The organism is Methylobacterium sp. NPDC080182, assembly GCF_050281105.1.
Taxonomy (GTDB): domain Bacteria; phylum Pseudomonadota; class Alphaproteobacteria; order Rhizobiales; family Beijerinckiaceae; genus Methylobacterium.
In genome coordinates, this window is record NZ_JBNNWO010000019.1 from 56,295 (window position 1) to 106,319 (window position 50,025).

The following is a 50,025-nucleotide window of genomic DNA, read 5'->3' on the forward strand; positions in this document are numbered from 1 at the left end:
CCCGTCGAGCAGGGGCGTGAGCGCGAATCCGAGGAGCGCGAAGCCGCCCGTCGCCGCCGCGACCCGGACCGGCGCCAAGCGCAGGAACCGCGAGAGGGCCAGCGCGAGGTAGGCGTAGATGAACAGCGCGATCGGGACGACGTCCGCGAGCATCGCCCAGTAGACCGCCAGGGTGTGGAACAGGAACGAGCCGACGCCCACCACGGCGATCAGGGCCGCCAGCCCGAGGCAGGTCCGGTCCGGCGGATCGGCCACGGCGGCGCGCCGCGCCGCGGCGGCGGCGGCCAGCAGGAAGGCCGCGTTCGACAGCGCGTTCGCGGGCTCGGCCCAGAAGTCCGGCCCGCCCCGCTCGCAGTAAGCCGACACCGGCTCGAACCAGTTCATCCGCCGACCCTACTTGCCCGTCCTTGCGCCGGGATGGCCTTGTCAGCGCGACGCGAAGCGCGGATGACGGCCGGGCGGCGACCGGAAGCGAGGCGATGCGGATCACCACCTGGAACGTCAACTCGATCAAGCAGCGGCTCCCGCACCTCCTCGGCTTCCTGGAGGAGGCGCGGCCCGACGTGGTCTGCCTGCAAGAGCTGAAATGCCAGGACGAGGCCTTCCCGCGCGCCGACATCGAGGCGGCGGGCTACGCGGTCGAGACGCTGGGCCAGAAGGCCTATAACGGCGTGGCGCTGCTGGTCCGGGCGCCGCTGGCCATGTCGGAGATCCGGCGCGGGCTGCCGGGCGACGCCGCCGACGAGCAGGCCCGCTACATCGAGGCGCTGATCTCGGGCGCGGACACCCGCCCGGTGCGCGTGGCATCGATCTACCTGCCGAACGGCAACCCGGTGGACAGCCCGAAATACCCGTACAAGCTCGCCTTCATGGAGCGGCTGCGGCTCCACGCCCGGGCGCTGCTGGACGACGAGATCGCGGTGGTGCTGGCGGGCGACTACAACGTCATCCCGGAGGCGGCCGACGCGGCCGATCCGGAGGCGTGGCGCTCGGACGCCCTGTTCCTCGGGACGACCCGGGCGGCGTTCCGGGCGATCCTCGCCGAGGGCTACACCGACGCCCTGCGCGCCTGCGACCCGCGCGACGGGCTCTACACCTTCTGGGACTATCAGGCCGGGTGCTGGCAGCGGAATGCCGGCATCCGCATCGACCACCTGCTGCTCTCGCCCCAGGCCGGCGACCGCCTGGTCTCGGCCTCGGTCCAGAAGCACATGCGCGGGCTCGACAAGCCGTCGGACCACGTGCCGGTCACGGCGGAGCTGGCGGCCGGTTAGAGCCGCGATCGGGGGGAACGACGATGATCATCTACGGCAGCAGCGTGTCGCCCTACGTGCGCAAGGTGCTCGCGGCGCTCTACGAGAAGGGCGTCGCCTTCGAGCACCGCCCGGTCGGCTTCCACGCGCAGGATCCCGGCTTCCGGGCCGCGAGCCCGATGGGGAAGATCCCCGCGATGGAGGATGCCGGGTATCGCCTCGCCGATTCGAGCGCCATCGTGGACTATCTCGAGCGGCTGCATCCGGCGCCCGCGCTGATCCCCGAGGACGCGCGGGACGCCGCCCGCGCCCGCTGGTTCGACAAGTTCGGCGAGTGCGAGCTGACCCGGCAGGTGCTGGTGCCGTTCGTCGAGCGCTTCCTCAAGCCACGCCTGTTCAAGGTCGAGGGCGACGAGGCCCTGGCGCAGCGGACCGTCGACACGGCGCTGCCGCCGCTGTTCGACTACCTCGAATCGCAGATCGACGGGCCCTACCTCGTCGGCGGCCGGTTCGGCATCGCCGACATCGCCGTGGCGGCGCCGTTCCACAACCTGCGGCTGGCCAAGGTCGCGGTCGACGGCGCCCGGTGGCCGAAGCTCGCCGACTGGGTGGCGGCGACGCTGGAGCGGCCGTCCTTCACCGCGGCGATCGCCGCGGCGAAGAGCTGAGGCCGCTCAGCGCCGCTTGCACAGTCGAGGGCGGCTCAGCGCCGCTTGCGGATCGAGCCCACGGTCTGGAGCTGCGTCTGCGCCTCGGCGCGGTCGTCCTCGCTGGCGGCCGCCCAGTTCTTCTCGTAGAGCGCGACGATCCAGTCGTCCTTGCGGCTCTCGGCGCCTTCCCGGGCGAGCGAGAGCCACATCAGGCCGCGCACCCGCTGGACCGGGATGCCGCCCAGGCCGTTGACCAGCATGTCGCCGAGCAGCGCCTGCGCCGGGTGGTGGCCCTTCTCGGCGGCGAGGTTGAACCAGCGCGCGGCCTGCCGCGGGTCGGCCTCGACGCCGGTGCCGTCGAGGTAGAGCCGGGCGAGATTGTACTGCGCGTTCGGGTCCCCGTAGTAGGAAGCCGCGTAGTTGAACATGTCGTAGGCGCGCTCGGGATTGGGGCGCACGTAGGTGCCCTTGATTCCCTCCAGGAAGTAGGTGCCCAGAGCCGTGAAGGCGCTGCCCAGGACCGCCGAGTTCTGCGGATCGGGCCCGTCATCGGTGCTGGCATCGGCGATCCGCGAGAAGAACTCGAACGCCTTCAGGTCGTCGTGCGGGACGCCGTCGCCGTCGGCGTACATCCGGCCGAGCTTCCACAGCGCAAGGGCGTGGCCCTGGCCGGCCGCGTACTCCAGCGCGCGGGCGGCGCCCTGCTTGTCGCCGGCATTGTACTCGCGCATGCCGGCGCGCAGCGCGTCCTTGGCCGAGCGGTAGCTCTTGTCGGCGACCGGGACCTGCACGGGCGTGCGGACATTGGCGTCGAGGGCGCGCGACGGCGCGACCGGCAGCGCGACCAGGGCGAGCGCCCAGGTCGCGACCGCGAGCCGGCCGACGGACCGGAACCGACCGGGATCGGCCCCGGCCGGCGCCCTGCGCCGGCTGAGGTCAGTCCTAGACGTCCGCATAGCTCTGCGTCTCCTTGGCACCTCCCGGATGGGTGACGGCGCCGTACAATGCCGGGCCGACGCCCTGCGCGTATTTCCAGAGGTAGCCGGAGGTCGCGGTGTTGGGCCGCGCGGTCCAGGCCTTCCGCCGCTCGGCCAGCTCCGCGTCCGACAGGGCGACGCTGAGCGTGCCCTGGATCGCGTCGAGGGTGATGACGTCGCCGTCGCGCAGCAGCCCGATCGGGCCGCCCACGGCGGCCTCGGGTCCGACATGGCCGACGCAGAAGCCCCGGGTCGCGCCCGAGAAGCGCCCGTCGGTGATCAGCGCGACCTTGTCGCCCATGCCCTGGCCGTAGAGGGCCGCGGTGGTCGACAGCATCTCGCGCATGCCGGGGCCGCCCCGCGGGCCCTCGTAGCGGATCACGAGGACGTCGCCCTCCTCGTAGCTGCGGGCCTGCACGGCCGCGAAGCAGGCCTCCTCGCCGTCGAACACGCGGGCCGGGCCGGTGAAGACCTGCTTCTCGGCCGGGATGCCGGCGACCTTCACGATCGCGCCCTCAGGGGCGAGGTTGCCCTTCAGGCCGACGACACCGCCGGTCGGGGTGATCGGCCGGTTCGCCGGGTAGACCACGTCCTGGTCCGGGTTCCAGGTCACCCGGTCCATGTTCTCCGCGATGGTGCGGCCGGTAACCGTCAGGCAGTCGCCGTGCATGAAGCCGTGGTCGAGGAGCGTCTTCATCAGCAGCGGGATGCCGCCGACCTCGAACATGTCCTTGGCGACGTAGCGCCCGCCGGGCTTCAGGTCGGCGATGTAGGGCGTGCGCCGGAAGATCTCGGCCACGTCGAACAGGGTGAACTCGATGCCGCACTCGTGGGCGATCGCCGGCAGGTGCAGCGCCGCGTTGGTGGATCCGCCCGAGGCCGCCACCACCGTGGCGGCGTTCTCCAGCGCCTTGCGGGTGACGATGTCGCGCGGGCGGATGCGCTTCTCCAGGAGCTCCATCACCTTCTCGCCGGCGGTGGCGCAGAACTTGTCGCGGATCTCGTAGGGAGCCGGGGCGCCGGCCGAGTAGGGCAGCGCCAGGCCGATCGCCTCGGAGACGGTCGCCATGGTGTTGGCCGTGAACTGCGCGCCGCAGGCGCCGGCCGACGGGCAGGCGACCTGCTCCAGCTCGTCGAGGTCCTCGAGGCTCATGTCGCCGACGGCGACCTTGCCGACCGCCTCGAACAGGTCCTGGACGGTCACGGGCTTGCCGCGGAACGAGCCGGGCAGGATTGAGCCGCCGTAGATGAAGATCGAGGGCACGTTCAGCCGGACCATCGCCATCATCATGCCGGGCAGCGACTTGTCGCAGCCCGCGAGGCCGACGAGGGCGTCGTAGGCGTGGCCGCGCATGGTCAGCTCGACCGAGTCGGCGATGACCTCCCGCGACGGCAGCGACGCGCGCATGCCGCCATGGCCCATGGCGATGCCGTCGGTGACGGTGATCGTGCAGAACTCGCGCGGCGTCCCGTTGGCGGCGGCGACGCCCTTCTTCACCGCCTGCGCCTGGCGCATCAGCGAGATGTTGCAGGGCGCGGCCTCGTTCCAGCAGGAGGCGACACCCACCAGCGGCTGGTGGATCTGCTCACGGGTCAGGCCCATGGCGTAGAGGTAGGAGCGGTGCGGGGCGCGGTCGGGCCCCTCCGTGACGTGGCGACTCGGCAGCTTCGACTTGTCGTTCAAACGCGTCACCATGACTTCAGACCAAGCCTTCGCAGCCGATCCCGAGGGTGCGTTGAACCGCGGCGCGTCGCCGTTCGCGAGGCGCCGGGAGATCCGTCCGCGTGCTCGGGAAGTCCTCGTTTCCGAACGGTAAACCGTTGTCGAATTTGCCGTTTACCGCGGATGTTGAGGTGGGCCCGGACTATGGCGGGATCGCGGCGTTTACGGGCAGGTCTCGGGGCGGAGCGGGGATCGTTTTACGGTGTTGCGACCCCGCCACAGCCACGCTTGCGGCCATTTCGGCGGCGACGACAAGATGAAGGACAATGGCGCGGCGCTGACGAGACGCTTCTCCGAGACGCAACTTGTCTTCGGAGAAGCCGAGGATCTCCCGGCCGCGATCCGGGCGGGACGCGGCAATCCGGCACCCGGAAAGTCGCTGTATCACTATCCCTGCGCGGGACCGGCGCCGGCAATACGCCGACCGACGGGCGGAACGACATGTCGCGCCGCCGCCGCGGCGGGTCCGGCGCGCCAATCTGCTTGCGCGCCGCGCGGTCCTCGCTCGCGCGGAACGGCGGGTCCGGCGCGCGTCCTTGGCGGCGTCGCGGGCCTGATCGAATGGAGCCCGCGTGCCGTTCTTCGCCGACGCAGGCCGGGATCGGGCGTCCTGCACCGGCACCCGCTTCGCCGCGGCGCGGCCGGGATCACGGGATCACAGGACGACGTGATCCCGGCCGGATCCGCGCTCAGGCCGCTCCGGCGTGCGGCGCCGGGATCTCGGTCGAGATGGCGTCCACCGTGCGCGGCATCGGGCTGCCCTGCCCGTCCGCGCGCTGGATCCGGACCTGCTGATTGACTGGCTGCATGTTGCCGAAGGGCGTCGAGAAGGCGATCTCCGCGGCGTCGCGCCCGACGCCGATCCGCACCAGCCCGTCGAGGTCGGCCTGCCGGGTGGCGTCGAACAGCCACCAGCGCCCGTCGAGATAGGCCTCGAACACCGCGTGGAAGTCGCTCGGGACGAGGCCGTGGGCGTAGCAGCTCACGAACCGGGCCGGGATCCCGAGCGCCCGGCAGAAGGCGGCGCCGATATGCGCGAAGTCGCGGCAGACGCCGGCGCGCTTCAGGAGCGACTCGTGGGCGGTCGTCTCGCCGTCGCTGGAGCCGGGCTGGTAGGCGATGTGGTCGTGGATCCAGTTGCAGATCTGGTTCACGCGCGCGTGGCCCTTGGGGAGCGCCCCGAACTCGGCGAGCGCGAAGGGCGTTAGCCGGTCCGATGAGACGAACCGGCTCGGCAGCAGGAACGGCAGGATGTCGAGGGGCAGCTGCCCGATGGGCGTCTCGTTGACGGTCGCCGGGTCGGCCCGGTGCACGGTCAGGTCGACCTCGGCATTGTACTCCAGCGCGAACTGACCGGTCGGGACGTTGACCGCGAGATAGCGGTTCTGGAGGTCGGGGGTCGTGTAGAGATCGCGCTTGAGGTTCGGCGTCAGGACCAAGCTCTCGCTCAGGATCTCGACGCTCTTCAGCTTCGCCACCTCCAGATTGAAGATGAAGGTGGTGTCCGAGAGGATGTTGTAGGACAGGCTGCAACCGAGGGTGTAGCGCATCGGATCTCCTTGCCGGATGACGGCCCATCCGCCGTCCAAGCAAGGGGCGCGCCCGACCGTCGGTTCCGGCTCGATCGGGGAGTCGCGGGCGAGACGGCGGCGCCGCGTGCGTCGGACGGCGCCACCGTCATCGCGAGCGCAGCGAAGCGAGCCAGAGCGGCGCGTCCCTGGATTGCTTCGCTTCGCTCGCAAGGACGGCTGAAGCGATGGAGCCGGTCTCAGCCGCGCTCGGCGGCATCCCTCGGGAGCAGCAGCACCGTCAGAGAGCGCACGCCCTGCGCGCCGTGGATGAGGACGCCCTCGATGTCGGCGGTGGCCGACGGGCCGGTATGCAGCACCGCGTAGGCCGAGCGGCCGAATTCCGGCCGGCGGTAGGCCGCCTGCACGTTCGGCACGATGTCGGCCGGGTCGAGCAGCACGACGAGGTGCTGCGCGAGATAGGCGACGGCGTTGACGATCAGCTGGTCCTGCGTGAACAGCACCGAGCCGGTCTCGGCGATGCCGAACACCGCGCGGACCACCGCCACGTCCACGTCCTCGACCTCCTGGGGCGCGCGCACGCTCCGCAGGTCGCGGTTGCCGGTCAGCTCCGGCACCGCGGAGGCGATAACCTTGGCGGCGTCGAGGCGCTCGCGCACGCCCGCGAACACGTCGCCGGTGCCGGGCTCGGCCACGCGGCCGCCCATGCGCTTCAGCCGCTCGCCGAACTCGGCGACCAGGTCCTCGCCGACGAGCGGCGCGAACAGCGGCACCTCCGGCAGCGGGAAGTCGCCGGCCGGCCGGTTCCTGCGGATACCGTCGAGGATCGCGTCGCGGGCGCTCATCGACCCGTGTCCTTCATGCGGTTCTGCTTGTACCAGGCGTGGAAGGTCTGGCGCGGCGCGTCGGGCATCTCCCGCTTCTTCCCCCAGGTGTTGAGCGGGTTGTAGACCGCGAAGCGCGGCAGCACCTTCAGCGCGGAATCCGCCGCGCCGATCGCCGCCCGGTAGGCGGCCGGCCGCGAGAGCACGGCGCCGGCGGCCTTCATCATACCCTGCTTGAGCGCCGGGATCTGGTGCTCCTCGACCAATACCTTGCGCCACGCGAAGATCTGCTCGTGGATGTTGATCTTCACCGGGCAGACGTTGGTGCAGGAGCCGTTCATCGTCGAGGAGAACGGCAACGTCGAGTATTTCCGCTTGTTGAAGGTCGGATCGATGATCAGACCGATCGGCCCCGAATAGGTCGCGCCGTAGGAGAGGCCGCCTGAGCGCCGGTAGACCGGGCAGGTGTTCATGCAGGCGCCGCAGCGGATGCATTTCAGCGAGGTCCAGAACTCCTCCATGCCGAGGCGCTCGGAGCGGCCGTTGTCGACCAGCACCATGTGCATCTCGGTGCCCGCGCGGGGGCCGCGGAAATGCGAGGTGTACTGGGTGATCGGCGAGCCCAGCGCCGAGCGCGACAGCAGGCGGATGAACACCCCGAGGTGCTCGACCTTCGGGATGATCTTCTCGATGCCGATGGAGTGGATCTGCAGCGGCGGCACGTTGCCGGACAGGTCGGCGTTGCCCTCGTTGGTGCAGGTCACGACCGTGCCGGTCTCGGCGATCGCGAAGTTGCATCCGGTCATGCCGGCATCGGCCTTGAGGATGTAGGGCCGGGTGGTCTCGCGCTGGCTCTCGGCGAGGTAGTGCGCGTCGTCGTTGTCCGGATCGGTGCCGAGCGTCTTGGCGAAGACCTCGGCCACGTCCATCCGGGTCTTGTGGACGGCCGGCGCCACGACGTGGCTCGGCTCCTCGTTGTCGAGCTGCTGGATCCGCTCGCCGAGATCCGTCTCGATGACCTCGATGCCGTTGGCCGCCATGTGGTGGCGGAAGCCGCACTCCTCGGTGAGCATCGACTTCGACTTCACCAGCGTCTTCGCGCCGTGGCTCCGCAGGATCTCCAGCACGATCCGGTTGTGATCGGCGCCGTCCTTCGCCCAGTGCACGTGGACGCCGTTCGCCTTCGCGGCCGCCTCGAACTGCTCGAGGTACCGGTCAAGGTGGCTCAGCGTGTGGGTCTTGATCTGCGAGGCGAGCTCGCGCAGCTCCTCCCACTCCGGGATGCCGTGCGCGGAGGCGTCGCGCTTCTTGCGCAGGTCCCACAGGCGCTCGTCGTGGGCGGCCTGGTGCAGCGGCGCCGCGAGGAAGCGCTCGGCGGCCTCCGACTGGTTGATCGGCCGGTCGCCCCGGATCTTCGCGCCGCGCGGCTGCGGCTCCCGGGTCTGCGGGGCGCGGATCGGCTTCGAAGCGGCTTCCGCGTGCTGGAGACGCCGGCCGTCCGGCGCCCGCTCGCTCTCGTCGTGGCCGGCCCGCACCTCGGGGTGGATGACGCCTTCGCGCTCGCGGGGGTTGAGGTCCTCGGCGCTCATGCGGCGGCTCCGTTCAGCACCTGAGCGATGTGGATGTACTTGAGCGGCAAGCCGAGCCGTTCGGCGCAGCCCTTCTGGTGCATGAGGCAGGAGGAATCCGCCGAGACGACGTAGGCGGCCCCGGCCCGGTTCTGATCGGCGACCTTGTCGTAGCCCATCTTCGCCGAGACGGCGGGCTCGAACACCGAGAAGGTGCCGCCGAAGCCGCAGCACTCGTCCGGCCGGGCGAGGTCGACGAGCTCGACCCCCTTCACGAGGCGCAGCAGGTCGAGGGGCTTCGAGAAGTAGGGCTTCACCAGCTCGGTCGGCCGCGCGTGGTGGATGCCGCGCAGGGCGTTGCAGTTGGTGTGATAGGCGACCTTGTGGGGGAAGTTCGCCCAGGGCAGGTCCTCGACCTTCAGCACGTCGTGCAGGAACTCCACGAGCTCGTAGGTGCTGGCGCGGACGTGGCGGACCTCGTCGGTCTGCGGGATCGCCGTCAGGTGCTCGCGCACTTGGTGAACGCAGGATCCCGACGGGGCGACGATATAGTCGAATCCGGAGAAGTTCTTGACGAACAGCGCCTCGGTCGCGGCGGCCTCGGCGTGGCAGCCGGTGTTGGTCATCGGCTGGCCGCAGCAGGTCTGGTCGAACGGGTACTCGACCGTGCAGCCCAGGCGCTCGAGGAGCTCCAGGGTGGCGATCCCGACCTCCGGCTCGAAGGCGTCGACATAGCACGGCACGAACAGGCCGACCCGCATGGTCCGGCAACTCCCTGGATCACCCGGCCCAGCGGCCTGGAACGGTTCAAGACTGACCGAGGGTCTACCGGAAGGGGCGGCCCTTGGCGAGGTCGCCCGCTGCGGCACCGTGCCCGCTGTAACCGGGGAGTTTTCCTGGGAAGCGATGCCGCGCGCTTGATTTCCGACGCCTCAGAGTCGAAGGACGTCTGGAAGCGTTCCGAAGAGATCATCACCATGGAAGAACTGCTCGCCCGCGTCACCACCCGCACCGGGCTCGACGCCGCGACCGCTCAGACCGCCATCGGGCACATCCTGGCCTTCCTGCAGAAGGAAGGGCCCGCGGCCGAGGTCGGCCAGCTGCTGGCGGCCCTGCCGGGCTCCGAGGCGCTGATCGCCGAGTCGAATGCCGGCGAGAGCGGCGGCGGCGGGCTGATGGGCATGCTCGGCGGGATGATGGGCGGCGGCGGCGTCATGGCGCTCGGCCAGAAGCTGATGGCCGCCGGCGTGCCGATGGGTCAGATGCAGCCGCTCGGCCAGGAGCTGTTCGCCTTCGGCCGCGAGAAGGTCGGCGAGGACGCGATGGGCCCGATCATCGGCTCGATCCCGGGGCTGAACCAGTTCGTCTGACCGCGGGCCGGTGTGCGCGGCCGCACTGCATTCGGGTGACGCCTGGACGAAAGTAAAAAAGAGGTTGCGGAGCGAAAGCTTGACGGAACCTGTCCACGCGATCCCCGTTATTGGGGATGTGGCCCGGATCGACGCCTTCGGCAGTGTCCGGTACCGCACTCAAGCAGGCTGGCCATGCCCGTCTTCGAAGCCAAGAACCTGGACAGCGAGTTCGAAGGGCAGTCCCTGCTCGCTGCCATCCTGCACCCGACCCGCGCGGCGCAGACTCGGGCCCTGAGGCACGGTCGCCGGCGCGCTGAGCGCGCGGCGGCCCTGGCCGATCCGATGACGATCGAGCCGCGCTTCCCGATCGCGCCCGGCGAGCTGGCGCCGACCGGGTTCACGGGCCGCTGAGGGCTACCAAGCCTGCGCGGTGACGAGGCCCTGGCGGGTCACCACCACCCATTCCCGACCGTGGCGCTCGACGCCCTCGACGCGGCCGACGCCCGGGATGACGTCGCCGGGCGCGACCTCGACGAGGCGGCGCCGGCGGTTCTCCAGGATCGCGGTGCCTTCGTAGACGTCCCGCAGGGCCCAGCCCTCGATGACCGGCGGCTTGTCGGCCGCGGCCGGCTTCGGCTTGGGCTCGCTCACCTTGGCGTCCGCGACCTTGACCTCGGGCTTCGCTTCGGCGGCGCGGGCGGGCTCGCCGATGCTGCCGGTCTGGGTCGGCTCCGCCTTCGCGGCGGCCGGAGTCGCGGCCGCGCGGCGGTCGAGCTGCGCGGCGAGGCCGCTGAGGCGGGTGTTGTGGTCGCGCTCGACCTGCTCGAGCCGCTCGCCGAGGGCCGTGACCTTGCCGTTCAGGCTCTTGTCAACCTGCGCCAGGCGCTCGCCGAGGGCGGTGCTGCGGCTGGCCGCCTCCTTCCGCGCCACGTCGGTCGAGGCGCGCAGGTGGGCGAGCACGGTGTGGAGCTGCGCGATGTCGGCGGCGAGGCGCACGGTCTCGGTGCGGCCGGCATCGAGCGTCGTCTCGAGGGCCGCGAGCGCGTCGGGCCGGACCGAGGCCGGGCGGGAGAGCGCCATGACGCCCCCGCCCAGGAGGACACCGACCGCCAGGGTCGCGCCCGGGATCGCGAACCGCTTCGGATCCAGGCGCGCCAGCGACGCCAGCGCGAACGTCCCGCCGGCCGGCGAGGCCGCGGTCCCGGTCGCGGCGGCGTCGGTCTTGCCGGTCACCGCGGCCTTGAGCAGGTCGGCCGGCGAGATGCCCTGGGAAACGCCCTGCTTGGCTTCGATCTTCGTCATCGCCCCGAACTCCGCACGCGGCCTCGCGCTGCAAGCGTTCGTTAAGGACGTTTGTTTACGAAACCCTTACCGCACGCCCGTCGCTCAGGCCGCGAGCCCGCGCTTCTTCAGGAGCGGCTCGATGCTCGGCATCCGCCCGCGGAAGGCCGTGTAGGCCTCGCGCGGGTCGCGCAAATTGCCGGCCCCGTACACGAAGGTCCGCAACCGCTTCGCCAGCTCCGGATCGAAGATGTCGCCGGCCTCGCGGAACGCGTCGAAGGCGTCCGCGTCCAGCACCTCAGACCAGAGGTAGCTGTAGTATCCGGCGGCGTAGCCGTCCCCCGAGAAGATGTGGGCGAAGTGCGGCGTCCGGTGCCGCATGCTGATCTCGGCCGGCATGCTGATCCGCCGCAGCGCCTCGGCCTCGAAGGCGGGCACGTCGAGACCGCCCTCGCCTTCCGCCGAGAGGTGCAGGGTCATGTCGACGATCGCCGAGGACGTGTACTCCACGGTGGCGAAACCCTGGTTGAAGGTCCGCGCGGCGAGCAGCTTCCGCAGCAGGGCGTCGGGCATGGGCTCGCCCGTGCGATGGTGGCGCGCGTGGGTCCGCAGGACTTCCGGCTGCTCCAGCCAGTGCTCGTAGAGCTGCGAGGGCAGCTCCACGAAGTCGCGCGACACCGCTGTCCCCGACAGGAGCGGGTAGGTCACGTCCGAGAGCAGCCCGTGCAGGGCGTGGCCGAACTCGTGGAACAGGGTGCGCGCGTCGTCGAAGGACAGCAGCGTCGCCTCGCCGTCCGGCGCCTTGGCGAAGTTCATGACGTTGACGATGATCGGCGTGACCGTCCCGTTCAGGCGCTCCTGTGAGCGGAAGGCGCTCATCCAGGCGCCGGACCGCTTCGAGGCGCGGGCGAAGTAGTCGCCCAGGAACAGGCCGACCTCGGACCCGTCGGGATTGCCGACCCGCCAGACCCGGACATCGGGATGGTAGCGAGGCACGTCGGCGAGTTCCGTGAAGGTCAGACCGAACAGCCGCGAGGCCGTGTCGAACGCCGCCTGGATCATCCGCTCCAGCGGCAGGTACGCCTTGATCTCGCTCTCGTCGAGGTCGTGCTCGGCGCGCCGCACCTTCTCGGCGTAGTGCCGCCAATCGTGCGCCTGGAGGGGAAAGTTGTGCCCCTCCGCCTGGATGGTGGCCTGGAGACGGTCGCGCTCCTCCGCCGCCCGCGCCCGGGCCGGCGTCCACACGTCCCGCAGCAGCCCGGTCGCCGCATCCGGGCTCGCCGCCATCGTGTCGTCGAGGGCGAAATGGGCGAAGCTCTCGAAGCCGAGGAGTCGCGCCCGCTCGGCGCGCAGCCGGATGATCTCCGCGATGATCGCCCGGTTGTCGGTCGCGCCGCCGTTCTCGCCGCGCCGCGTCCAGGCCGCGTAGGCGCGCTCGCGCAGGTCGCGCCGCGTCGAGCAGACCAGGAACGGCTCGATCAGCGAGCGGGAGAGGGTGATGACGTGCCCGTCGAGGCCGCGCTCCTTCGCGGCGCTCTCGGCCGCGGCCCGCAGGAACGGCGGCAGGCCGGCCAGATCCTCCTCGCCCTGCAGCGGCAGGGTGAAGCTGCTCTCGTCGGCCAGGAGGTTCTGGCTGAACGTGGTCCCGAGCTCCGACATACGCGCCGCGATCTCGGCGATGCGGGCCTTGTCCTCGGGCCCGAGATCCGCCCCCGACCGGCGGAAGCGGATCCGGTACCGGTCGAGGACCCGGCGCTGCTCCGCGCTCAGGCCCTCGGCGTAGATCGCCGAGATCCGGGCCCAGAGCTCGGGGTTGAGGTAGATGGCGCTGCCGTGCCGGGCGAGCTTCGGCCCGATCTCCCGCTCGATGGCCTGCAACTCGGGGTTCGTGTGGCTGCCTGTCAGGTTGTAGAACACGCCGGCGACGCGCTCGAGGGCGAGGCCGGCCCGCTCCATCGCCTCGACGGTGTTGCCGAAGGTGGCGGGAGCGGACTCACTCGCGATGGCGCGGATCTCGGAATCGTGCGCCGCCAGGGCGGCGTCGAACGCGGGCCGGTAGTGCTCCGGCCGGATCCGCTCGAACGGCGGGAGGCCGTGCGGGGTGCTCCACTGCGCCTCGCGGAAGGGATTGTCCGGCGGCAGGCTCGGGAGCCCGGCATCAGCTGCGTCCGACATGCAGTCCTCGATCTCGACGTCCACGCGACGGCGCGATCGTCCGCGCCGCAGGTGCGCCGACATGGGGTGTGCCGGCGCGATCCGGAAGACAGTGGTCCGATCGGCGCGGCCGTCAACCGGGTCCGGGCGATCCGAATGGCGTCTCGCCCGTTGTAGAGGCCAACGCCCACGCTTCGAGGCCCCATGCCGGGATGCAGCCTGTCGATTCTCCGATCCGCGATGCTTCTGGCGGGCGGCACCCTCGCGGCGGGGCTCGCCCTCCCGGCGACGCCGGTCGGCGCCGTCGAGACGCCGGCGGCCACGGTGCCGACGCCCCCGCCGCTGCCGCCGGAGCGCCCCGAGGCGCTGAAGCCGCCCGTCGCCGAGCCGGCGCCACCGATGCCGCCGGCGCGGCCGCCCGAGCTGAAACCTGCCGTGGCTGAGCCGAGCAAGGAGCCGAGCAAGGACCTGGCCCGGGAGCCGTCGAAGGAGAATGGCCGGGACAAGCCGCCGGAGTCCGGGCAGGAAGCCGGGAAGGAAGCCCCGAAGGAAACCGCGACGGAAGCCGCGAAGGAGACAGCGAAGCAGACAGCGAAGCCCGAGATCCCCTCACCGCCGCCGGCGCCGCCCGCGCGGCCGCCCGAGCTGTCGGGCGCGGCCGCCCTGGCGCTCAAGGTGACACCGCCGGACGATTCCGCCTGCCGGACGCGCCTCAAGCGTCTCGGGGTCGAGTTCGAGCCGCTGCCGGCGATCTCCGAAGGCCAGTGCACCGCGCCGCTGCCGCTCAAGGTGACGAAGTTCGCCGACGGGGTGGTGCTGCCGCAGGGCGCCACGCTGACCTGCCGGACCGCCGAGGCGCTGGCGCGCTGGGTGACGGAGGTTCAGATCGAGGCCGATCGAACGCTGAAGCATCCGCTGACCGCGCTCGAACTCGGCGGTTCCTATGTCTGCCGGGGACAGAACCACGACGTCGACGCCAAGCTCAGCGAGCACGCCTTCGCCAATGCCGCCGACATCATGGGCTTCGCCTTCGCCGGACGCGCGAGTATCCCCGTCAAGGCGATGCCGGACGGCTCCGAGGAGGCGCAGTTCCTCGGCGCGGTGCGCGCCAAGGCCTGCGGCTTCTTCCGCACCGTCCTCGGCCCGGGCTCGAACGCCGCCCACGCCAACCATTTCCACCTCGACGAGCGCGAGCGTAACGGCGGTCATCGCCTGTGCCAGTAGAACGGTGTGGAACGTTCCCGCAGATCCGGCATTTCTCGGCTCGGGAGCGCGCCCGCTTCCCGGAATGACGACGGCGATGATCCCGAAACCTTGGCGGCCGGTCTGCGTGGCTCTCCTGGCGAGTTGTCTGGCCGCGCACGGCGCGGCTGCCCGGACCGGGAAGGGCCGGAAGGCCGAGACGGCGCAGCCGCCGGCGTTGACCGCCGAGGCGGTGAACGCCGCGACCCTGGCGCAGCCGGGCGCCGGGAAGGGCGAGGGCACGAAGTCCGACGCGAAGGCCCGTCGGGCCAAGTCGTCGGACGACAAGCCCGATCCACTGATCGTCAAGGCCCAGGTGCTGCTCGATCGCGCGCGCTTCTATCCCGGAGCGATCGACGGCCGGAAGGGCGACAATTACCGTCACGCCCTCTCGGCATTCGCGGTGGCGCAGGGGCTTCCCGCCGGCGAGGACCTGACGCCCGAGATCTGGGACAAGCTCCAGGCGACCAGCGACAAGCCCGCCGTCACCGACTACACGCTCTCCGAGGCCGACGCCGCGGGCCCCTACGTCGAGCGGATCCCGCCCAAGATGGAGGAGCAGTCCGAGCTCAAGTCGATGGGCTACACCAATCCCCGCGAGATGCTGGCCGAGCGCTTCCACATGAGCCGCGACCTCGTCAGCGCGCTCAATCCCGGCAAGCCCCTCGACAAGGCCGGCACGACCATCGCGGTCGCGGCGGTGGACCCGATGGGCACGGACAAGCCGAAGGGCAAGGATCTGCCCCAGGAGCCGAAGGTCGAACGCATCGAGGTCGACAAGTCGAGCCGCGACGTCCGCGCCTACGGCGCCGACGGAAAGCTCGTGGCCTATTACCCCGCGTCGATCGGCAGTGCCGAGAAGCCGGCCCCGAGCGGCGAGACCAAGGTGAAGGGCGTCGCGTTCGACCCGGACTACACCTACAACCCGAAATACGCGTTCAAGGGCGTGAAGGCGCAGCACAAATTCACCATCCAGTCGGGGCCCAACAACCCGGTCGGCCTGGTCTGGATCGACCTGGCGATCCCGAGCTACGGGATCCACGGGACGCCGGAGCCCGAGAAGGTCGGGAAGACGGAGTCCCACGGCTGCATCCGCCTGACCAACTGGAACGCCCGCGACCTCGCCGCGCATGTGACACGGGGCGCCAAGGTCACGTTCAAGGACGATTGAGCGGCCGCGCGGCGACACTCGCATACGCCCGCGCGAAACCGCCCGCACAAAAATGTATCATCGGTTAACATAGCGCCCGGTCTGGGTGTCGGAACGGGCCGGGAACGCTTGACACATTGCGCATTACGGGCGACGCCTCAGGTTGTCTCGCGGGCTGACCCTCGGGCCGCGTTCACCCGTCCGGACGCTGCTCACGCGGTGCGCAAGGCGTGACCAGCCGCATGGCAAGATCCCCGGCGACGGGGGCATTCGAAGGGAAGACGGCCCGGCGTGATTGCTGACCCCAACGACGACGTCCTCAACGGCGTCCGTGTTCTCGTCGTCGAGGACGAGGCCGCGATCTCGATGCTGCTGGAGGACATGCTCCTCGATTTCGGCTGCGCCGTGGTCGGGCCGGCCGCGCGGCTGTCCTCCGCGCTGGAGATGGCGTCGCAGGAAGCGTTCGAGGTCGCCATTCTCGACGTGAACGTGGCGGGTGAGCCGATCTACCCGGTGGCCGAGGCCATCGCCAAGCGCGACCTTCCGCTGGTCTTCTCGACCGGTTACGGCGGTGCCGGCATCCGCGAGCCGTTCCGCGACAGGCCCGTCGTCCAGAAGCCGTTCAGCCAGGCCGACCTGAAGCGGACCCTGATCGGGGCGATCCGCGCCGCCCGGGACTGAGACCCGGCGCGTCGGCTCCGGCGGTCTCGGGCCGCCCGTCAGAGACCCTCGATGGTGAAGACCCGCTCGACATGGGCGGGCCAGGTGCGGGATCCGACGAACACGGCGTCGGCCCGGAACGTCGACCCGGCACACCACGCATTGCGTCCGATCCAGGCGCGGACCGCGCGGGAGAACCGCCGCCGCTTGGCGGCGTCGATCGCCTCCCGGGCGTCGTCGCGGCGCGCCCGAGCCTTCACCTCCACGAACACGACGGTCTTCCAGCGCCGGACGACGAGATCGATCTCGCCGCCCGCGACGCTCACGCGCCGGCCGATCGGCCAGTACCCCTTGAGCATCAGCGCGGCGAGCGCCAGCCACTCGGCGCGGTGGCCGAGCCGGTAGGCGGCGCGGCGCCGGCCGGCCCGGTCCGGCAGGGCCCCGGTCATCCCTGGTCCCGCGCCAGCGCCAGCGCGCGGGTGTAGACGAGGCGCCTCGGCTGACCGGTCTCGTCGGATACGAGGCTGGCGGCATCCTTGATCGAGTGCCGCTCCAGCGCCGCCAGGATCAGGGCGTCGAGGGCGGCATCCGAATCCGCGCTGCGCTCCGGCGCCGTCGCCGCACCGATAATCACCACGATCTCCCCCTTCGGCGGTCCCTCCTGGGCGAAGCGCGCGCTCAGGCTGCCCAACGTATCGCGCCGGATGGTTTCGTAGAGCTTGGTCAGCTCGCGGGTCACGGCCGCCGGCCGCTCCGGACCGAGCACCGCAGCGGCGTCGGCCAGCATGTCGGGCAGGCGATGCGGCGATTCGAACAGGACCAGGGTGCCGGGAACCTGGATCAGCGCCTCCAGGCGGTTGCGCCGCGCTCCGGCCTTCTGCGGCAGGAAGCCCTCGAAGAAGAACCGGTCGGTCGGCAGGCCCGCCGCGACCAGCGCGGTCATCACCGCGGACGGCCCCGGGACGGGCGTGATGGCGATCCCGGCCTCGATGGCGGCCTGGACCAGCTTGTAGCCGGGATCCGAGACGAGCGGCGTCCCGGCATCCGAGACCAGCGCCAGGGCCTCGCCGGCGGTGAGCCGGGCCACCATCCGCTCGCGCACCGCGTCGTTGGAATGCTCGTGATAGGCGAGCAGCGGCGTCGTGATCCCGTAATGCGCCAGTAGGTTCCGGGTGACGCGGGTGTCCTCGGCCAGGACCGCGTCGGCGGCCGCCAGCGTCGCCAGCGCCCGGATGGTGATGTCGCGCAAGTTCCCGATCGGCGTCGCCACGATGTGCAGGCCCGGCGACAGGGGTTCGGTCTCGCTCGCGAGGCCGAAGGCCGTGAAGGTCGTGCTGCGCGGGCGGTCGGGGGCGAGCTTCGGGGACGGAGCTCGGGTCGGGGCGGCGGGCCCCGGGTCGTCGAATCTACGGGTCATCACCGGCGATCTTGCCACACTGGTCGCCTCTCGTCGCGGCGAGGCCGCGTGGCCGGGGGCAAGTCCTCGCCGCCGCGTTTACATTTGAGAATCTGCCGGTCAGGCTGCGGAGCCTGCCCGAAGGAGTACGCGCCATGGCGCGCCCGACAAGCGCGCGGGACCGTCTCGTGCGTGTCACCGCCCAGACCGCCGCGCTCTGCGCGATCCTGCTCTCGCTCGGCGGTTGCGTCGGCAGCGACCTCGCGCGACGCGCGACCGGGCCGCAGGCCGAGCTGTCACCGCCGGCCGCCGTGCCGGATGCACCGGGCGCCGCGCCCGCGGCGCCGTCGATGCCGGCCGCGGGCGGCGGCGGGCGAATCGGGGCGGGCTCGGTGAAGGTCGCCCTGGTGCTGCCGCTGACCGGCCAGGGATCGACCGTGGGGGCCGCCATGCGCAACGCCGCGCAGCTCGCCTACGACGAGGCCCAGCAGCCCGACCTGACGCTCATCGTCGAGGACGACCGTGGCAGTCCGGACGGTGCCCGGGAGGCGACCCAGGAGGCGCTGCGGCAGGGCGCCGAGATCGTCCTCGGCCCGCTCTTCGCCGGCAGCGTCCAGGCCGCCGCGGCCGTCGCCAGGACCGCCGGCAAGCCGGTGATCGGCTTCTCCACGGACGCGACCGTGGCGAACCAGGGCGTCTACTTGCTGAGCTTCCTGCCGCAGCCGGAGGTGGACCGCGTGGTCGAGGACGCGGTCGCGGGCGGAAAGAGGTCCTTCGCGGCGCTGATCCCCGAGACCGCCTACGGCAACGCCGTCGAGGCGGCGTTCCGGGAGGTCGTCGCCCGCAAGGGCGCGCGCGTCGCCGCCGTGGAGCGATACCCGGCCGGCGCGCCCGGCCCGGCGGTCGAGCGGCTCGCGCGGGTGATCGCCGGGCCCGGCGCCACCGCCGACGCGCTGTTCATCCCCGAGACCGCGGACGCGATGCCCGCCGTGGCGGCCGCGCTGACGAAGGCGGGCTTCTCGCCGGCCCGGGTGCGCCCCCTCGGCACCGCCCTCTGGAACGAGCCGTCACTGTTCGCGCTGCCGGCCCTCCAAGGCGGCCGCTTCGCCGCGCCGGATCGCGTCGGCTTCTCGAATTTCAGCGCGCGCTACCAGGCTCGGTTCGGCGCCGTCCCGCCGCGGGTGGCCTCGCTCGCCTACGACGCGGTGCTGCTCGCCGCGGCCCTGTCGCGGCGCTACGGCTCGCAGCGCTTCGCCGAGACCACCCTGACCAACGGCCTGGGCTTCGCCGGCGTCGACGGGACGTTCCGGTTCCGGCCGGACGGTCAGAGCGAGCGGTCCCTCGCGGTCTACGAGATCCGCAACAACGCCGCGACGCCCGTCAGCCCGGCGCCCCGGGTTCTCGCCAAGCCGGCGATCTGATCAGGCGGCGAGCTCGGCGACCAGGGCGTTGAGCACCGGCGCCCCCCGCGCCGTGGCGGCGATGCGGCCGCCCGGCAGCCGCTCGAGCAGGCCGTCCCCGATCAGCATGCCGATGCGGTTGCCGTTCAGGGGCCGGCCCTTGAGCGCCGCGTAGCGCTCGGGATCGATCCCCTCGCGCAGGCGCAGGCCCATCACCAGGAACTCGTCGGCCTGGTCGGCGGCCGAGAGGCTCTCTGTCTCGACGATCCCGTGGCCCTCGGCCTCGACGCGGGCGAGCCACGCCTCGGGCGACCGCTCCGTCACGGTTCCGACCCGGCCCCGGCCCGTCACGAGCCGTCCGTGGGCGCCCGGACCGATGCCGGCATACTCGCCGTAGCGCCAGTAGAGCAGGTTGTGCCGCGATTCCGCCCCGGGCCGCGCGTGGTTCGAGATCTCGTAGGCCGGGAGGCCGGCCTTCGCGCAGAGCTCCTGGGTGACGTCGTAGAGGGCGCGACCGACCTCGTCGTCCGGCGTCACCAGCTTGCCGGCGGCGGCGAGCCCGTGGAACGGCGTCCCGGGCTCGATGGTGAGTTGGTAGAGCGAGAGGTGCTCGGCGGCCCGCGCGAGCGCGTCACTTAGCTCCGCCCGCCACAGGTCCGGCGTCTGTCCGGGCCGCGCGTAGATCAGGTCGAAGGAGGTCCGCGCGAAGGCCGACTGCGCCAGGGCGATCGCGCCGAGCGCCTGCGCGGTGTCGTGCAGGCGCCCGAGGGTCCGCAGCGAGGCGTCGTCGAGGGCCTGGATCCCGAGCGACACCCGGTTGACCCCGGCGGCGCGGTAGCCCTGGAAGCGGCCCGCCTCGACGCTCGACGGGTTTGCCTCGAGGGTCACCTCCGCGTCCGGCGCGACTGCCCAATGCTCCGCCACCGCGTCGAGCAGCCCGGCCACGGTCGTGGGCTGCATCAGCGAGGGCGTGCCGCCGCCGAGGAAGATGCTGGTCACGGTCCGGCCCGGCGTGCGGGCGGCGGTTTGGGAGATCTCGGCGCGGAAGGCTGCCAGGAAGCGCGGCTCGTCCACGCCCGCGTGGCGGACGTGGCTGTTGAAGTCGCAGTACGGGCACTTCGCGGCGCAGAAGGGCCAGTGCAGGTAGATCCCGAAGCCCGCGTCGCGGGTCGGATGGTCCGGGCCGGTCGATGACATGATGGCGGGCATGTGAGCGCCCGCGCGCCGTTTGGCAATCAGGCGCCGGGCGCGAGGCAGGCGCGGCTCAGCTCGACGAAAGCCCGCGCCCGGTGCGACAGGCCCCGCCCCTGCTGCCAGTCGACCCCGTGCTTCTCCTCGGCGCTCATCTCGCCGAAGGTGCGGTCGTGGCCGTCCGGCCGGAAGATCGGGTCGTAGCCGAAGCCTGCGGAGCCCTTCGCGGCGACGAGGTCGCCGAAGACCCGTCCCTCGAACAGCTCGGTGTGCCCGTCCGGCCAAGCCAGCACGAGGGCGGACACGAAGTGCGCCCGGCGCTCGGCGGCCCCGCGCCGGTCGAGTTCGGCGAAGATCCGCGCCATCGCGCCGGTGAAGTCCTTGGTCGCGCCGGCCCAGCGGGCCGAGAAGATGCCCGGCGCGCCGTCCAGGGCGTCGACGCACAGGCCGGAATCGTCCGCGAAGGCCGGCAGCCCGGTGGCGTCGGCCGCCGCCCGCGCCTTGATCGCCGCGTTCTCGGCGAACATCGTGCCGGTCTCGTCGGGCTCGGGCAGGCCGAGCTCGCCCGCCGACACCGCCTCGATCCCGAACGGCGCGAGCAGGTCGCGCATCTCTGCGAGCTTGCCGGCATTGTGCGTGGCGATGACCACCTTCCCGGTCAGACGGCGGCTCATGCGAGGGCCTCCTTCTGCAGGGCGACCAGCCGCTCGGTGCCGGCGCGGGCGAGGCCGAGGAGCTCGAGAAGCTGCTCCTGCGTGAAGGGCTCCATCTCGGCGGTGCCCTGCACCTCGACGATGCCGCCCCGGCCGGTGAGCACGAAGTTGGCGTCGGTCTCGGCCGCCGAATCCTCGGCGTAGTCGAGGTCGAGGACCGGCGTGCCCTTGTACAGGCCGCAGGAAACGGCGGCGACGTGGTCGCGCAGCGGATCGACGGAGATGATCGAGCGGGTCCGCATCCAGGCGAAGCAATCGTGCAGCGCCACCCAGGCGCCCGTGATCGCGGCTGTCCGGGTGCCGCCGTCGGCCTGGATCACGTCGCAATCGATCGTGATCTGGCGCTCGCCCATGGCCGGGAGGTTGGTGACGGCGCGCAGCGAACGGCCGATCAGTCGCTGGATCTCCTGGGTCCGCCCCGACGGCTTCCCGGAACCGACCTCACGGCGGGTGCGTTCGTGCGTCGCACGCGGCAGCATGGCGTACTCGGCCGTGACCCAGCCCTTGCCGGAACCGCGCAGCCACGGCGGCGCGCGCTCTTCCAGCGATGCGGTGCAGAGCACCCGGGTGTTGCCGAAGCTGACGAGGCAGGAGCCCTCGGCGTAGCGCGAGACCGCGCGCTCCAGGCTCACGGGCCGCAACTCGTCGGCGGCACGCTTGGAAGGCCGCATCGCGGGCCCCTTCTGTCGAGAGTGTCGAGGGCCGGGCTCTTAGGCCGCCGCGCAACCGCGGGCAAGCATCGCCGTACGGATTGATCCGCGCGGGACGGTTGGACATGATCGGACCACAGGATGACCCCGTGACACACCCCAGTCCCAATTTCTCGAACGGCCAAGCGATGCAGGCGCTCGCCGCCCTCAACGAGCGTGCCCGGGAGATCTTCCGGCAGATCGTGGAGAGCTACCTCACGACCGGCGAGCCGGTCGGTTCCCGGAATCTCGCGCGCATCCTCCCGATGGCGCTGTCGCCGGCTTCGATCCGCAACGTCATGGCGGATCTGGAGCATTCCGGCCTCATCTTCGCGCCGCACACCTCCGCCGGCCGCCTGCCGACGGAGCTCGGCCTGCGCTTCTTCGTGGACGCGATGCTCGAGCTCGGCGACGTCAGCCAGGACGAGCAGGCGCGCATCGAGGCGCAGATGCGCGCCGCCGCCTCGGGTCACACCTTCGACTCGGCCCTGGCCGAGGCCTCGACCATGCTGTCCGGCGTCTCCCGGGGCGCCGGGGTCGTCCTGACCACCAAGGCGAACGTCAACCTGAAGCACATCGAGTTCGTGCGGCTCGATCCGGCCCGCGCCCTCGTCATCCTCGTCTCGGACGACGGCTCGGTGGAGAACCGCCTCGTGGACCTGCCGGCGGGCCTGCCGGCCGGGGCCCTCCAGGAGGCGACGAACTTCCTCAACGCGCGCCTGCAGGGGCGCACCCTCGGCACGCTGCGCGCCGAGATCGAGGCCGGCCGCAAGGCGATGAAGCGGGAGCTCGACGCGATCACCGAGCGCCTCGTCGATGCCGGGCTCGCCACGCCGGTCGGCCCGACGGAGGCCCGCCAGCTGATCGTGCGCGGGCAGGCGAACCTGCTCGACGACTTGCGCGCGGTCGAGGATCTCGAGCGGATCCGCCTTCTGTTCAACGACCTGGAGACCCAGAAGGACGTGATCGATCTCCTGTCCCGCGCCGAGGGCGGCGAGGGCGTGCGGATCTTCATCGGCTCGGAGAACAAGCTGTTCTCGCTCTCCGGATCCTCGCTGATCGCGGCGCCGTTCCGCGACGGCTCGAAGAAGATCGTGGGCGTCGTCGGCGTGATCGGTCCGACCCGGCTGAACTACGCGCGGATCGTGCCGATGGTCGACTACACGGCGCGCGTGGTGTCGAAGCTCCTCGACGGCGGACGGTAGAGGGCACCGGGCAGAGGATCCGCCCGGCCCACCGATCTTCCTGTGATTGCCCGCTCAGGCCGGGATCACGTCCACGATCTCGTAGGTGTCGGGATCGATGATCACGATGTCGTCGCGGACCAGGACGAAGTCGTAGCCCTCGTATTCCGGCACCAGCTCGATGATCGCCGGCGGCAGCCTGTGGAGCCTGACAGAGCGCGGGATCGCGGTGCCGATCGCCAAGCCGAAAGCCACGTCCCGGAGCGGCGAGACGCCCAGACGCGTGATCGAGCTGCGGAACTCGGTCCGCTGACGGGTGTCGAGGCGGCCGACAGCGCCGCGGACGGCGCCGCGGTCGCGGGCACCGGCACGGCCGTCCCGTTCGCCGGCCGGACCGCGACCGCCGCGCTCGGGACCGGCCGCGTCGCGGTTGCCCCGCTCGGGTCCGGCACCCGGCTCGCGGCCACCCCGATCGCCGGCACCGCGTTCACCCGCACCGCGTTCACCCGCACCGCGTTCGCCCGCACCGCGGTCGCCCGCACCTGGATTCGCGGCCGGGCCGCCCCGGTCCGCCGGTCCGTTACGCTCGGCCGCGCCGCCCGGGCGACCCGGTCCCTCGGCGCCGCGCGGTCCACCCTCGGCACCGCCGGGACCGCGCATCGCCCCGCCTTCGGGCGTGCCGCCCCGCATCCCGCCGCCGGCACCGCCAGCAGGGCCGCCGGCCGGGCCGCCGCCGGACGGACCCGCGCCCGCTCCGGCCCCACCACCCGGGCCGCCGGCGCCGCCGCCCGCACCACCGGGTCCGGCCCCTCCGCCGCCCGGGCCGCCCTGCGCGAACGCCGTCGCCGCGCCGGCGACGACGATGGCGGCCGCGACCGCGTCTCTCAGAACTCGCTTCATGGCCTCTTCCTCCTGCGGTGGTCGGAACGCCATCGACGCCCACGCCGGCCCGCAACGGGGTCCTGAGGCGAACCGTTCCCTCCCGCGGCACTGTGGACCCGCGGCCGGTGACACCGCCCTGCGCTGTCCTCGGCTAAGTCGGATCACGGCCTTGCGATCGGACGCGTCACCTGTAACGTCGCGCCGCACCAAGAAGAGACCGGCCTCGGCCGGCACCAAGATTGATCGACGGAGACGCCATGTCCGCCTCGCGCGACGATACGATCGGTATCGCACCGAGCGACCTCGATGATGCCGCGGACCGCAAGCGCCGGATCTGGGCGATCGTCGGCTCGTCGTCGGGCAATCTCGTCGAGTGGTACGATTTCTACTGCTACGCGTTCTTCGCGCTCTATTTCGCGCCGGCCTTCTTCCCGAAGGGCGATTCGACCAGTCAGCTCCTGCAGACCGCCGGCATCTTCGCGGTGGGCTTCTTCATGCGGCCGATCGGCGGCTGGCTGTTCGGGCGCATCGCCGACCGCGTCGGCCGTCGGACCTCGATGGTCATCTCGGTGCTGATGATGTGCTTCGGCTCGCTGCTGATCGGCATCCTACCGACCTACGAGCATGTCGGCACGCTGGCGCCCGTGCTGCTGCTGCTCGCGCGCATGCTCCAGGGCCTGTCGGTCGGCGGCGAGTACGGCACCTCGGCGACCTACATGAGCGAGGTGGCGATCAAGGGGCGGCGCGGCTTCTTCGCCTCGTTCCAGTACGTGACGCTGATCGGCGGCCAGCTCCTCGCCTCGCTGGTCCTGGTGCTGCTGCAGACGGTGATGACCGGTCCGGAACTCACCGCCTGGGGCTGGCGCATCCCGTTCTTCATCGGCGCCGCGCTGGCGGTCGTCGCGCTCTATCTCCGGCGCTCCCTGGCCGAGACGAAGGACAGCAGCGACAAGGAGACCGCCGGCACCTTCGCCGCGCTGGCCAAGCACTGGCGGGCGTTCCTGGTCGTGGTCGCCTACACGGCCGGCGGCTCCCTGAGCTTCTACACGTTCACGACGTACATGCAGAAGTACCTCGTCAACACCGCCGGCATGCCGAAGACGTCGGCCTCGCAGACGATGACGGTTGTGCTGTTCGTCTACATGATCATCCAGCCGATCTTCGGCGCGCTCTCCGACAAGATCGGCCGCAAGGCGAACATGCTGCTCTACAGCGGCCTCGGCACGCTCATGGTGGTGCCGCTGATGACGGCCCTTGGCACTAACAAGGACCCCTACCTCGCCTTCGCGCTGATCACCCTCGGGCTCGCCGTGGTGTCGTTCTACACGGGCATCAGCGGTATCGTGAAAGCCGAGCTGTTCCCCACCAACGTCCGGGCGCTCGGGGTCGGCCTCTCCTACGCCATCGCCAACGCCACCTTCGGCGGCACCGCCGAGTTCGTCGCCCTGTGGTTCAAGGACGCCGGCATGGAGAGCACGTTCTTCTGGTACGTGACCGTCCTGATGGCGATCGCCTTCGTGGCCTCGCTGATCATGCCGAACCCCAAGGTCCACGGTTATCTCGACGGCGCGGGCACCGTCGAGGAGGCGCTGGGGAAGAAGCCGCGCCTCGCCCACGCCTGATCGGCCGCCCGGCTGGACCGGGCCGGACTTTCACGCTGATATGCCTCCCGCCGGGCGCGCCAGACGCCCGCGGGAGGACGCCATGTCGAGGAACGCCGCCGCCGGGGCGCTGGCCCTGCTCTGTCTCGCCATTGCATCCCCGTCCGGGGCCGCCGAGCCGGGTGCCGCCGACGGGCCGTTCAGGCCGACGCAGCCCGCGGGCTACTTCTTCGTCGGCGGCCGCTACGCCACCGCGGGCGGCAAGACGACGGCGTCCGGCCAGATGTTCGTGGAGTACCGCGTTCCGGAGCGGGTGACGCAGCCCTACCCGATCGTCCTGGTGCACGGCACCGCCCAGACCGGGACCAACTTCCTCGGGACGCCCGACGGCCGGCCGGGCTGGGCCGACCGCTTCACCGCGCAGGGCTTCGCGGTCTACGTCGTCGACCAGGTCGGTCGCGGCCGCTCGGGCGGCGACCCGGACACCTACGGCCCCTACGCCCGCCTGCCCGCCGAGGATCTGGAGACGGTGTTCACCGGGCAGGAGCGCTCCGCGCTCTACCCGCAGGCGAAGCTCCACACGCAGTGGCCGGGCGGCGCCGGGATCCGCGGCAACGCCGCCTTCGATCAGTTCTACCTCTCCCAGGTGCCCTACATCGCCAGCGCGCTGCGGAGCGAGGAGCTGGTCGACCCGGCGCTGATCGCCCTGCTGGAGAAGATCGGCCCGGCGATCCTGCTGACGCACTCGCAGGCGGGCGTCTTCGGCTGGGCGGTGTCGGATCAGCGGCCCGACCTCGTGAAGGCGCACGTCGCGGTCGAGCCGAACGGTCCGACGTTCTACGACATCCGCTTCAAGGGCGGCGCGGACTGGTACGAGCGCGTCGGCGAGGCCCGGGCCCGGCCCTACGGCATCACCCGGGTGCCGCTGCACTTCGAGCCGCCGGTGAGCGGCCCGGCCGACCTGACGGTCGTCCAGGCGGAGAGCGCCGCCGCGCCCGACCGGATCCGCTGCTGGCTCCAGGCCGAGCCCGCGCGCCGATTGCCGAACCTCGCCCGGGTGCCGGCGGTGATCGTGACCGCCGAGGCGTCGTTCCGGGCCACCATGGACGATTGCACGGCGGCCTTCCTGACTCAGGCGGGCGCGAAGCCGGACCGGCTGGCGCTCGCCGACCACGGCATCCGCGGAAACGGCCACATGATGATGCTGGAATCGAACAGCGACGCCGTGGCGGACGCGATCTCCGGCTGGATCCGGGGCCGGGTCCAGGGCCCGGTCCAGGGCCAAGTCGAAGCACCGGCCCGGCCTTAACCCACCGCTTACCCTGTCGGGCGAGGGTGCCCCCGTCATCCGACGAGGGACTGCATGACCGACATGACCGACACCGTGGGCGTCGCGGGCGACCGCATCCGCTCGATCATCGAGCGCGTGGAACGGCTGGAGGAGGAGATCAAGGACCTGATGGAGGCCAAGAAGGAGGTCTTCGCCGAGGCCAAGGGCGAGGGTCTCGACGTGAAGGTGCTCAAGGAGATCCTGAAGATCCGCAAGCAGGACAAGGACGAGCGCGACGAGCAGGAGACGCTCCTCGACGTCTACCTGCGCGCCATGGACGCGCCGTCGCCGGCCCCGATCGCCGCGGCGGCCTGACGGGCTCGACCGGGTGCGGCGCCGGCCGCCGCACCTCCTGTCCCGACCCCGAGGCTACGCCGCGAGATAGGCGGCGATGTTGCGCCGGATCCGCTCCAGGGGCTCCTCGGCCGGGTCCGGCAGGACGAAGCGCTTGCCCGTGATCGTCTCGTAGGCGCGGATGTAGACCGCCGCGGTCTCCAGGACGACCTCGGCGGGGATCTCCGGGATGGCGTCCTTGTACGGGTCGCAGCGGGCGACGACCCAGTTGCGCACGAAGTCCTTGTCGAAGCTCTCCGGGGCCGAACCGGCGGCGAAGCGCTCGGGATAGCTCTGCGCGAACCAGTACCGGCTGCTGTCCGGCGTGTGAATCTCGTCGGCGAGGACGATCCGGCCCTCGGGATCCGTGCCGAACTCGTACTTCGTGTCGGCCAGGATCAGGCCGCGCTCCGCCGCGAGCGCCGTCCCGCGCGCGAACAGCGCCAGGGCCGCCCTCGACACGGTCTCCCACTGCGCGCGCGTCAGCAACCCGCGCTCGAGGATCTCCGCCTCGGTGAGCGGCTCGTCGTGGCCGCCGTCGAACGCCTTGGTGGTCGGCGTGATGATCGCCTCCGGCAGGCGCTGGTTCGGCCGCATCCCGTCGGGGAAGGTGTGGCCGTACATGTCCCGCTCGCCCGCGCGGTAGCGCGTCAGGATCGAGGTCGACGTGGTGCCCGCGAGGTAGCCGCGCACCACCACCTCCACGGGCAGGATCTCCAGGCGCCGGCCGACCACCACGTTGGGATCGGGATAGGCGAGGACGTGGTTCGGGCACAGGTCGGCGGTCTGCTCGAACCAGTAGCGGGCGGTCTGGGTCAGGACCTGGCCCTTGAACGGGATCGCCGCGAGCGCCCGGTCGAAGGCGCTGATCCGATCCGACGTGATGAGGATGCGACGGCCGTCGGGGAGGTCGTAATTGTCCCGGACCTTGCCGCGGTAGTGCCGGGGCAGCTCGGGCAGGGTCGCGTCGCGCAGGACCTGATGCGCGTGCGGGGCGAGATCTGCCGTGTTCATCGGGCTTTCCGTCAGGCTGAACGGCGATCGCGCCGCCGGACTTCTGTGCGCGGACGGGCCGGTAAATTCCAGTCCCGGCCTCACCGAGGGCGCCCGGTGCCGGCCCTCGCCCTGGTCGCGCCCGACCGGGACCCTACACTTACGCGGGGACCAACGACGGTGGACGACCGGCCGCGCGACGCCGAGCGCTTCTGCCGGACGGCCGAGGCGCGATGAACGAGACACCCCAACCGTCGGTCAGAGACCCGTTCCTGCGCCGGATCGAGACCGTGGCCCTGTTCCGGCTGTCCGACGCGGAGCGCGCCGCCCTCGTCGCGCTCCCGCTGCAGGTCGCCCAGTTCGAGCCCAACCAGGACATCATTCGGGAGGGCGACCGGCCGTCGCGGAGCTTCACGCTGCTCAGCGGTATCGCCTGCACCTACAAGTCGACACGCGCGGGCAAGCGGCAGGTGATGAGCTACCACGTCCCCGGGGACGTGCCGGATTTCCAGAGCCTGTTTCTGGAGGTGCTCGACATCAACATCGCCACGGTGAGCGCCTGCCGCCTCGGCTTCGTCCAGCACGACACGGTCCGGGCGATGCTGCGGGCGCACCCGCGCCTCAACGAGGTGTTCTGGCGCGCGACGCTGATGGACGCCGCCCTGGTCCGGGAATGGATGCTCAACACCGGGCGCCGGGAAGCGTATGCGCGGATGGCTCACCTGTTCTGCGAGCTGATGACCCGCCTCGACGCCGTCGGTCTGGCACCCGACCGGACCTGCGACCTGCCGATGACGCAGCCCGAACTCGCGGATGCCCTCGGGATCACGTCGGTCCACGTCAACCGGACGATCCGCGATCTCAAAGCCGCCGGCCTGATCACGCTCCGGGGTCGCCGCCTCACCGTCCACGACTGGGCCGGGCTGCAGGAAGCGGCCGAATTCGATCCGACCTACCTGCACCTGCGCGACGCGGAGACGCGCTGACCGGGACGCACGGACGCGCGCGACCTACAGCCGAATATTGTCAGAAAATCGAGGATCCTGTCGCCGGCTCTACCGATCCGATGGTCGGGCGCTCAGCGGGATGATGGTGCCCAGGGACGGAGTCGAACCGCCGACACTGCGATTTTCAGTCGCATGCTCTACCAACTGAGCTACCTGGGCGTCGTCCGCGCCGGTGCCGGCCTCGGACGTCGCGGGGTATAGTGAGTGCTTGGCGGCCTGTCCAGCCTCGCGTGACATCGACGGGACCGGAAGGCCGAAAAATTCAGCGCTCCGGATCCGGCGGGGGCGGCGGCGCGTCGGGATCGAGCTCCTCGGGGATCGCGTAGCGCTCGTTGAGCCAGCGCCCCAGATCGACGTCGGCGCAGCGCTGGGAGCAGAACGGCTGGAACTCCGGCGCGGACGGTTTCCGGCAGATCGGACAGGGCGGCGGCCGGCGTTCGCGGTTCATGCGAGGGCGCCCCACCCGGCCCGCACAGGATATCCTTCGCCGTCGAGCAGGCTCAGGGTCTCGTAGAGCGGCAGGCCGACCACGCCGCTGTACGAGCCGACCAGCTTGACCACGAAGGCCCCGGCCAAGCCCTGGATCGCGTAGCCGCCGGCTTTGCCGCGCCACTCGCCCGAGGCCACGTAGCCCTGGATGTCCCGACCCGAGAGCCGCTTGAACCGGACGCGGCTCTCGACGATCCGCTCGCGGCGCCCGCGGGGCGAGAGCACGCAGACCGCCGTGTAGACCCGGTGCTGCCGGCCCGAGAGCAGGCGCAGGCAATCCGCGGCCTCGTCGGGGATCTCGGCCTTCGGCAGGACGCGCCGCCCGACCGCGACGACCGTGTCGGCCGAGAGAAGCCAAGTCGGCGTCGTCGTGTCCTCCAAGTGGAGCGCCGCCTCGGCGGTGGCGAGCTTCGTCCGCGCGAGGCGCCGCGCCAGCTCGCGCGGCGGCTCGGCCTTACGCGGTGTCTCGTCGATCTCGGCGGGCAGGAGCGCCGCGGGCTCGATCCCGATCTGCTGGAGCAGCGCGAGACGGCGGGGCGAAGCGGACGCGAGCACGAGTCGCGCCGTCGGCTCCTGCGTCGCGCCGATCGCTTCAGGTTTGGCGTCCATGATGTCCCGTTCGCACAATCGACCGGAGCCGCGCGACCGGAGCCGTGCGCGCCCTGCGCGGCGGCACTTCGTCGGCCGGGACAGGCTCGATGCGCCTGCCTGATAAGGGAAGGGGTCCGGCTTGTGAACTCGAGCGGGTGCCGACGCCCTGGCGAACGCGCGTTGATTCGCCTGGGCGATCCCGCGCGGCCCGGTGCGTCCGCGGGCAGCGTTGCTCAGGTCTGGCGGCGCCTCGGCGTGACCGGGGGCGCCGGCGAATCCAGCTCAGAGCCCGGCGCGAAAGCGTCCGCAAGAACAGCGCAAGATGTCGAGGCGGCACGTAACCCATCATTAACCACGATCGACCCAGGATGGCGTCACTCCAATGGGATCGTCATCGATGCTGAACGCTGACCCGCTCGTGCCGCGCCCGAAGCTCGTCAATGCGGCCCTGCTCGCCCGCGCCCTCGACGGGCTCCGGCCGCAGGTCGCCTCGCCGGTCGAGATGTGGCAGCGCCTCACCGATCAGTACGTGGTCGACCTCGACGCGGTCGCGGCGCTCCTGCCCGCCGACGAGCCGGAGACGCGCTGGCTTCCCGCCCGCGACTGAGTCCGGCCCGGACGGCGTTGCACCTCTCAAGGGACGCGTCGTGCTGCGCTGGCACATGACGTGCTTCAAGTCTTCAGCAACCGGAGGAAGCGACCAGGCAACGACAACGCGGTGGCTCGCACGCCGGAGCACCCCGCGGACCTTTCGATCACTCGAAGCTGAGGTCCGTCATGTCGGAATTGCTCTCCGTTGCCCTCGTCTGTGCCGGCACGCTGCTGGCCCAGGACTGCTCGCGCGACACCGCCCTCGACGTCATCGTCGCGCCGGCGCACACGCCGATGGAATGCCTGATGCACGCCCAGACGATGGCCGCCCAGGCGGGGTTGCCCGGGGGCAGCGACCGGTACCTCAAGGTCGCCTGCGAGCATCGTCGGAGCGAGTCCGACCCGCGCCCGGTCATTCGCCGCGCCTCGTGACGGCGGGGGTGTGCCGGGCGATTCGGCACACCCGAATGTGATCGGCGCGGCGCGTGGTGCATCAAAGTCACGTCACGACAATTCTTGTTCGCATCCGCCTATCGGACAGTTGCCGCCTCCGGGAACGGGACCCATCCTGCACGGCCACGCTGATGCAACCCTCACTCCGGCATCCGCCAACGTTGCCGCCCCGATGGCCCGCGTGCCGGGCAGGGCTCAAGCGAGTGCCTGCCCGATGCTGTACGACGCGTTCGATCTGCAGACCGACATGGCCGCCCAGACCCGGGCGTGGGGGCGGCTGCTGAACGACATCTGGTCGCCCTGGGTCGGGTGGGGCGAGCCGGCGACCTGGATGTCCGCCGGGGCCCGGATGATGATGCGCGCCGGCCTGACCTTCGCGCGGCCGCCCTACGGTATCGAGTCGGTGAATGTCGGGAACCGGAGCGTCCCGGTCTCCGAGGAGGCGGTCGAGGTCACGCCCTTCGCCACGCTGCTCCACTTCAAGAAGGACATCCACACCGAGCAGCCCAAGGTGCTGATGGTGGCGCCGATGTCGGGCCACTTCGCCACGCTACTCCGCGCCACCGTGCGCACGATGCTGCCCGACCACGACGTCTACATCACCGACTGGCACAACGCCCGGGACGTGCCGCTCTCCGACGGGACCTTCGGCTTCGACGACTACGTGAGCCACCTCATCCAGTTCCTGCGGACCATGGGCGAAGGCGCCCACATGGTGGCGGTCTGCCAGCCCGCCGTGCAGGCCCTCGTGGCCGCCGCCGCGATGGCGCAGTCGAAGGATGCGGCCGCCCCGCGCAGCATGACCCTGATGGCCGGCCCGGTGGATTGCCGGGTCAACCCGACGGGCGTGAACGAGCTCGCGACCTCCAAGCCGATCGAGTGGTTCGAGAAGAACCTGATCGCCACGGTGCCGTCGCGCCACAAGGGGGCCGGCCGCAAGGTCTATCCGGGTTTCGTGCAGGTCTCGGCCTTCATGGCGATGAACGCCAAGCGCCACGTCCAGGGCCACGCCGACCTTTTCTGGCACATGGCCAACGGCGAGCACGACAAGGCCGAGGCGATCGAGACCTTCTACGACGAGTATTTCGCGGTGCTCGATCTCGCCGCCGATTTCTACCTGGAGACGGTCAAGACCGTGTTCCAGGACCACGCCCTGGCCCGGAACGCGGTGTCGTATCGGGGCGAGCCGATCGACCTGCGCGCGATCCGTCGCACGGCGCTGATGACGGTCGAGGGCGAGCGGGACGACATCTGCGCGGTCGGGCAGACCATGGCGGCCCACGACCTGTGCTCGGACCTCGCCCCGTACATGCGGACGCACCACCTTCAGGCGGGCGTGGGCCATTACGGCGTCTTCGCCGGGCGGCGCTGGGAATCGCAGATCTACCCGCAGGTGCGCAACTTCATCCAGGCGCACAACTGACCGGCGCGCCGGTCGGGCCGCCGTCGCGCCGATTTGACCCGCCGACCCGCGCGGCCCACCATGCTAGGCACGTGTGACGGGGCCCGCCGAAGGCGGCTCCGTGGGCCACTCCTTCGGCGTGAGGCGGAACGGTCGGCGTGATCGGCAGCAACGGCACCGAGAGCAAGACCCGGGTGGGCGGAGCGGACGCGGCGTCCACGCGGCTCGACCGGCTCGTGGCGCAGGCGCAGGCCGCCGCCCTGTGGGAGCAGGCCTGGCCCGTGCTCTGGCGCGGTATCGGCGTCTTCTTGCTCTTCCTGGTCGTCTCCTGGGCGGGCGTCTGGCTCGACCTCACGCCGCTCTGGCGCCAGATCGGCCTCGGCGCCCTCGCCATCCTGTTCGTCGCCGCGCTCCTGCCGCTGATCCACATCGCCCGGCCGGACCGGCGCCTCGCCCTGGCGCGGCTCGACCGCGAGGCCGCCTCTCGCGATCCGAAGCTGCGGCACGGGCCGGCCTCGGCCGCCCAGGACAGCCTCGCCGTCGGCGCCGCCGATCCGGGGAGCCGGCTGCTGTGGGACCTCCACCAGCGCCGCGCCGCGCAGGCGATCTCGGCCCTGCGGGTCGGCCTGCCGCGGCCGGGCATGACCCGGCACGACCCCTTCGCGCTGCGCGCCGGCCTAGTGGTCGCGGCGGTCGCCAGCCTGTTCGTGGCCGGCCCCGAGTGGCGCCAGCGGATCGGCGCCGCCTTCGACTGGCAGGAGCCGGCGGCGCCCGGCCCGAACTTCCGCGTGGACGGCTGGATCGACCCGCCGCTCTACACGCGGCTTCCGCCGCTGCTGATCGCCATGGACGGGAGCGACCAGCACCTGCGCGCGCCCATCAACGCGCAGCTGATCGTGCGGGTCGCCGGCCAGGGCAAGGCCGCGTCCGAGACGACGCTCACGCCGAACGCGGGACTCGTCCCGGTCCCAGGGCAGGAGGCGCGTCCCGACCTGCGCGAGGAGCGCTATCGCGTCGTCGGCGGCGCCGAGCTGACGATCGTGACCCCGGCGGGCAGGCAGCGCCTGACCGTCGACGCGATCCCCGACCGGCCGCCGGAGGTGACCGCCGTGGGCGGCCCCGAGGTGAACGGGCGCGGCACCTTCAACCTGACCTACCGGGCGAAGGACGATTACGGGATCAGCTCGGCCGAGGCTGTGATCGAGCCGCTGAAATCCGCCCGCGCCCTGGTCCCGGTGCCGCAGATCAACCTGGCGCTGCCCGGCGACGCCAGCGGCGAGACCGACACCAAGACCCTCGTGGATCTGACGGAGAGCCCCTGGTCCGGCGCGAAGGTCCGCTACCACATCGTCGTCAAGGACGAGGCCGGCCAGGAGGGGCGCACGCCCGATGCCGAGATCGTCCTGCCGGCCCGGCCGTTCCGCGAGCCGCTGGCGCGGGCCCTCGCCGAGGAGCGCCGCCGCCTCGTCACCGCGCCCGACACGGATCGCCGCTGGGTCCAGGGGGCGCTGGACGCCCTGCTGGTCGCGCCCGACACCTTCACGCCGCAGCCCGCGATCTTCCTCGGCCTGCGGACGGCGACCGAGCGGCTGCGCCGCGCCCGGACGGATTCCGACCTGGTCGCGGTGGCCGACCTCCTGTGGGAGATGGCTCTCAAGATCGAGGACGGCGACCTGTCGGACGCCGAGAAGCAGCTCCGCCAGGCCCAGGACCGGCTGAAGGAGGCGATCGAGCGCAACGCGCCCGACGACGAGATCAAGCGCCTGACGCAGGACCTGAAGCAGGCGCTCGACAAGTTCCTGTCCGAGATGGCGCAGAAGCAGGGCCGCGAGCCCCGCGAGCAGAGCGAGCGCGGCCAGAACAACGGACAGACCAAGACCGTCACGCCGGAGGATCTCGACAAGATGATCCAGGACATGGCGGAGGCGATGAAGCGCGGCGACACCGCCGAGGCGCAGCGCCTGATGGAGCAGCTGCGCAACATCCTGGAGAATCTCCAGACCGCCGAGCGCGGCGGACGCTCCGATCAGGCGTCCCGCGAGATGCAGAAGCAGATGCGCGATCTCGACGCGATGTCGCGCGAGCAGCAGGGCCTGCGCGACGAGACCTTCAAGGACGGCGAGGAGCAGCGCGACGGCCAGCGCCCGCAGAACCGCGGCCAGCCGCAGCAGGGACAGCGCGGCCAGCAGGGCCAGGGGCAGCAGGGCCAGCGCCAGCAGGGTCAGAAGGGTCAGCAGGGGCAAGGCCAGCAGGGGCAAGGCCAACAGGGCCAGAAGGGTCAGGGGCAGCAGGGCGAGGGCCAGCAGGGCGGCGTCGGCGAGCGCCAGCAGGCGCTCCGGCAGCGGCTGGAGGACCTTCAGAAGCGCATGAAGGAGAACGGCATGCGCGGCGAGCAGGGCCTCTCCGACGCCGAGGACGCCATGCGCGAGGCCGAGAACGCGCTGAAGGACGGCGATCCGGACGGCGCGGTCGACGCGCAGGGCCGCGCCCTCGACGGCCTCAAGCGCGGCGCCGACGGCATGGCCCAGCAGATGCAGGAGATGGCCGAGGGCCAGGGCGAGGGCCAGCAGGAGGGCGGTCAGCAGCCGGGCCAGCAGGGTCAGGCCGGCGCGCGCGACGACGATCCCCTCGGGCGCCCGACCCGCGGCCGCGACATGAGCGATGGGCGGGTCCGCGTCCCCACGGCCGACGAGTCCGCGGTCCAGCGCGCCCGGCGCATCATGGAGGAGCTGCGGCGCAAGCTCGGCGACCCGAGTCGCCCCCGCGAGGAACTCGACTATTTCGAGCGCCTGCTCCGCCGCAACTGAGCGCCCGAGACCTCAACGACGCGCCGAGCCGCATCGCGGCTCGCGCCCCACCCGGATCCCCGACCGCATGTCGTCCAACACCCTCGTCCTGATCGCCTGCCTCGCCGTCGCCGCGGTCCTCGTCGCGGGCCTCGCCAACATGATGCGCGGCGGCAGCGTGAACCTCTCGCAGAAGCTGATGCGCCTCCGGGTGCTCCTGCAGTTCGTCGCGATCGTGATCATCATGGGCGTCGTCTGGTGGCGCTCGGCGTGAGGTCGTCGGGGCGGGTGTGACCGCGCCGCCGCACCGAACACCTTTCGATCCGGTGAAGGATGAATAGGCCGCCCCGCCGCGCGGGCCTCTGCTACGCTCAGTAGAAGCAAATCGCTGCGCCTAACCGGCCGAGCCCGCATGACTGCCCCTTCCCGCCTCCGTCTGTTCGGCCTTCTGACCGGGGCGGCGATTCTGCCGGCTTCGGCCGCCGACCTCGCGCCGCCGCCGCCCGCCGCCTACGCGGCCCCCGTCCAGCCGCTCAGCATCGTGTCGGAGATCCGGATCGGCGGCTCGGTGCAGGATCCCGGGAGCGCCGAGGGCAAGCTCCCCGGATTCAGCAAGGCGAACGTCAACGGCGAGATCCTGTTCGCCAAGCCGCGCATCAGCGACGATCCGTTCTGGCAGGCCTTCGTGCCGCGGCCGACCGTCGGCGGCAGCTACAACACCGGCGGCCGGACCAGCTACGCCTATCTCGGCGCGACCTGGACGCTCGAGATCTTCCCCGAGACCTTCAACCGCCGCGTGTTCCTCGACGGGTTCTTCGGCGGCGTGGCCCATAACGGCTGGACCGGCCCGAAGGCCGAAACGCCCTACGGCTTCAACACCCTCGGCTGCTCGCCGATGTTCCGCGAGGCGGCTGCCCTGGGCTTCCGCCTGACTGAGCACTGGAGCATCATGGCGACGGTCGAGCACATGTCGAATGCCGGGCTCTGCGCCAACAACCGCGGCCTGACCAATTTCGGCGGCAAGATCGGCTACACGTTCTGAGGCACGCCACCCCGTGGTCAAGCTCAACCGCATCTACACGAGGACCGGCGACAAGGGGACGACCGCGCTGGCGGACGGGCAGCGGCGCTCGAAGGCGGACCTGCGGGTCGAGACCTACGGCACCGTCGACGAGACCAACGCCTGCATCGGCATGGCGCGCCTGCACACGCAGGGCCCCCTCGACGGGATGCTGGGGGCGATCCAGAACGACCTGTTCGACCTCGGCGCCGATCTCGCGACGCCGCCGACCCCGGAGCCCCTCCCCTACGAGCCGCTGCGGATCGTGGCGAGCCAGGTCGACCGGCTGGAGCGCGACATCGACGCGCTCAACGCCGCGATCCCGCCGCTGAAATCCTTCGTGCTGCCCGGCGGCTCGCCGGCTGCCGCGGCGCTGCACCTCGCCCGGACCGTCTGCCGGCGCGCCGAGCGGCTCGCGGTCAGCCTCGCGGCGCGGGAGGACGAGACGGTCTCGCCGGAGGCGCTGCGCTACCTCAACCGCCTGTCGGACTTCCTGTTCGTGGCGAGCCGGGCGGCGAACGGCGACGGGGCCGACGACGTGCTCTGGGTGCCCGGCGCCAATCGCTGAGCCGGCATCGCGGTTTTCGCGGGGCCGCCACGGCGCCGCGTTGACAAGGCGGAAATGTGGCCGTTACGGTCCGGCGCCTTGCGTGCCCCGGCCACGCTGCGCCTCGCGCGCCCGTGGGAGTGGCCTGCACGACGACAAGAATCCTCCGGGGAAGGATCGTGACCGCCATGAAGGTGCTGGTGCCCGTCAAGCGGGTGGTGGACTACAACGTCAAGATTCGCGTGAAGGCCGACGGCTCCGGCGTCGAGCTCGCCAACGTCAAGATGTCCATGAACCCCTTCGACGAGATCGCCGTCGAGGAGGCGATCCGTCTGAAGGAGAAGGGCAAGGTCACCGAGATCGTGGCCGTGTCGATCGGCCCGCAGCAGGCGCAGGAGACGCTGCGCACGGCGCTCGCCATGGGCGCCGACCGGGCGATCCTGGTGAAGACCGACGTGAACTGCGAGCCGCTCGCCGTCGCGAAGCTCCTGAAGGCCGTCGTCGAGAAGGAGAGCCCGGAGCTCGTCATCCTCGGCAAGCAGGCGATCGACGACGACTCGAACCAGACCGGCCAGATGCTCGCCGCCCTGCTCGGCTGGCCTCAGGGCACCTTCGCGTATAAGATCGAGCCCGGCGAGGGCAGCCTCGACGTCACCCGCGAGGTCGACGGCGGCCTGCAGACCGTGAGCCTCAAGCTGCCGGCCATCGTGACGACGGACCTCCGCCTCAACGAGCCGCGCTACGCATCGCTGCCCAACATCATGAAGGCCAAGAAGAAGCCCCTGGAGGAGCTGGCACCCGACGCGCTCGGCGTCGACGTCACGCCGCGGCTCACGGTGCTGAAGACCGCCGAACCGCCGGGCCGCTCGGCCGGCGTGAAGGTCGCCTCCGCGGCCGAGCTCGTCCAGAAGCTCAAGGTCGAAGCCGGCGTCATCTGATCCGAGGCGGGGCTCCCGGTCGACGGTCGAGCCCCGCGCCACCACCTTCGAGGGCACCAGCAGATCATGACGACACTCCTCTTCGTCGAGCACGGCAACGGCCAGATCAAGGACAGCACGCTGAAGGCGCTCGCCGCCGCCAAGGAGATCGGCGCGCCGGTCCACGCCCTCGTGCTGGGCACCAGCTCCAAGGCCGTGGCCGAGGCCGCGGGCAAGCTCGACGGCGTCGAGAAGGTCCTGAACGCCGAGGACGGCGTCTACGACCACGACCTCGCCGAGCCGGTCTCGGCGCTCATCGCCGCCATCGCCGAGCCGTACGACACGATCATCGCCTCGGCCTCGACAACGGGCAAGAACGTGCTGCCGCGCGTGGCCGCCCTGCTCGACGTCGCGCAGGTCTCCGACATCATCAAGGTGGTCTCGCCCGACACGTTCGAGCGGCCGATCTACGCCGGCAACGCCATCCAGACCGTGCAGGCGCCCGCCGGCAAGAAGGTGATCACCGTGCGCACGGCGGCCTTCAAGGCGGCCGAAGAGGGCGGCGCCCCGGCGCCGGTGGAGGCCGTCTCGGCGGCGGCGCCCGAGGCGGGCGGCTCGAGCTTCAAGGGCGAGGAGATCGCGAAGTCCGACCGGCCGGAACTCGCCTCGGCGCGGATCATCGTCTCCGGCGGCCGCTCGCTCGGCTCCTCGGACAAGTTCCACGAGCTGATCGAGCCGCTGGCCGACTCGCTTGGTGCCGCCGTCGGCGCCTCGCGCGCCGCCGTGGACGCGGGCTACGCGCCGAACGACTGGCAGGTGGGGCAGACCGGCAAGGTCGTGGCGCCGGACCTCTACGTCGCGGTGGGCATCTCGGGCGCGATCCAGCACCTCGCCGGCATGAAGGACTCGAAGGTCATCGTCGCCATCAACAAGGATGAGGACGCGCCGATCTTCCAGGTGGCCGATTACGGCCTCGTCGGCGACCTGTTCCAGGTCGTTCCCGAGCTGCAATCCGAGATCGGCAAAGCCAAGGGCCAGTAACGGCACCGGATCTGGCAACCCGCGAGCATTGTCGCAGAACGCGGCTTCACGGGTTCCTTCCGGATCGAGGATTGGTCTAGAAGGCAGCAGCGGCGAGACTTCGCGCGGTGCCGTCGCGTCCGTGCCGTCCAGAGAGCTGGGCGGCAGCGCTGCGGCATCCGCCTTGGGGGCACAGGTCGGCACATGCATATGGAGATCAAGCGGGTCGGCATCGTCGGCGCGGGCCAGATGGGCAGCGGCATCGCGCAGGTCTGCGCCACCGCCGGCTTCGAGGTTCTGCTGAACGACCGCGATCCCGCCCGGCTCGAGAACGGGCTGTCGGTGATCGAGGGCAGCCTCGCGCGCCTCGTCTCGAAGGGCACGCTCACCGAAGGCGACAGCGGCGAGGCCCGCTCGCGCATCGTCCCCGCCCGCGACTTCGCTGCCCTCGGCCCGTGCGATCTCGTCATCGAGGCGGCGACCGAGAACGAGGCGACCAAGCGCGAGATCTTCACCACGCTGTGCGGGTCGCTGCGGCCGGAGACCCTGGTGGCGACCAACACGTCGTCGATCTCCATCACCCGGCTGGCGGCGGCGACCGACCGGCCGGAGAAGTTCATCGGCATCCACTTCATGAACCCGGTGCCGGTGATGCAGCTCGTCGAGCTGATCCGCGGCATCGCCACCGAGGACACGACCTACGAGTCGGCCAAGGCGTTCATCGCAAAGCTCGGCAAGACGTCGACGATGTCGGAGGATTTCCCGGCCTTCATCGTCAACCGGATCCTGCTGCCGATGATCAACGAGGCGATCTACACGCTCTACGAGGGCGTCGGATCGGTCGAGTCGATCGACACCGCCATGAAGCTCGGCGCGAACCACCCGATGGGTCCGCTGCAGCTGGCCGACTTCATCGGCCTCGATACCTGCTTGTCGGTCATGCAGGTTCTCTACGAGGGCCTCGCCGATTCGAAGTACCGGCCCTGCCCGCTCCTCGTGAAGTACGTCGAGGCCGGCTGGCTTGGCCGGAAGGCCAAGCGCGGCTTCTATGATTACCGCGGCCCGACGCCGATCCCGACCCGCTGAGAGAGTCGGCCGCGGGACGGCGCATCCCGTCCCGCGCGCGACGCCTTACTTCGGCGCGCCGTTCGCGCCCGGCTGGGCCGGCTGCGGATAGGACGGGTTGCCGCCCGGAACGGCGGTGCTGTTCGACGGCGACGAGCCGCCGGACTGGCCGTTGACCGAGCCCGTCACCTCCTTGCGCGACGCGTCCTGGCTCTGACTGGCGTAGTCCTTCGGCGAGTTGGCGCCGTTCCACGTGAGCAGGCCCACGGTCGCGATCGCCAGCAGGACGAGGCTCGCCACCAGGACCCAGAGCACCGGCTTGCCGCGCTCGCCCTGGCGGCTCTCGTTGGGGTTCAGTCTCTCGGCCATGTGCAAAACCTTCCTCGGCGGGACGCCACACGCCGGAACGGGCGCTGTGCGACACGATCTCGTTACCGGCCGCCAACGCGGGGCCGCCGAGGCAGGTTCCTGACGGGGCCGGCTCAGCGGCCGGTCGTCAGCAGGATCTTGCCGAGATGGGCGCTCGATTCCATCAGCTCGTGCGCCGCCCGCGCCTCTTCGAGCGGGAACGTCGCGTGGGTGACGGACCGGATGCGTCCGGCCTCGAGTTCGGGCCAGATGTCCCGGCGGAGACCGTCGGCGATCGCGGCCTTGTCGGCCTTCCCGCGCGGCCGGAGCGTCGAGCCGGTGAAGGTCAGGCGGTTGCGCATGATCGGCGTGATGTTCAACCCGTCGACCTTGTAGCCGCCCATCAGCGCGATCATCACCAGCCGCCCGTCCGGTGCCAGCGACTTCAGGTTCCGGGCGAGGTAGCTGGCGCCGATCATGTCGAGGATGACGTCGACGCCGCGCCCGTCGGTGAGGCGCTTCAGTTCCTCGGCGAAGTCGGCCTGCTTGTAGTCGATCGCGGCATCCGCCCCGAGATCCTCGCAGAACCGGCACTTCTCGGCGGAGCCCGCCGTCGCGAAGACCCGGGCGCCGACATGCTTGGCGATCTGGATCGCCGTGGCGCCGATGCCGCTCGACCCGCCGTGGACGAGGAAGCTCTCGCCGCGCGTCAGGCGGCCGCGCTGGACCACGTTGGAGTAGACCGTGAAGAAGGTCTCCGGCAGACCGCCGGCATCGACCAGCGAGACGGCCTTCGGTCGCGGCAGGCAGTGGGCCGCCTCGGCCACGGCGTACTCGGCGTAGCCGCCGCTGATCACCAGGGCACAGACCTCGTCGCCGGCCGACAGGCCCTCGACTCCGCTGCCGAGCGCGACCACGCGGCCGGCGACTTCGAGGCCCGGAATCTCGGTGGCGCCGGGCGGCGGCGGGTACACCCCGGACCGCTGCGCGACGTCGGGCCGGTTCACCCCGGCCGCCACCACCTCGATCAGGACCTGGCCGGGCCCCGGGCTCGGCACGGGCGCGTTCTCCAGGCTGATCACCTCCGGTCCGCCGGAACCCGCGTAACGGATCTGGCGCATGGTCCCGGGCAGGTCGGTGGTGGCCATCAGCGATTGTCCTCAGCGCGCACGTCGTCTCGGCCGCGCTCACGGTGTCGCGGCCCGGCTCTACTTGCGGCAACGGGCGCGCTTGGCAAGCCGCGCGCCCGTTGCCGGTCCGGGGAGCCGCCTAGCGGGCCGCCGCCTTCACGGCGGCCGGGAGGACGATCGCGCCCTGCGCGAGGCTCTTCGGCCAGACCGCGACCTGCTTGCCGTCCTGCCACTGCGCCATCAGGCCGGTGACGAAGCCCGGCCCGTATTTGATCGAGTGGGTGAACGGGTCGTCCTTGCCGTAGAACTGCGTGCGCCCGACGGTGCCGACCCAGTCGGTCTTCTCCAGGGCGTCGACCAGCTTGTCGGCCTCCGTGGTGCCGGCCCGCTTCACCGCGTCGGCGGCGTAGTAGACCTGATCGTAGGCCATGTACCCGGCGTAGGACGGGTCGCTGCCGAAGCGCTTCTTGAACGCGGCGCTGAAGGCGAGCGACTTGTCGGTGATCGCCGCGCCCGGCACCGCGATGCTCTGGAAGATCACGCCCTGGGTCGCGCCGTTGGTGTTCGACCAGAAGGTCGAGGACGTCGCCTGCGAGTTCATGCCGGTCATGGCGAGCGGCACCTTCTGGTTCTGCCACTGCACGGTCGGCTGCACGCCGACATGCGAGATGCCGGTGACGATCAGGTCGGGCTTGGCCGCCTCGATCTTGTTGTAGATCGGCGTGAAGTCGCCCGTGTCCGGCGAGAAGCGGATGTGGTCGACGACCTTCACGCCGATCTCGGGCAGGCACTTCTCGTAACCGACGTCGAGCGGCCGGGTCCAGGCCGCGTCCTCGCTCATGATCGCGGCGGTCTTCACCTTCATCAGGTCGATCAGCATGTCCTTGGTGGAATCGCAGATGGACTGGGCGAGCGCCGCCGAGGTCAGGTAACCGTGGAAGGTGTACTTGTTGCGCGCGTAGTCCTTGTGGACCGCGGCGCTGATCTCGTTCGAGGCCGCGCCCGGCGTGATCATCGGCGTCTTGAGCCGGGCCGCCCAGGGCATCAGCGCCAGCACGACCTCCGAGATGTAGCTGGCGATGACGAGGTTGACCTTGTCCTCGGAGACCGCCCGCTGGAAGGCGCGGACCGCGTCGGAGGCGGAGGACTTGTCGTCGTAGGTGACGACCTGGATCTGGCGCCCGTCGACGCCGCCCTGGGCGTTGATCTCGTCGGCGGCGAGCTGGACGGCCTGCGGGATCGAGGCCCCGACCACCGACTGCGCCTCGGCGATCACGCCGATCCTGATGGGATCCGCGGCCCGCGCCTGCGTCGATCCCAGTAATCCGGCCACTGCGAGCAGGGCCAGGGCCCGGCTCGAGACGCTGCGTTCCATCGGCATGGGCTTCCTCCTGCGGCCCGTGCGGCTTTTGCCGCCGCATCGGGTCCAGGACAGGATAGTGCAGCACGCGGATGCTTGAATACAGTGTGCAGATGCGGAAAGCCGTGACAGACGGGCGCTCACCTGTCCGCACGCCTGAAGATCAGGCTCAGATTGTTGGCGGGCATGGCCACGCGCCGGACCAGGCTGAGCCCGTGCCGGGCCGCTTCCGCCGCGACGGCGTCGAGGTCCCGCACGCCCCAGGCGGGATCCCGCGCGCGTAAGGAGGCGTCGAAGGCGGCGTTGCTCTCCGCGAACGGCCGGTCCGCCTCGCGGAACGGCCCGTACAGGAACAGGACGCCGCCCGCGCTCAGGACCCGGCCGGCGCCGGCCATCAAACCCTCGGTGGCGGCCCAGGGCGCGATGTGGATCATGTTGATGCACACGATCCCGTCGACCCGCGCGACGGGCCACGCCGCGGCGGCGGCGTCGAGCGCGAGCGGCGGCCGGATATTGTCGAGCCCGGCCCGGAGCGCGTGCGCGGCGATGCTGCGCCGGGCGGCGGGTTCGGGATCGCTCGGCAGCCAGTCCAGGCCCGGCAGAGCCGCGGCGACGTGGACCGCGTGCTCACCGGAGCCGCTGGCGATCTCCAGAACGGTGCCGCTGTCGGGCAGGATCTCGCGGAGCACGGCCAGGATCGCGTCGCGGTTGCGCGCGACGGCCGGCGCCGTCAGGGCCTCGTTGACGTCGACGTCCCAGCCGAGCATGGAGGCCCTCCATCGGTCTGCGCAGTCCGTCGACGGGATGGCGGCCAGACGCGTCACACACCCATATTGCGCGGGCGGACCCGTTGCCATACCGCATTCCACCGGTGTTCCGCCCGTTCGACGCGCTGTTCGCGCCAGCCTCCGCGTCTCTCGCGGTGCGAACCGTCCCGATCGGCCCGGCAGGGTTGAAAGCGCCGCCCCACTTCCGGACTTGCCGTCCTCCGAGACGTCCAGGGATTCGCCCATCGTGCCCGACCCGCAAGCCGCCCGGACACTGCCCAAGGTCGCGACCGGCATCACCGGTTTCGACGACCTGACCCATGGCGGTCTGCCGGCCGGGCGGCCGACGCTCATCTGCGGCGCCGCGGGCTGCGGCAAGACGCTGTTCGCCACGACCTTCCTGGTCAACGGCGCGACGCTCTACGGCGAGCCCGGCGTGTTCATGAGCTTCGAGGAGCGGGCCGAGGATCTGGCGGCGAACGTCGCGTCGCTCGGCTACGACCTCGACGGTCTCATCGCCGCGGGCCATCTTGCCATCGACCACGTGCGCGTGGAGCGGAGCGAGATCGAGGAGACCGGCGAGTACGACCTCGAGGGCCTGTTCATCCGCCTCGGCTTCGCGGTGGACTCGATCGGGGCCAAGCGCGTCGTCCTCGACACGATCGAGACGCTGTTCGCGGGCTTCACCGATCCGACCCTGCTCCGCGCCGAGCTGCGCCGCCTGTTCGGCTGGATCAAGGATCGCGGCCTGACCGCGATCATCACGGGCGAGCGCGGCGACGGGCCGCTCACCCGCCAGGGCCTGGAGGAGTACGTCTCCGACTGCGTCGTGCTGCTCGACAACCGCGTCGAGGACCAGATCACCACGCGACGGTTGCGCGTCGTCAAGTATCGAGGCTCCGCCCACGGCACCAACGAGTACCCGTTCCTGATCGATCACGCGGGGATCAGCGTCCTGCCGGTGACCTCGGCGGATCTCGTCTACGGGGTGCCCGACGGCATCCTCTCGACGGGGATCGCCGGGCTCGACGCCATGCTGGGGCCGCGGGGCTTCCATCGCGGCTCCGGGATCCTGATCTCCGGCGAGGCCGGGACCGGGAAGAGCATGCTCGCCGCCTCGATCCTCGACGCGGCCTGCCGGCGCGGCGAGCGCTGCATGGCCTTCGTGTTCGAGGAGAGCGGTGCCCAGATCATCCGCAACGCGCGCTCGATCGGGCTCGACCTCGCCGCGCACGTGGCGAGCGGCCGCCTCCGCTTCGAGGCCGCGCGGCCGAGCCTGTTCGGTCTGGAGACGCATCTCGCGCGGATGCACCGCGACCTCGACCAGTTCCGGCCGGACGTGGTGGTGCTCGACCCGATCTCGGCCCTGCGCGGGTCGTCGGGCGAGCTGCAGGCGACGCTCCTGCGCATGATCGACCTGATCAAGACCCGCGGCATCACGGCGATCTTCACGACCCTCCGCGGCGACGGCTCCCTGATCGAGGACAACGATCTCGGCGTGTCCTCCCTGATGGATGCCTGGATCAAGCTTCAGAACATGGAGGCGAACGGCGAGCGGACGCGGACCCTCTACGTCATCAAGGCGCGGGGTATGAGCCACTCCAACCAGATCCGCGAATTTCTGATGTCGTCGGACGGGATCCAGTTGGTGGATGCCTATATTGGTCCTTCAGGTGTTCTCACCGGCACCGCGCGCCTGGTTCAGGAGGCTCAGGAACGCGCGGCCGCGCTGCAGCACCGGGACGCGACCGAGCGCCGGCTCCGAGATATGGCGCGCCGACGCTCCGCCTTGGAGCGTCAGATCGAGGAGCTCAGGGCCGGTCTTGAGGCGGCCGTGGACGAGGAGGAGAGCCTGCGTACCGAGGACGCGGCGCGGGGCGTCACGCTCGCGGCGGAGCAGCAGGCGTTGAGCGCACGACGGAGTGCCGCGGAATGAGCGATACGACATCGGACGACCAAGCACCCGAGACGGATCCCGACCGCGATTCCGGCCACTATCACCTGCGCCTCTACGTCGCCGGGCAGACGGCCAAGTCTCTCGCTGCCCTGAGCAACCTGAAGCGGTTCTGCGAGGAGCACCTGGCCGGCCATTACGACATCGAGGTCATCGACCTCATGAAGAACCCTCAGCTCGCCGCCGGCGATCAGATCCTCGCGATCCCGACCCTCGTGCGCCGGCTGCCGTCGCCGCTCAAGCGGATCATCGGCGACCTGTCGAACACCGAGAAGGTTCTGGTCGGCCTCGACATCCGTCCCAAGGCCGACCGGCCTTGAACGCGGCCGCCTCGTCTCCGACGGACGCGGAGCACGTCCGGTTGCGGCTGTTCGTGGCCGGAACCGCGTCGCGCTCGCTGCGCGCGGTCGAAGTGCTGCGCCGCATCTGCGAGGCCCACTTCCCGGGCCGCTACGAGCTGGAGATCGTCGACATCTATCAGCAGCCCGACCTTGCCGAGCGCGACGGGATCCTCGCCGCGCCCACACTCCTGAGACTGGCGCCGGGGCCGGAACGGCGCCTCTCGGGCGACCTCCTGGATGAGGGCCGCGTGCTGCGCAGTCTCGAGATCGCGTCCGCCGCGGAGCCGCTCTGATGGGTGTGGACGCTCTGCTGCCCGGCGACGAGCCCGGGCTCGACGCCTATCGCGCCCATATCCGCGAGCTCGAGGCGCGGCTGGAGGAGAGCGAGGAGACCCTCGCGGCCATCCGCCGGGGCGATTTCGACGCCGTCGTGGTGGAGGGCCCGAACCACGAGCGCCTCGTCTACACGCTCGAGAACGCGGACCTGCCCTACCGGGCACTGATCGAGCAGATGCAGGAAGGCGCGTTCACGTTGGCGCTGGACGGGACGCTGCTCTACTGCAACCGGCGGCTGGCCGAGATGCTCGGCGAGCAGCAGGAGCGCCTGACCGGCCGCGCGCTCCGGAATTTCGTCCACGCGGATGTCGACCTCGGGCGCCTGATCCGGCACGCGATGGACGGGCCCGTCCGCGAGGAGATCGCGCTGCGCGCGGCGGCGGGATCGGAGAGCGCGACCTTCCTGTCGCTCAGCCGCTTCGCCTGCCAGGGCGATCAGCCGCTCCTCTGCGGGATCCTGACGGACCTGACCGAGCAGCGACGCAGTATGCAGGCGTTGGCGGAGGCTCATGCCAAACTCCAGTCCGAGAGCGCCGAGCGCGAGCGCGTGGAGGAGGCGCTGCGGCAGTCGCAGAAGCTCGAAGCGGTGGGGCAGCTGACCGGCGGCGTCGCCCACGACTTCAACAACCTGCTGACGGTGATCAAATCCTCCACCGACCTGCTCAAGCGCCCGGACCTGCCGGAGGAGCGCCGTCGCCGTTACGTCGAGGCCATCTCCGACACGGTCGACCGCGCCGCCAAGCTGACCGGCCAGCTCCTGGCCTTCGCGCGCCGTCAGGCCCTCCGGCCCGAGGTTTTCGAGGTGGGCGCCTCGCTGCGGGCCGTGGCGGAGATGCTGGATTCGGTCACCGGAGCGCGCATCAGCGTTCTGGCCGAGATCCCCGCCACCCCCTGCTACATCCGCGCCGACCTCAGCCAGTTCGAGACCGCGCTGATCAACATGGCGGTGAACGCCCGCGACGCGATGGGCGGTGAGGGCACCCTCACCCTGAAGCTATCCGGCGACCGGCCGATGCCGGCGATCCGCGGTCATGCGGGGTCGCGCAGCACCTTCGCGGCGGTGTCGCTGTCCGACACCGGCATCGGCATTCCGGCCGACGTGCTGCCGCGCATCTTCGAACCGTTCTTCACCACCAAGGACATCGGCAAGGGCACCGGGCTCGGGCTGTCCCAGGTCTTCGGCTTCGCCAAGCAGTCCGGGGGCGACGTCGACGTGTCCAGCAGCCCGGGCCACGGCACGACCTTCACGCTCTACCTGCCGCAGGCGGAGCACGCGCCGGACATGTCCGTCACGCCGCGGAGCGAGGAGAGCGGGCTCGACGGCGCCAGCCTCTGCGTGCTGGTGGTCGAGGACAACATCGAGGTCGGCCGCTTCGCCACGCAGATCCTGGAAGATCTCGGGCACAAGACCGTCTGGGCGACCAATGCCGAGGAGGCGCTCGTCGAGATCGAGAGGATCCCCTTCCGTTTCGACGCCGTCTTCTCCGACGTCGTGATGCCCGGCATGGGCGGTATCGCGCTGGCCCGCGAGCTGCAGCGGCGCCTGCCCGACCTGCCGGTGGTCCTCACCTCCGGCTACAGCCACGTGCTGGCGCAGGAGGGCGTCCACGGCTTCGACCTGATCCAGAAGCCCTACTCGGTGGATCAGCTCTCGCAGACCCTCCGCAAGGTCGTCGGCAAGGGCCGCGCCGGAGCCCGGCGTCGGCGCTGAGGCCGGCTCCTAGCGGGTGCCGTACATCCGGTCGCCGGCGTCGCCGAGGCCCGGGACGATGTAGCCGTGGTCGTTCAGGTGGCTGTCGATCGCCGCGGTCCAGACCGGCACGTCCGGATGGGCGGCCTGGAACTTGGCGAGGCCCTCCGGCGCCGCCAGCAGGCAGACGAAGCGGAGGTCGGAGGCGCCCCGGGCCTTGAGGCGGTCGAGGGCCGCGATCGCCGAGTTGGCGGTCGCCAGCATCGGATCCAGCACCAGCACCGTCCGGTCGGCCAGATCGGACGGCGCCTTGAAGTAGTACTCCACGGCTTCCAGCGTCTCGGGATCCCGGTAGAGCCCGATATGCGCGACGCGGGCCGACGGGACCAGCGACAACATGCCGTCGAGAAAGCCCACTCCGGCGCGGAGGATCGGCGCGAGCACCAGTTTCTTGCCCTGGATCTGCTGCCCCTGCATCGGCTGGAGGGGCGTCTCGATGGTGACGGGCTCCAGCGGGAGGTCACGGGTCACCTCGTAGGCCAGGAGCATCCCGATCTCGTTGAGGATCTGCCGGAAGCCCTTGGTCGAGCGGTTCTTGTCCCGCAGATGGGTCAGCTTGTGCTGCACCAGCGGGTGATCGACCACGGTGACCCGAGCCGTCGACATGCCCCGAACCCTCCCCTTGCGGTTGAGGAGCAATGCAGGAGCGAAGGCCGGGGTGCAACTCGTCCCGGTGATCCCGGCGGAAGGCCGGATCGACGGAGGTGCGTGAGGACTCGGGTAGGCATCGCGGCCGGGCGCGGAATCCTCTCGGAAGGATGGGGGCTCGGTCGACGCGGACCGTCGCGTGCGGGTCCGGCACAAGCGTCACTTGTATCGTCGCCGTCAACGCTTTCGTCTGGATAAGAGAGATTTTCGGCCGAAGCAGATACCCGAACTTGCGCGACGGTTGACCTTTATCTGATATGATAATGTAGCTTTGTTCGGTAAATTATCGGTTCTAGAGCATTATTATAAGTGAAAATCGTTCTATGATGTTTTTAAGGCGCGAGTTGCGCGAGATCCTGAAGTGGCTAGATGCAGTCGCCTGCGTCGGACCGCCCGATGCGACCGTCCCGCACTCGGATCTGGCCGAGGATCGTCATGCGCGCATCCATTCCACTCAAAGCAATCCTGGCCCTTCTCTTCGCGGGACTTGCCCTGATCTCCGCGGCGCAGGGCGGTCTGTCCCTCCGTCAGCTGGCCGGGATCGGGCAGGCTGCGACGGCGCTGGCCAGGGACTGGGTGCCCTCCCTCGAGAAGGTCGGCGCGATCGAAGTGGCGGCCTCCGAGGTGCGCATCAAGCAGTACCGGCTCATCCTGCTGTCGGATACGCCGGAGCACCGGGACGCCAATGAGGCCGCCCTGGCGAACACGCACGCGCGGCTGCGCGACGCGCGCCGGGCTTACGAACCGCTGATCACCACCGCCGAGGAGCGGCGGCACTACGACGCGTTCGGCGCGTCCTGGACCCGATTCGCGGAGGTGGATCAGGACGTGCGGCGCCTCGTGGAGGCGGGGCGGCAGACGGAGGCGACCGCGCTGCTGATCCGGCCCGACGTCGTGGCACTGTACGACGGTGCCCGGGCGGCCCTGGCCCGTCTGGCGGACCACGACGAGAAAGCGGCCCAGCAGGACGCGGACGCGGCGATGACCCGAGTCGAGGCCGCGTCCGCCGCGGCCGTCGCCAGCATCGGCCTCGCGCTGGTGTCCGCCCTGGCGGCGGCGATCTTCGGCCTCCTCTACATCTCGCGGCCGATCGCCGCGATGACCGCCGCGATGACCCGGCTGGCGCGGGGTGAGGCCGGCACCGAGGTCCCGTTCCGGCACCGACGCGACGAGATCGGCGCCATGGCGGCGGCCGTGCAGGTGTTCAAGGACAACCTGATCCGCACCCGGCAGCTGGAGGCCGAGGCCGAGGCGGCCCGGCAGGACGCGGAGCGCCAGCGCGGCCTCGCGATCCGGCAGGTCGCCGACCGCTTCGCCGACGCCGTCGGCGGGATCGTCGCGCAGGTCTCGACCGCGGCGGCCGGCCTGCAGGCCACGGCCCGCGGCAT

Annotated in this window: 51 protein-coding genes and 1 tRNA gene (1 of these 52 cut by a window edge); 28 read left to right on the forward strand and 24 right to left on the reverse strand. The window is 71.0% G+C overall.

The genetic code is table 11. From position 1 onward, the window contains the following. Positions 1–384, reverse strand: partial view of a ceramidase domain-containing protein gene (locus tag ACQKQD_RS27735; RefSeq protein WP_427510146.1) — the 5' portion only. 303 nt of this gene lie to the left of the window's left edge; only the first 384 of its 687 coding nucleotides appear in the window; its start codon is at positions 382–384; the stop codon falls past the left edge of the window. Between the two features lie 95 nt (positions 385–479). Here ACQKQD_RS27735 and xth point away from each other — a divergent pair, with 95 nt between their 5' ends. Together xth and ACQKQD_RS27745 are read left to right on the forward strand one after the other, a co-directional pair. Further along, positions 480–1,274, forward strand: coding sequence for an exodeoxyribonuclease III (xth, locus tag ACQKQD_RS27740; protein ID WP_020091886.1), 795 nt, complete (start codon positions 480–482; stop codon positions 1,272–1,274). A 23-nt stretch (positions 1,275–1,297) separates the two neighbouring features. Further along, positions 1,298–1,921 carry a glutathione S-transferase family protein gene (locus tag ACQKQD_RS27745; protein WP_020091885.1) on the forward strand — a complete coding sequence of 208 codons (624 nt, stop codon included), beginning with the start codon at positions 1,298–1,300 and terminating at the stop codon, positions 1,919–1,921. 35 nt (positions 1,922–1,956) lie between these two features. On the opposite strand, the gene ACQKQD_RS27750 is transcribed toward ACQKQD_RS27745, so the two are convergent. The 6 genes from ACQKQD_RS27750 to ACQKQD_RS27775 all read right to left on the reverse strand — a co-directional run bounded on the left by ACQKQD_RS27750 (position 1,957) and on the right by ACQKQD_RS27775 (position 9,285). Beyond that, positions 1,957–2,859 (reverse strand): tetratricopeptide repeat protein, encoded by a 903-nt coding sequence (locus tag ACQKQD_RS27750; protein ID WP_091927843.1) that lies wholly within the window; start codon positions 2,857–2,859, stop codon positions 1,957–1,959. Beyond that, the gene (ilvD, locus tag ACQKQD_RS27755) at positions 2,846–4,576 is read right to left on the reverse strand and encodes a dihydroxy-acid dehydratase (RefSeq protein ID WP_020091883.1); all 1,731 of its coding nucleotides are present in this window, start codon (positions 4,574–4,576) and stop codon (positions 2,846–2,848) included. Before ilvD ends, ACQKQD_RS27750 begins: the two co-directional genes overlap by 14 nt. A gap of 716 nt (positions 4,577–5,292) precedes the next feature. Then, positions 5,293–6,153 (reverse strand): transglutaminase-like domain-containing protein, encoded by an 861-nt coding sequence (locus ACQKQD_RS27760; RefSeq protein ID WP_020091882.1) that lies wholly within the window; start codon positions 6,151–6,153, stop codon positions 5,293–5,295. A 218-nt stretch (positions 6,154–6,371) separates the two neighbouring features. Continuing rightward, on the reverse strand, positions 6,372–6,977 hold the full coding sequence (locus ACQKQD_RS27765; RefSeq protein WP_427510147.1) for a LutC/YkgG family protein: 606 nt from the start codon (positions 6,975–6,977) through the stop codon (positions 6,372–6,374). Continuing rightward, positions 6,974–8,545 (reverse strand): lactate utilization protein B, encoded by a 1,572-nt coding sequence (locus ACQKQD_RS27770; RefSeq protein WP_427510148.1) that lies wholly within the window; start codon positions 8,543–8,545, stop codon positions 6,974–6,976. Before ACQKQD_RS27770 ends, ACQKQD_RS27765 begins: the two co-directional genes overlap by 4 nt. Continuing rightward, positions 8,542–9,285, reverse strand: coding sequence for a (Fe-S)-binding protein (locus tag ACQKQD_RS27775; protein ID WP_091976638.1), 744 nt, complete (start codon positions 9,283–9,285; stop codon positions 8,542–8,544). The genes ACQKQD_RS27770 and ACQKQD_RS27775 overlap by 4 nt, the downstream gene beginning before the upstream one ends. Before the next feature lie 216 nt (positions 9,286–9,501). On the opposite strand from ACQKQD_RS27775, the gene ACQKQD_RS27780 reads away from it, so the two are divergent. Both ACQKQD_RS27780 and ACQKQD_RS27785 read left to right on the forward strand, forming a co-directional pair. Then, entirely contained in the window at positions 9,502–9,894 is a 393-nt protein-coding gene (locus ACQKQD_RS27780) for a DUF2267 domain-containing protein (RefSeq protein ID WP_012319882.1), read from the forward strand. Between the two features lie 174 nt (positions 9,895–10,068). Beyond that, positions 10,069–10,287, forward strand: coding sequence for a hypothetical protein (locus tag ACQKQD_RS27785; protein WP_012319883.1), 219 nt, complete (start codon positions 10,069–10,071; stop codon positions 10,285–10,287). Between the two features lie 3 nt (positions 10,288–10,290). On the opposite strand, the gene ACQKQD_RS27790 is transcribed toward ACQKQD_RS27785, so the two are convergent. Together ACQKQD_RS27790 and ACQKQD_RS27795 are read right to left on the reverse strand one after the other, a co-directional pair. After that, a complete protein-coding gene (locus tag ACQKQD_RS27790; RefSeq protein ID WP_427510149.1) occupies positions 10,291–11,178 on the reverse strand; it encodes a hypothetical protein in 888 nt (295 codons plus the stop codon). A gap of 84 nt (positions 11,179–11,262) precedes the next feature. Next, the gene (locus ACQKQD_RS27795; protein ID WP_427510163.1) at positions 11,263–13,332 is read right to left on the reverse strand and encodes a M3 family metallopeptidase; all 2,070 of its coding nucleotides are present in this window, start codon (positions 13,330–13,332) and stop codon (positions 11,263–11,265) included. Positions 13,333–13,515: 183 nt separating this feature from the next. Here ACQKQD_RS27795 and ACQKQD_RS27800 point away from each other — a divergent pair, with 183 nt between their 5' ends. From ACQKQD_RS27800 to ACQKQD_RS27810, 3 genes are all read left to right on the forward strand, one after another. Beyond that, complete coding sequence (locus ACQKQD_RS27800; protein WP_427510150.1) at positions 13,516–14,535, forward strand: extensin family protein; 1,020 nt, start codon at positions 13,516–13,518, stop codon at positions 14,533–14,535. A 76-nt stretch (positions 14,536–14,611) separates the two neighbouring features. Next, a complete protein-coding gene (locus ACQKQD_RS27805) occupies positions 14,612–15,724 on the forward strand; it encodes a L,D-transpeptidase family protein (RefSeq protein WP_427510151.1) in 1,113 nt (370 codons plus the stop codon). Between the two features lie 270 nt (positions 15,725–15,994). Then, complete coding sequence (locus ACQKQD_RS27810; RefSeq protein WP_012319888.1) at positions 15,995–16,384, forward strand: response regulator; 390 nt, start codon at positions 15,995–15,997, stop codon at positions 16,382–16,384. 38 nt (positions 16,385–16,422) lie between these two features. On the opposite strand, the gene ACQKQD_RS27815 is transcribed toward ACQKQD_RS27810, so the two are convergent. Further along, positions 16,423–16,812, reverse strand: a complete 390-nt coding sequence (locus ACQKQD_RS27815; protein ID WP_020091873.1) for a YraN family protein — start codon at positions 16,810–16,812, stop codon at positions 16,423–16,425. Next, the gene (rsmI, locus tag ACQKQD_RS27820; protein WP_020091872.1) at positions 16,809–17,780 is read right to left on the reverse strand and encodes a 16S rRNA (cytidine(1402)-2'-O)-methyltransferase; all 972 of its coding nucleotides are present in this window, start codon (positions 17,778–17,780) and stop codon (positions 16,809–16,811) included. The genes ACQKQD_RS27815 and rsmI overlap by 4 nt, the downstream gene beginning before the upstream one ends. A gap of 134 nt (positions 17,781–17,914) precedes the next feature. Between rsmI and ACQKQD_RS27825 the strand changes: the two genes are divergently transcribed. Further along, a complete protein-coding gene (locus tag ACQKQD_RS27825) occupies positions 17,915–19,180 on the forward strand; it encodes a penicillin-binding protein activator (RefSeq protein ID WP_427510152.1) in 1,266 nt (421 codons plus the stop codon). On the opposite strand, the gene hemW is transcribed toward ACQKQD_RS27825, so the two are convergent. The 3 genes from hemW to rph are packed head-to-tail and all read right to left on the reverse strand — an operon-like array spanning position 19,181 to position 21,734. Next, positions 19,181–20,368 (reverse strand): radical SAM family heme chaperone HemW, encoded by a 1,188-nt coding sequence (gene hemW / locus ACQKQD_RS27830; protein WP_427510153.1) that lies wholly within the window; start codon positions 20,366–20,368, stop codon positions 19,181–19,183. It lies immediately after the preceding gene. A gap of 26 nt (positions 20,369–20,394) precedes the next feature. Further along, positions 20,395–21,024: an RdgB/HAM1 family non-canonical purine NTP pyrophosphatase gene (rdgB, locus tag ACQKQD_RS27835; protein ID WP_020091869.1), complete on the reverse strand. Its 630-nt coding sequence runs from the start codon at positions 21,022–21,024 to the stop codon at positions 20,395–20,397. Further along, the gene (gene rph, locus ACQKQD_RS27840; RefSeq protein WP_056528382.1) at positions 21,021–21,734 is read right to left on the reverse strand and encodes a ribonuclease PH; all 714 of its coding nucleotides are present in this window, start codon (positions 21,732–21,734) and stop codon (positions 21,021–21,023) included. Before rph ends, rdgB begins: the two co-directional genes overlap by 4 nt. A gap of 167 nt (positions 21,735–21,901) precedes the next feature. Here rph and hrcA point away from each other — a divergent pair, with 167 nt between their 5' ends. Next, entirely contained in the window at positions 21,902–22,957 is a 1,056-nt protein-coding gene (gene hrcA, locus ACQKQD_RS27845; protein ID WP_427510164.1) for a heat-inducible transcriptional repressor HrcA, read from the forward strand. A gap of 54 nt (positions 22,958–23,011) precedes the next feature. Here the strand turns inward: hrcA and ACQKQD_RS27850 are convergent, their stop codons facing one another. Continuing rightward, entirely contained in the window at positions 23,012–23,836 is an 825-nt protein-coding gene (locus tag ACQKQD_RS27850) for a DUF1236 domain-containing protein (protein WP_427510154.1), read from the reverse strand. Positions 23,837–24,075: 239 nt separating this feature from the next. Between ACQKQD_RS27850 and ACQKQD_RS27855 the strand changes: the two genes are divergently transcribed. The 3 genes from ACQKQD_RS27855 (at position 24,076) to ACQKQD_RS27865 (ending at position 27,064) form a co-directional block, all read left to right on the forward strand. Further along, entirely contained in the window at positions 24,076–25,440 is a 1,365-nt protein-coding gene (locus ACQKQD_RS27855; protein ID WP_091677151.1) for an MFS family transporter, read from the forward strand. An 82-nt stretch (positions 25,441–25,522) separates the two neighbouring features. Beyond that, positions 25,523–26,728 (forward strand): alpha/beta hydrolase, encoded by a 1,206-nt coding sequence (locus ACQKQD_RS27860; protein WP_427510155.1) that lies wholly within the window; start codon positions 25,523–25,525, stop codon positions 26,726–26,728. Between the two features lie 54 nt (positions 26,729–26,782). After that, positions 26,783–27,064, forward strand: a complete 282-nt coding sequence (locus tag ACQKQD_RS27865; protein WP_020091862.1) for a DUF2312 domain-containing protein — start codon at positions 26,783–26,785, stop codon at positions 27,062–27,064. Positions 27,065–27,118: 54 nt separating this feature from the next. Here the strand turns inward: ACQKQD_RS27865 and ACQKQD_RS27870 are convergent, their stop codons facing one another. Next, positions 27,119–28,096, reverse strand: a complete 978-nt coding sequence (locus tag ACQKQD_RS27870; protein ID WP_132366547.1) for a phosphoribosylaminoimidazolesuccinocarboxamide synthase — start codon at positions 28,094–28,096, stop codon at positions 27,119–27,121. Positions 28,097–28,308: 212 nt separating this feature from the next. Here ACQKQD_RS27870 and ACQKQD_RS27875 point away from each other — a divergent pair, with 212 nt between their 5' ends. Next, the gene (locus ACQKQD_RS27875) at positions 28,309–29,061 is read left to right on the forward strand and encodes a Crp/Fnr family transcriptional regulator (RefSeq protein ID WP_020091860.1); all 753 of its coding nucleotides are present in this window, start codon (positions 28,309–28,311) and stop codon (positions 29,059–29,061) included. 104 nt (positions 29,062–29,165) lie between these two features. Here the strand turns inward: ACQKQD_RS27875 and ACQKQD_RS27880 are convergent. From ACQKQD_RS27880 to ACQKQD_RS27890, 3 genes are all read right to left on the reverse strand, one after another. Then, positions 29,166–29,241 (reverse strand) — tRNA-Phe (locus ACQKQD_RS27880). A 103-nt stretch (positions 29,242–29,344) separates the two neighbouring features. Next, on the reverse strand, positions 29,345–29,530 hold the full coding sequence (locus ACQKQD_RS27885) for a DNA gyrase inhibitor YacG (protein WP_020091859.1): 186 nt from the start codon (positions 29,528–29,530) through the stop codon (positions 29,345–29,347). Then, entirely contained in the window at positions 29,527–30,180 is a 654-nt protein-coding gene (locus ACQKQD_RS27890; protein WP_091677159.1) for a Maf-like protein, read from the reverse strand. Before ACQKQD_RS27890 ends, ACQKQD_RS27885 begins: the two co-directional genes overlap by 4 nt. A 379-nt stretch (positions 30,181–30,559) precedes the next feature. Between ACQKQD_RS27890 and ACQKQD_RS27895 the strand changes: the two genes are divergently transcribed. The 10 genes from ACQKQD_RS27895 (at position 30,560) to ACQKQD_RS27940 (ending at position 40,024) form a co-directional block, all read left to right on the forward strand. Next, positions 30,560–30,769, forward strand: a complete 210-nt coding sequence (locus ACQKQD_RS27895; protein WP_020091857.1) for a hypothetical protein — start codon at positions 30,560–30,562, stop codon at positions 30,767–30,769. Between the two features lie 170 nt (positions 30,770–30,939). Continuing rightward, positions 30,940–31,185 carry a hypothetical protein gene (locus ACQKQD_RS27900; protein ID WP_020091856.1) on the forward strand — a complete coding sequence of 82 codons (246 nt, stop codon included), beginning with the start codon at positions 30,940–30,942 and terminating at the stop codon, positions 31,183–31,185. A gap of 235 nt (positions 31,186–31,420) precedes the next feature. Beyond that, entirely contained in the window at positions 31,421–32,629 is a 1,209-nt protein-coding gene (locus tag ACQKQD_RS27905) for a polyhydroxyalkanoate depolymerase (protein WP_427510156.1), read from the forward strand. Between the two features lie 137 nt (positions 32,630–32,766). After that, positions 32,767–35,415, forward strand: coding sequence for a TIGR02302 family protein (locus ACQKQD_RS27910; protein ID WP_427510157.1), 2,649 nt, complete (start codon positions 32,767–32,769; stop codon positions 35,413–35,415). Positions 35,416–35,482: 67 nt separating this feature from the next. Further along, positions 35,483–35,668 carry a twin transmembrane helix small protein gene (locus tag ACQKQD_RS27915; RefSeq protein ID WP_020091853.1) on the forward strand — a complete coding sequence of 62 codons (186 nt, stop codon included), beginning with the start codon at positions 35,483–35,485 and terminating at the stop codon, positions 35,666–35,668. 138 nt (positions 35,669–35,806) lie between these two features. Then, entirely contained in the window at positions 35,807–36,436 is a 630-nt protein-coding gene (locus ACQKQD_RS27920) for an acyloxyacyl hydrolase (protein ID WP_020091852.1), read from the forward strand. Between the two features lie 13 nt (positions 36,437–36,449). Next, on the forward strand, positions 36,450–37,022 hold the full coding sequence (locus tag ACQKQD_RS27925; RefSeq protein ID WP_056528350.1) for a cob(I)yrinic acid a,c-diamide adenosyltransferase: 573 nt from the start codon (positions 36,450–36,452) through the stop codon (positions 37,020–37,022). A 167-nt stretch (positions 37,023–37,189) separates the two neighbouring features. Next, positions 37,190–37,939, forward strand: a complete 750-nt coding sequence (locus tag ACQKQD_RS27930; protein ID WP_056528346.1) for an electron transfer flavoprotein subunit beta/FixA family protein — start codon at positions 37,190–37,192, stop codon at positions 37,937–37,939. 66 nt (positions 37,940–38,005) lie between these two features. Next, positions 38,006–38,959, forward strand: coding sequence for an electron transfer flavoprotein subunit alpha/FixB family protein (locus tag ACQKQD_RS27935; protein ID WP_427510158.1), 954 nt, complete (start codon positions 38,006–38,008; stop codon positions 38,957–38,959). Between the two features lie 183 nt (positions 38,960–39,142). Next, positions 39,143–40,024: a 3-hydroxybutyryl-CoA dehydrogenase gene (locus ACQKQD_RS27940; RefSeq protein WP_026604743.1), complete on the forward strand. Its 882-nt coding sequence runs from the start codon at positions 39,143–39,145 to the stop codon at positions 40,022–40,024. A 45-nt stretch (positions 40,025–40,069) separates the two neighbouring features. Here ACQKQD_RS27940 and ACQKQD_RS27945 read toward each other — a convergent pair whose 3' ends face one another. The 4 genes from ACQKQD_RS27945 to ACQKQD_RS27960 form a co-directional block, all read right to left on the reverse strand. Then, the gene (locus ACQKQD_RS27945; protein WP_020091847.1) at positions 40,070–40,372 is read right to left on the reverse strand and encodes a hypothetical protein; all 303 of its coding nucleotides are present in this window, start codon (positions 40,370–40,372) and stop codon (positions 40,070–40,072) included. Positions 40,373–40,485: 113 nt separating this feature from the next. Beyond that, entirely contained in the window at positions 40,486–41,499 is a 1,014-nt protein-coding gene (locus ACQKQD_RS27950) for an NAD(P)H-quinone oxidoreductase (RefSeq protein WP_091677170.1), read from the reverse strand. Positions 41,500–41,620: 121 nt separating this feature from the next. Then, positions 41,621–42,862, reverse strand: a complete 1,242-nt coding sequence (locus ACQKQD_RS27955; RefSeq protein WP_100251139.1) for an ABC transporter substrate-binding protein — start codon at positions 42,860–42,862, stop codon at positions 41,621–41,623. A 119-nt stretch (positions 42,863–42,981) separates the two neighbouring features. After that, a complete protein-coding gene (locus ACQKQD_RS27960; protein WP_427510159.1) occupies positions 42,982–43,608 on the reverse strand; it encodes a DUF938 domain-containing protein in 627 nt (208 codons plus the stop codon). 247 nt (positions 43,609–43,855) lie between these two features. Between ACQKQD_RS27960 and kaiC the strand changes: the two genes are divergently transcribed. The 4 genes from kaiC to ACQKQD_RS27980 are packed head-to-tail and all read left to right on the forward strand — an operon-like array spanning position 43,856 to position 47,950. Next, positions 43,856–45,544, forward strand: coding sequence for a circadian clock protein KaiC (gene kaiC / locus ACQKQD_RS27965; protein ID WP_427510160.1), 1,689 nt, complete (start codon positions 43,856–43,858; stop codon positions 45,542–45,544). After that, positions 45,541–45,882 carry a circadian clock KaiB family protein gene (locus ACQKQD_RS27970; protein ID WP_056528328.1) on the forward strand — a complete coding sequence of 114 codons (342 nt, stop codon included), beginning with the start codon at positions 45,541–45,543 and terminating at the stop codon, positions 45,880–45,882. Before kaiC ends, ACQKQD_RS27970 begins: the two co-directional genes overlap by 4 nt. Before the next feature lie 41 nt (positions 45,883–45,923). Continuing rightward, positions 45,924–46,196 carry a circadian clock KaiB family protein gene (locus ACQKQD_RS27975; RefSeq protein WP_020096506.1) on the forward strand — a complete coding sequence of 91 codons (273 nt, stop codon included), beginning with the start codon at positions 45,924–45,926 and terminating at the stop codon, positions 46,194–46,196. Beyond that, on the forward strand, positions 46,196–47,950 hold the full coding sequence (locus tag ACQKQD_RS27980; protein ID WP_427510161.1) for an ATP-binding protein: 1,755 nt from the start codon (positions 46,196–46,198) through the stop codon (positions 47,948–47,950). The genes ACQKQD_RS27975 and ACQKQD_RS27980 overlap by 1 nt, the downstream gene beginning before the upstream one ends. Positions 47,951–47,959: 9 nt before the next feature. Here the strand turns inward: ACQKQD_RS27980 and upp are convergent, their stop codons facing one another. Continuing rightward, on the reverse strand, positions 47,960–48,595 hold the full coding sequence (gene upp / locus ACQKQD_RS27985; RefSeq protein ID WP_020096508.1) for a uracil phosphoribosyltransferase: 636 nt from the start codon (positions 48,593–48,595) through the stop codon (positions 47,960–47,962). Between the two features lie 477 nt (positions 48,596–49,072). Here upp and ACQKQD_RS27990 point away from each other — a divergent pair. After that, a partial coding sequence (locus ACQKQD_RS27990; RefSeq protein ID WP_427510162.1) for an MCP four helix bundle domain-containing protein occupies positions 49,073–50,025 on the forward strand: 953 nt, incomplete at its 3' end.

Coding starts and splice junctions, on each gene's coding strand:
- xth (WP_020091886.1), top strand. CDS start 480: ATGCGGATCACCACCTGGAACGTCAACTCGATCAAGCAGCGGCTCCCG.
- ACQKQD_RS27745 (WP_020091885.1), top strand. CDS start 1,298: ATGATCATCTACGGCAGCAGCGTGTCGCCCTACGTGCGCAAGGTGCTC.
- ACQKQD_RS27750 (WP_091927843.1), bottom strand. CDS start 2,859: ATGCGGACGTCTAGGACTGACCTCAGCCGGCGCAGGGCGCCGGCCGGG.
- ilvD (WP_020091883.1), bottom strand. CDS start 4,576: ATGGTGACGCGTTTGAACGACAAGTCGAAGCTGCCGAGTCGCCACGTC.
- ACQKQD_RS27760 (WP_020091882.1), bottom strand. CDS start 6,153: ATGCGCTACACCCTCGGTTGCAGCCTGTCCTACAACATCCTCTCGGAC.
- ACQKQD_RS27765 (WP_427510147.1), bottom strand. CDS start 6,977: ATGAGCGCCCGCGACGCGATCCTCGACGGTATCCGCAGGAACCGGCCG.
- ACQKQD_RS27770 (WP_427510148.1), bottom strand. CDS start 8,545: ATGAGCGCCGAGGACCTCAACCCCCGCGAGCGCGAAGGCGTCATCCAC.
- ACQKQD_RS27775 (WP_091976638.1), bottom strand. CDS start 9,285: ATGCGGGTCGGCCTGTTCGTGCCGTGCTATGTCGACGCCTTCGAGCCG.
- ACQKQD_RS27780 (WP_012319882.1), top strand. CDS start 9,502: ATGGAAGAACTGCTCGCCCGCGTCACCACCCGCACCGGGCTCGACGCC.
- ACQKQD_RS27785 (WP_012319883.1), top strand. CDS start 10,069: ATGCCCGTCTTCGAAGCCAAGAACCTGGACAGCGAGTTCGAAGGGCAG.
- ACQKQD_RS27790 (WP_427510149.1), bottom strand. CDS start 11,178: ATGACGAAGATCGAAGCCAAGCAGGGCGTTTCCCAGGGCATCTCGCCG.
- ACQKQD_RS27795 (WP_427510163.1), bottom strand. CDS start 13,332: ATGTCGGACGCAGCTGATGCCGGGCTCCCGAGCCTGCCGCCGGACAAT.
- ACQKQD_RS27800 (WP_427510150.1), top strand. CDS start 13,516: ATGCCGGGATGCAGCCTGTCGATTCTCCGATCCGCGATGCTTCTGGCG.
- ACQKQD_RS27805 (WP_427510151.1), top strand. CDS start 14,612: ATGATCCCGAAACCTTGGCGGCCGGTCTGCGTGGCTCTCCTGGCGAGT.
- ACQKQD_RS27815 (WP_020091873.1), bottom strand. CDS start 16,812: ATGACCGGGGCCCTGCCGGACCGGGCCGGCCGGCGCCGCGCCGCCTAC.
- rsmI (WP_020091872.1), bottom strand. CDS start 17,780: ATGACCCGTAGATTCGACGACCCGGGGCCCGCCGCCCCGACCCGAGCT.
- ACQKQD_RS27825 (WP_427510152.1), top strand. CDS start 17,915: ATGGCGCGCCCGACAAGCGCGCGGGACCGTCTCGTGCGTGTCACCGCC.
- hemW (WP_427510153.1), bottom strand. CDS start 20,368: ATGCCCGCCATCATGTCATCGACCGGCCCGGACCATCCGACCCGCGAC.
- rdgB (WP_020091869.1), bottom strand. CDS start 21,024: ATGAGCCGCCGTCTGACCGGGAAGGTGGTCATCGCCACGCACAATGCC.
- rph (WP_056528382.1), bottom strand. CDS start 21,734: ATGCGGCCTTCCAAGCGTGCCGCCGACGAGTTGCGGCCCGTGAGCCTG.
- hrcA (WP_427510164.1), top strand. CDS start 21,902: ATGCAGGCGCTCGCCGCCCTCAACGAGCGTGCCCGGGAGATCTTCCGG.
- ACQKQD_RS27850 (WP_427510154.1), bottom strand. CDS start 23,836: ATGAAGCGAGTTCTGAGAGACGCGGTCGCGGCCGCCATCGTCGTCGCC.
- ACQKQD_RS27855 (WP_091677151.1), top strand. CDS start 24,076: ATGTCCGCCTCGCGCGACGATACGATCGGTATCGCACCGAGCGACCTC.
- ACQKQD_RS27860 (WP_427510155.1), top strand. CDS start 25,523: ATGTCGAGGAACGCCGCCGCCGGGGCGCTGGCCCTGCTCTGTCTCGCC.
- ACQKQD_RS27865 (WP_020091862.1), top strand. CDS start 26,783: ATGACCGACATGACCGACACCGTGGGCGTCGCGGGCGACCGCATCCGC.
- ACQKQD_RS27870 (WP_132366547.1), bottom strand. CDS start 28,096: ATGAACACGGCAGATCTCGCCCCGCACGCGCATCAGGTCCTGCGCGAC.
- ACQKQD_RS27875 (WP_020091860.1), top strand. CDS start 28,309: ATGAACGAGACACCCCAACCGTCGGTCAGAGACCCGTTCCTGCGCCGG.
- ACQKQD_RS27885 (WP_020091859.1), bottom strand. CDS start 29,530: ATGAACCGCGAACGCCGGCCGCCGCCCTGTCCGATCTGCCGGAAACCG.
- ACQKQD_RS27890 (WP_091677159.1), bottom strand. CDS start 30,180: ATGGACGCCAAACCTGAAGCGATCGGCGCGACGCAGGAGCCGACGGCG.
- ACQKQD_RS27895 (WP_020091857.1), top strand. CDS start 30,560: ATGCTGAACGCTGACCCGCTCGTGCCGCGCCCGAAGCTCGTCAATGCG.
- ACQKQD_RS27900 (WP_020091856.1), top strand. CDS start 30,940: ATGTCGGAATTGCTCTCCGTTGCCCTCGTCTGTGCCGGCACGCTGCTG.
- ACQKQD_RS27905 (WP_427510156.1), top strand. CDS start 31,421: ATGCTGTACGACGCGTTCGATCTGCAGACCGACATGGCCGCCCAGACC.
- ACQKQD_RS27915 (WP_020091853.1), top strand. CDS start 35,483: ATGTCGTCCAACACCCTCGTCCTGATCGCCTGCCTCGCCGTCGCCGCG.
- ACQKQD_RS27920 (WP_020091852.1), top strand. CDS start 35,807: ATGACTGCCCCTTCCCGCCTCCGTCTGTTCGGCCTTCTGACCGGGGCG.
- ACQKQD_RS27930 (WP_056528346.1), top strand. CDS start 37,190: ATGAAGGTGCTGGTGCCCGTCAAGCGGGTGGTGGACTACAACGTCAAG.
- ACQKQD_RS27935 (WP_427510158.1), top strand. CDS start 38,006: ATGACGACACTCCTCTTCGTCGAGCACGGCAACGGCCAGATCAAGGAC.
- ACQKQD_RS27940 (WP_026604743.1), top strand. CDS start 39,143: ATGCATATGGAGATCAAGCGGGTCGGCATCGTCGGCGCGGGCCAGATG.
- ACQKQD_RS27945 (WP_020091847.1), bottom strand. CDS start 40,372: ATGGCCGAGAGACTGAACCCCAACGAGAGCCGCCAGGGCGAGCGCGGC.
- ACQKQD_RS27950 (WP_091677170.1), bottom strand. CDS start 41,499: ATGGCCACCACCGACCTGCCCGGGACCATGCGCCAGATCCGTTACGCG.
- ACQKQD_RS27955 (WP_100251139.1), bottom strand. CDS start 42,862: ATGCCGATGGAACGCAGCGTCTCGAGCCGGGCCCTGGCCCTGCTCGCA.
- ACQKQD_RS27960 (WP_427510159.1), bottom strand. CDS start 43,608: ATGCTCGGCTGGGACGTCGACGTCAACGAGGCCCTGACGGCGCCGGCC.
- ACQKQD_RS27970 (WP_056528328.1), top strand. CDS start 45,541: ATGAGCGATACGACATCGGACGACCAAGCACCCGAGACGGATCCCGAC.
- ACQKQD_RS27980 (WP_427510161.1), top strand. CDS start 46,196: ATGGGTGTGGACGCTCTGCTGCCCGGCGACGAGCCCGGGCTCGACGCC.
- upp (WP_020096508.1), bottom strand. CDS start 48,595: ATGTCGACGGCTCGGGTCACCGTGGTCGATCACCCGCTGGTGCAGCAC.